43 protein-coding genes (1 of these 43 cut by a window edge) are annotated in these 48,996 nt (G+C 36.2%); 20 read left to right on the top strand and 23 right to left on the bottom strand.

All coding sequences use genetic code 11. The features are described 5' to 3' along the window. Window positions 1-284 precede the first annotated feature (284 nt). The 9 genes from RV15_RS10390 (at window position 285) to RV15_RS10355 (ending at window position 5,720) form a co-directional block, all read left to right on the top strand. Window positions 285-497 (top strand): hypothetical protein, encoded by a 213-nt coding sequence (locus RV15_RS10390; RefSeq protein ID WP_071877978.1) that lies wholly within the window; start codon window positions 285-287, stop codon window positions 495-497. A gap of 252 nt (window positions 498-749) precedes the next feature. Then, the gene (locus RV15_RS10385) at window positions 750-1,523 is read left to right on the top strand and encodes a helix-turn-helix domain-containing protein (protein WP_071877977.1); all 774 of its coding nucleotides are present in this window, start codon (window positions 750-752) and stop codon (window positions 1,521-1,523) included. A 64-nt stretch (window positions 1,524-1,587) separates the two neighbouring features. Beyond that, the gene (locus RV15_RS10380; RefSeq protein ID WP_071877976.1) at window positions 1,588-1,944 is read left to right on the top strand and encodes a VOC family protein; all 357 of its coding nucleotides are present in this window, start codon (window positions 1,588-1,590) and stop codon (window positions 1,942-1,944) included. A 151-nt stretch (window positions 1,945-2,095) separates the two neighbouring features. Next, complete coding sequence (locus RV15_RS10375; protein ID WP_083429158.1) at window positions 2,096-2,278, top strand: type II toxin-antitoxin system RelB/DinJ family antitoxin; 183 nt, start codon at window positions 2,096-2,098, stop codon at window positions 2,276-2,278. Further along, window positions 2,268-2,387 carry a type II toxin-antitoxin system YafQ family toxin gene (locus RV15_RS18950; protein WP_245791331.1) on the top strand — a complete coding sequence of 40 codons (120 nt, stop codon included), beginning with the start codon at window positions 2,268-2,270 and terminating at the stop codon, window positions 2,385-2,387. The genes RV15_RS10375 and RV15_RS18950 overlap by 11 nt, the downstream gene beginning before the upstream one ends. Next, on the top strand, window positions 2,388-2,552 hold the full coding sequence (locus RV15_RS18945) for a type II toxin-antitoxin system mRNA interferase toxin, RelE/StbE family (protein ID WP_281246834.1): 165 nt from the start codon (window positions 2,388-2,390) through the stop codon (window positions 2,550-2,552). A 313-nt stretch (window positions 2,553-2,865) separates the two neighbouring features. Further along, window positions 2,866-3,816, top strand: a complete 951-nt coding sequence (locus RV15_RS10365) for a zinc-binding dehydrogenase (protein ID WP_083429157.1) — start codon at window positions 2,866-2,868, stop codon at window positions 3,814-3,816. Between the two features lie 65 nt (window positions 3,817-3,881). Next, window positions 3,882-4,238 carry an MmcQ/YjbR family DNA-binding protein gene (locus RV15_RS10360; protein ID WP_071877974.1) on the top strand — a complete coding sequence of 119 codons (357 nt, stop codon included), beginning with the start codon at window positions 3,882-3,884 and terminating at the stop codon, window positions 4,236-4,238. A 57-nt stretch (window positions 4,239-4,295) separates the two neighbouring features. Beyond that, window positions 4,296-5,720 (top strand): carboxylesterase family protein, encoded by a 1,425-nt coding sequence (locus RV15_RS10355; protein WP_071877973.1) that lies wholly within the window; start codon window positions 4,296-4,298, stop codon window positions 5,718-5,720. A 94-nt stretch (window positions 5,721-5,814) separates the two neighbouring features. Here the strand turns inward: RV15_RS10355 and RV15_RS10350 are convergent, their stop codons facing one another. Further along, the gene (locus tag RV15_RS10350; protein ID WP_071877972.1) at window positions 5,815-7,134 is read right to left on the bottom strand and encodes a replication-associated recombination protein A; all 1,320 of its coding nucleotides are present in this window, start codon (window positions 7,132-7,134) and stop codon (window positions 5,815-5,817) included. A 96-nt stretch (window positions 7,135-7,230) separates the two neighbouring features. Here RV15_RS10350 and RV15_RS10345 point away from each other — a divergent pair, with 96 nt between their 5' ends. Further along, on the top strand, window positions 7,231-8,049 hold the full coding sequence (locus RV15_RS10345; RefSeq protein ID WP_071877971.1) for a MerR family transcriptional regulator: 819 nt from the start codon (window positions 7,231-7,233) through the stop codon (window positions 8,047-8,049). A gap of 659 nt (window positions 8,050-8,708) precedes the next feature. Here RV15_RS10345 and RV15_RS10340 read toward each other — a convergent pair. The 8 genes from RV15_RS10340 to RV15_RS10300 all read right to left on the bottom strand — a co-directional run bounded on the left by RV15_RS10340 (window position 8,709) and on the right by RV15_RS10300 (window position 19,676). After that, a complete protein-coding gene (locus RV15_RS10340) occupies window positions 8,709-9,521 on the bottom strand; it encodes an HAD family hydrolase (RefSeq protein ID WP_071877970.1) in 813 nt (270 codons plus the stop codon). A gap of 677 nt (window positions 9,522-10,198) precedes the next feature. Beyond that, the gene (locus tag RV15_RS10330; protein ID WP_071877968.1) at window positions 10,199-10,891 is read right to left on the bottom strand and encodes a class I SAM-dependent methyltransferase; all 693 of its coding nucleotides are present in this window, start codon (window positions 10,889-10,891) and stop codon (window positions 10,199-10,201) included. 19 nt (window positions 10,892-10,910) lie between these two features. After that, window positions 10,911-12,107, bottom strand: coding sequence for an MFS transporter (locus RV15_RS10325; RefSeq protein ID WP_071877967.1), 1,197 nt, complete (start codon window positions 12,105-12,107; stop codon window positions 10,911-10,913). Window positions 12,108-12,286: 179 nt separating this feature from the next. Further along, on the bottom strand, window positions 12,287-13,564 hold the full coding sequence (locus RV15_RS10320; RefSeq protein WP_071877966.1) for a radical SAM/SPASM domain-containing protein: 1,278 nt from the start codon (window positions 13,562-13,564) through the stop codon (window positions 12,287-12,289). 470 nt (window positions 13,565-14,034) lie between these two features. Beyond that, window positions 14,035-15,507 (bottom strand): glycoside hydrolase family 1 protein, encoded by a 1,473-nt coding sequence (locus RV15_RS10315; RefSeq protein WP_071877965.1) that lies wholly within the window; start codon window positions 15,505-15,507, stop codon window positions 14,035-14,037. Window positions 15,508-15,522: 15 nt separating this feature from the next. After that, a complete protein-coding gene (locus RV15_RS10310) occupies window positions 15,523-17,379 on the bottom strand; it encodes a beta-glucoside-specific PTS transporter subunit IIABC (RefSeq protein ID WP_071877964.1) in 1,857 nt (618 codons plus the stop codon). A 357-nt stretch (window positions 17,380-17,736) separates the two neighbouring features. Beyond that, window positions 17,737-18,591 carry a BglG family transcription antiterminator LicT gene (licT, locus tag RV15_RS10305; protein ID WP_071877963.1) on the bottom strand — a complete coding sequence of 285 codons (855 nt, stop codon included), beginning with the start codon at window positions 18,589-18,591 and terminating at the stop codon, window positions 17,737-17,739. Between the two features lie 401 nt (window positions 18,592-18,992). Beyond that, the gene (locus tag RV15_RS10300) at window positions 18,993-19,676 is read right to left on the bottom strand and encodes a class I SAM-dependent methyltransferase (protein ID WP_071877962.1); all 684 of its coding nucleotides are present in this window, start codon (window positions 19,674-19,676) and stop codon (window positions 18,993-18,995) included. Window positions 19,677-19,969: 293 nt separating this feature from the next. On the opposite strand from RV15_RS10300, the gene RV15_RS10295 reads away from it, so the two are divergent. The 3 genes from RV15_RS10295 (at window position 19,970) to RV15_RS10285 (ending at window position 23,386) form a co-directional block, all read left to right on the top strand. Then, the gene (locus RV15_RS10295) at window positions 19,970-20,551 is read left to right on the top strand and encodes a helix-turn-helix domain-containing protein (protein WP_071877961.1); all 582 of its coding nucleotides are present in this window, start codon (window positions 19,970-19,972) and stop codon (window positions 20,549-20,551) included. Between the two features lie 1,295 nt (window positions 20,552-21,846). After that, window positions 21,847-22,275 carry a MarR family winged helix-turn-helix transcriptional regulator gene (locus RV15_RS10290; RefSeq protein ID WP_071877960.1) on the top strand — a complete coding sequence of 143 codons (429 nt, stop codon included), beginning with the start codon at window positions 21,847-21,849 and terminating at the stop codon, window positions 22,273-22,275. Between the two features lie 37 nt (window positions 22,276-22,312). Further along, window positions 22,313-23,386 (top strand): SDR family NAD(P)-dependent oxidoreductase, encoded by a 1,074-nt coding sequence (locus RV15_RS10285; RefSeq protein ID WP_071877959.1) that lies wholly within the window; start codon window positions 22,313-22,315, stop codon window positions 23,384-23,386. Between the two features lie 391 nt (window positions 23,387-23,777). On the opposite strand, the gene RV15_RS10280 is transcribed toward RV15_RS10285, so the two are convergent. The 4 genes from RV15_RS10280 to RV15_RS10265 form a co-directional block, all read right to left on the bottom strand. Then, window positions 23,778-25,286: a DUF1846 domain-containing protein gene (locus RV15_RS10280; RefSeq protein ID WP_071877958.1), complete on the bottom strand. Its 1,509-nt coding sequence runs from the start codon at window positions 25,284-25,286 to the stop codon at window positions 23,778-23,780. Between the two features lie 177 nt (window positions 25,287-25,463). Further along, window positions 25,464-26,609 (bottom strand): cystathionine gamma-synthase, encoded by a 1,146-nt coding sequence (locus tag RV15_RS10275; protein WP_071877957.1) that lies wholly within the window; start codon window positions 26,607-26,609, stop codon window positions 25,464-25,466. Window positions 26,610-26,633: 24 nt separating this feature from the next. Next, window positions 26,634-27,551: a PLP-dependent cysteine synthase family protein gene (locus RV15_RS10270; RefSeq protein ID WP_071877956.1), complete on the bottom strand. Its 918-nt coding sequence runs from the start codon at window positions 27,549-27,551 to the stop codon at window positions 26,634-26,636. Window positions 27,552-28,035: 484 nt separating this feature from the next. Further along, window positions 28,036-29,307, bottom strand: a complete 1,272-nt coding sequence (locus RV15_RS10265; protein ID WP_071877955.1) for a RidA family protein — start codon at window positions 29,305-29,307, stop codon at window positions 28,036-28,038. A 344-nt stretch (window positions 29,308-29,651) separates the two neighbouring features. Here RV15_RS10265 and RV15_RS10260 point away from each other — a divergent pair, with 344 nt between their 5' ends. Continuing rightward, window positions 29,652-29,975: a winged helix-turn-helix transcriptional regulator gene (locus RV15_RS10260; RefSeq protein ID WP_071877954.1), complete on the top strand. Its 324-nt coding sequence runs from the start codon at window positions 29,652-29,654 to the stop codon at window positions 29,973-29,975. 93 nt (window positions 29,976-30,068) lie between these two features. Then, complete coding sequence (locus tag RV15_RS10255) at window positions 30,069-30,677, top strand: hypothetical protein (protein WP_071877953.1); 609 nt, start codon at window positions 30,069-30,071, stop codon at window positions 30,675-30,677. An 88-nt stretch (window positions 30,678-30,765) separates the two neighbouring features. Here RV15_RS10255 and RV15_RS10250 read toward each other — a convergent pair whose 3' ends face one another. The 3 genes from RV15_RS10250 to RV15_RS10240 are packed head-to-tail and all read right to left on the bottom strand — an operon-like array spanning window position 30,766 to window position 34,262. Continuing rightward, a complete protein-coding gene (locus RV15_RS10250) occupies window positions 30,766-31,767 on the bottom strand; it encodes a sugar kinase (RefSeq protein WP_071877952.1) in 1,002 nt (333 codons plus the stop codon). After that, a complete protein-coding gene (locus RV15_RS10245) occupies window positions 31,760-32,413 on the bottom strand; it encodes a bifunctional 2-keto-4-hydroxyglutarate aldolase/2-keto-3-deoxy-6-phosphogluconate aldolase (RefSeq protein WP_071877985.1) in 654 nt (217 codons plus the stop codon). The genes RV15_RS10250 and RV15_RS10245 overlap by 8 nt, the downstream gene beginning before the upstream one ends. Before the next feature lie 22 nt (window positions 32,414-32,435). Beyond that, a complete protein-coding gene (locus RV15_RS10240) occupies window positions 32,436-34,262 on the bottom strand; it encodes a glucose PTS transporter subunit IIA (RefSeq protein ID WP_071877951.1) in 1,827 nt (608 codons plus the stop codon). Window positions 34,263-34,565: 303 nt separating this feature from the next. Here RV15_RS10240 and RV15_RS10235 point away from each other — a divergent pair, with 303 nt between their 5' ends. Then, window positions 34,566-35,765 (top strand): enolase C-terminal domain-like protein, encoded by a 1,200-nt coding sequence (locus tag RV15_RS10235; protein WP_071877950.1) that lies wholly within the window; start codon window positions 34,566-34,568, stop codon window positions 35,763-35,765. A gap of 76 nt (window positions 35,766-35,841) precedes the next feature. On the opposite strand, the gene RV15_RS10230 is transcribed toward RV15_RS10235, so the two are convergent. Further along, entirely contained in the window at window positions 35,842-36,549 is a 708-nt protein-coding gene (locus tag RV15_RS10230) for a GntR family transcriptional regulator (RefSeq protein ID WP_071877949.1), read from the bottom strand. Window positions 36,550-37,032: 483 nt separating this feature from the next. Between RV15_RS10230 and licT (RV15_RS10225) the strand changes: the two genes are divergently transcribed. From licT (RV15_RS10225) to RV15_RS10210, 4 genes are all read left to right on the top strand, one after another. After that, entirely contained in the window at window positions 37,033-37,881 is an 849-nt protein-coding gene (licT, locus tag RV15_RS10225) for a BglG family transcription antiterminator LicT (RefSeq protein ID WP_071877948.1), read from the top strand. A 141-nt stretch (window positions 37,882-38,022) separates the two neighbouring features. Next, on the top strand, window positions 38,023-39,921 hold the full coding sequence (locus tag RV15_RS10220; protein WP_071877947.1) for a beta-glucoside-specific PTS transporter subunit IIABC: 1,899 nt from the start codon (window positions 38,023-38,025) through the stop codon (window positions 39,919-39,921). Window positions 39,922-39,966: 45 nt separating this feature from the next. Further along, the gene (locus RV15_RS10215; RefSeq protein WP_071877946.1) at window positions 39,967-41,391 is read left to right on the top strand and encodes a glycoside hydrolase family 1 protein; all 1,425 of its coding nucleotides are present in this window, start codon (window positions 39,967-39,969) and stop codon (window positions 41,389-41,391) included. A 151-nt stretch (window positions 41,392-41,542) separates the two neighbouring features. Then, window positions 41,543-41,929 (top strand): VOC family protein, encoded by a 387-nt coding sequence (locus RV15_RS10210; RefSeq protein ID WP_071877945.1) that lies wholly within the window; start codon window positions 41,543-41,545, stop codon window positions 41,927-41,929. A 106-nt stretch (window positions 41,930-42,035) separates the two neighbouring features. Here RV15_RS10210 and RV15_RS10205 read toward each other — a convergent pair whose 3' ends face one another. From RV15_RS10205 to RV15_RS19180, 6 genes are all read right to left on the bottom strand, one after another. Next, window positions 42,036-43,103, bottom strand: coding sequence for a DUF4179 domain-containing protein (locus RV15_RS10205; protein WP_071877944.1), 1,068 nt, complete (start codon window positions 43,101-43,103; stop codon window positions 42,036-42,038). Then, entirely contained in the window at window positions 43,100-43,615 is a 516-nt protein-coding gene (locus tag RV15_RS10200) for an RNA polymerase sigma factor (RefSeq protein ID WP_083429159.1), read from the bottom strand. The genes RV15_RS10205 and RV15_RS10200 overlap by 4 nt, the downstream gene beginning before the upstream one ends. A gap of 197 nt (window positions 43,616-43,812) precedes the next feature. After that, complete coding sequence (locus RV15_RS10195; RefSeq protein WP_083429156.1) at window positions 43,813-45,864, bottom strand: collagen binding domain-containing protein; 2,052 nt, start codon at window positions 45,862-45,864, stop codon at window positions 43,813-43,815. A gap of 300 nt (window positions 45,865-46,164) precedes the next feature. Then, window positions 46,165-47,871, bottom strand: coding sequence for a cache domain-containing sensor histidine kinase (locus RV15_RS10190; protein WP_217265818.1), 1,707 nt, complete (start codon window positions 47,869-47,871; stop codon window positions 46,165-46,167). A gap of 5 nt (window positions 47,872-47,876) precedes the next feature. After that, window positions 47,877-48,638 carry a response regulator transcription factor gene (locus RV15_RS10185; RefSeq protein ID WP_071877942.1) on the bottom strand — a complete coding sequence of 254 codons (762 nt, stop codon included), beginning with the start codon at window positions 48,636-48,638 and terminating at the stop codon, window positions 47,877-47,879. 115 nt (window positions 48,639-48,753) lie between these two features. Beyond that, window positions 48,754-48,996, bottom strand: the 3' portion of a protein-coding gene (locus RV15_RS19180; RefSeq protein ID WP_425429316.1) for a leucine-rich repeat domain-containing protein. Its footprint extends 1,305 nt past the window's final position; only the last 243 of its 1,548 coding nucleotides appear in the window; the start codon falls outside the window, past its right edge; it ends in the stop codon at window positions 48,754-48,756.

The raw sequence follows: 48,996 nt of genomic DNA, 5'->3' as shown, positions 1-48,996 counted from the left end.
AAACATTCAGTTCACTAAAAAACAACACCCATAATCATTCTATTCCCGATAACCTCTTCTATGAGCATGAACGGATACTAAAAACATTAGATCAAGAAACTCAAAAATATTTTGATTTAAAATCCTAGCCGCAAAATGGGATTTTAAAGTTCATCAGTATTAGCCGAACTAATATTGATGAACAATAGATTTAAACACTCTCAGCAACTTACCAAACTACTTTCCCACTTTTTGAAAACAGTTAAAAAACATAGTATAATGACCAAACACAAGGAGGGGTTATTATGGCATTTCAAATTAAACTAAATGAACAAGAATTATCCATTCAAGGTGTACAATTTCAAACAAAAAAAGAATATACCATAATGAAGAACTCTTTAGGTTCAAGTATGTACGAGGGATTCGAGCCAACAAAAGACATGGTTCAGCTTCTAAAAGACATTCATGATGGCAAGAAAAGCAGAAATGATATTCTTTCTTTTGTCTTAGAAAATTAACTCATAACTAACTCTTATAACTATATAGATACCGAAAATCTTTACACTTCTCCTAATTCAAAGATTAAAAATATTCCTACTATTGACGATTTAGGAAAGTACCGTTTAACAGAATAGCTGAATTAGCTAAAATCCCTTTACCCCAGTGGTTTCAAGCTTCTATTATTTTATCGAGTGGGCATGACACCACAAGTTTTGAAACCCCTTATTTATAGGACTTCTCAAAGCTTTTTCTTTAAAGGAGGAACAAACATGAAAACGAAAATGCCTGAAATTCTTTCTTTCATTTCAGAAGAAGCTGTTAGTAGAAAAATGACCAGTGAGGAAATTGCCGTTCACTTTGGTTATGATAAACATCACTTTAGTCGGAAATTTAAAGAAATAAATGGATTCAGTGTTGTTGAACTTCTCTCTAGTTCAAAAGTTGAAAAGGCAATCTTTGAACTTGATGAAGAAAAACGAATACTCGATCTACAAGAACGTTCAGGTTTTGAAAGCAGCGGTAGTTTCACGAATACGTTTAAAAAATATACAGGTAGTTCACCTAAAGAGTACAAAACTGAAATGAGTGAAATTTTTTATGATGTTAAACGTTTTGAAACGGATGATCAGGATCAGTCGATAGCGCATTTTGAAGAAAAGAGTCAGTCTTTTTGCACCGTAACGATTGAAGTACCGGATGGATTTGAGATGGGGATTATATTTATTGGACTTTTCCGTACACTTATCCCGAATCATATGCCGATATCTGGATTAGCGACTAAAAATTTAATCGGAAATAAATTGAAAAATATTCCAAGTGGAGACTATTATTTATTAGCTTGTGGGATAAGCCATTCCAATAATATTCTATCTTACTTTAACTTAGGCAATAGTTTGAGGGGGAAAGAAGATGACAGGTTATCTTTTCCAAACTGTTCTGGCAATCATTACACGATTAAGCTGAGAGAACCAATACCAGAAGACCCACCCATATTAGTGAATGTGGGAAAACTTTTAATCTCCCGTTTAAAGAACACAATCTAGGATAATATTATCTGACCGTGAAATGATAAAATAACTGTAAGTTAATGAAATGGAGGAAATAGTTATGAGTTTAAATGTAAAGAGTATCACTGTAGGTCTACCAGTAAGTAATTTGGAGGAGGCTGCAAGTTGGTATGAAAGACTTCTTATGAGTGATGAGAAAATTAACCCTGTTGAAGGCGTTATTGAGTATCCAATTGGTTCTGTTTGGATTCAACTTTTCGAAGAAAAAATTAATGTTTCAGAGAACGGTTTACGTTTAGAAGTGGAAGATTTAGACACAGAATTTGAACGTTTAAAAAAACTTGGTGTAATTGTTGATGAGGTGATTGAGGATGTACCAGGTATCATTCGATACGTTGATTTCTCTGATCCAGATGGCAATAAGTTATCGTTTTATTGGTTATACGATCAAGAATAGATTGAAACGGTGCTTATATAACGCTAAAACGACGGATAAATGATTCGTCGTTTTTTTATTTTAGAAATAATGCTTAAGTGGAATAAAATATAACGTTGACTTGATTCTCTATGTTATGCGAAACACGTTTATTTTTTAGAATGATATTGGCATGGATCTCTCTACAGGAATCAAAATTTATTTAACTAAGGTTGTTAAGGAGCAAGCGATTCCATTCACACTTTCTCTAGGTCAAGACGATCTATCTCAAGCACTGAAAGAAATTGAAAATGGTAATTACAAGACGTTTAATAATAAACAAGAGCTAATGAAAGAATTAAACAATGAAGATTAAAACAGTTCCCACATTTGAACGAAACTATAAAGCTTTAAAGAAAAAACAGTATGATATGGATAAATTTGAGGTAGTTCCTGGCTTGTTGCTTAGTCAAGATACAGAGTAACTGGCACATAACTATAAAGACCATGCCTTAAAAGGAAATAAAAAAGGGTTACGAAAATTGCCTATTGAAAATGATTGGTTACTTATTTATCGAATTGATAATGGCTGTTTGGAATTATGGTTACTTGCAACAGGTTCATATACCCAAGTTTTCAGAACTACTTAAGTAGTACCTTTTGAGTTTTCAAAGGGTACTCTTCTTATATCTTAGAACCCAGTCAAATTCAGTTATGTCAGTGTTTTTTTTAAAGTAACATTTCAGATAATGGATTTTATAATACTCAAAAAACTATAAATCAGCTTTCCTAAATAAATCTTTCTTACCACTTTTTACGTGTTTACTATAGAAGGCATCATAAACGATTCAAATTAAAGGCATTTAATAGATAAATTTCTCTTTATTGAACCCTCTGTCTTGACTGTGACGTGACGAGATAGTCTATATTATAAAATAAATAGTTAAGGGAGGACTTATTATTATGAAGTCAGTCGTCATAAAAAAATCTGGTGGTCCAGAAGTACTGGAAATTGAAGAACGTCCAATTCCTAATTCAACTAAAAACAAAACAGTTATCAAGATTCATGCTTTTCCAGTACATCGATACGAGGTGTTAACTAGAGAAGGTGGGTCTCCTTCAGTCGAATTTCCAAAAGTAATAGGAATTGAAGCTGTTGGTGAAGTCTATACTCCTTCACAGGAAAGCAACTTAGAAAAAGGTCGAAAGGTCGTAACCTTTATGGGTGGCCTTGGTCGTGAATTTGATGGCAGTTATCAAGAATATGCTTTAGTTCCTGATAATATTATTTACCCCGTAACATTCAATGGAACTTGGATAGAGTTAGCCAGTTATCCTGAAACCTTCTATACTGCTTTCGGTGCCCTAAAAGCAACACGGATTAGTAAAGGTCAATCTTTATTGATCCGCGGTGGGACTACTGGTGTTGGAATGGCTGCGTTACTACTAGGAAAGGCATTAGGACTTTCTATATCTAGCACAACCAGGCAAAACAGTCGTAAAGATTTGTTATATACTTTAGGAGCCAGTGAAGTTATCCTAGATAAAGACAATCATATTGAAACAAGGAAAAAATTCGATGGGATAATCGATATGGTAGGAGCTTCAACTGTAGAGGATTCCTTAGCACATCTTAAAGCTGGAGGTGTTTACACGCTAGTTGGTTTATTGACTGGTGAATGGCTATGGAAAGATTTTGATCCTTTTAATAACTTGGCTAACAAGTATGCAACAATTTATGATTCATCTAATGTTAATAGTTCGGTAGTTGATGAGCTATTTAATCTTATTAATAAAAAACAGTTACACATTCCGATCGCTAAAGTTTTTAAACTAGACGATATTCAAGATGCTCAGCGCTATGTAATGGAAAAAGATCGTCCAGTCGGTCAAGTTATCGTTACGAATGATTAGAATCTCAGATTTTATTATATCGCTTAAAGTCATCATTAAAATAATAAAAAAACGGAGTGAATTCAATGATTACAAGAGAATCAATTTTAAATTATGTGAAATCAAACTATTTAACGAATCCTGAAAAAACATTTTCTAAGTTTCCAAACTATTGTGTGTTGAGGCATAATCATAATGATAAGTGGTATGGTCTAATCATGAATGTTTCTAAAAGTAAGTTAGGTTTAAAAGGTACAGGTGATACGGATGTTATTGATTTGAAAATTGAACCAGAATTACTAGGTTCCTTTTTAGGCAAAGAGGGCTATTACCCAGCTTATCATATGAATAAAGAAAATTGGATAACGATCGATCTTAATTCGAACGTATCTTTTAAAGAAGTAGAAGAAATGATAGATAATAGCTATAAAATGACTTATTAAAATTTAAAATAGTCTATTAGATAAGTAAATGAATAGTAGAACTCGGAGGGAAATCAAATGTCTCTATTAAATAAGAAAAAAAGTGAAGTACGTAAGTGGTTTGGGATACCATATGCGAAAGCTGAACGCTTTGGCAAACCAATAGTGGTGCCATTTGATGAAACAATTCAATATGATAAAACAGGTCCAGCCTCACTTCAACTGGGTGACTCTAGCTGGTTAAATTCTGATTGGGGAACGAGCGAAGATTGCTTGAATCTCAATATTTGGGCACCGAAAAATAGTGATTCTCCCTTACCTGTAGTCGTTTATATCCACGGTGGTGGCTGGGAATATGGTTCAAATAGTCAAGACACCTCTTCTCTTTTCGGCCTAGCATCGAGTAATCAAGTGATAGGAGTCTCTATCAATTATCGGCTAGGTGCACTTGGTTGGCTTTCTCTTTCTCAATATGGAGGACGACTTAAAGATGCAACTAATTTGGGCTTACAAGATATCATTGCTGCGCTTAAGTGGATACAACAGAATATTGCATATTTTGGAGGTGATCCTAATCAAGTGACAGTTACTGGACACAGTGCTGGTGCTTACAACTTAATGGCACTCTTAGCTGCTCCATCAGCAACTGGACTCTTCCATCGGCTAGCAGCTTTTTCTGGATTTCCTTCACGGATTGTTCCTGCTTGGTGGGCTGAAGAGCTAGCTTATCAGCTTCTTAGTGAGTTAGGACTTGAGCAAAATCCTGAAGAATTATTAGCTGTTGATGGTCAACTATTGACGAACACTTTATCAAAACTACTGCCAAAAGATTCAGGTCAACGTCATGGGATAGATAATACAACTCTAGCGGTTGTAGATGACCATCGCCAACCAGGAGCTGTACTTGAGGGAACGCCTATGGATATGATTGCTAAAGGCGTCCACAAAGAGATTGATCTATTAATCAGCAGTACAACTTATGAAGCAGGATGGTATGTTTTAAATACTAGGGAAGCTTTTAATCCTAAAAGCAATGAAGCGATCGTTGATGAACTTGTCAATGGTTCTCGCATTCCACGAAGCCAGTCTGAACGGATAATTGACGCTTATAAAGATGGGAAAGAGCCTGTAGAAGTTAGAGGGGAAGTTCATACTGATTATAATTTTACCCTACCAAAAGCAAGAGCTGCGCTTAGTCATGCCAATGCTGGCGGACGTGCTTACATGCTGAGTGTTGGTCCGACAGAAGGGTCACCAGCAGTTCATGGGACTGAAATGTATGGAATTGTAGGTGGTCAGCTTCCCAACGCAAGTCAAGAACAATTGGTGCGTGATCAATTTGTTACTGACACGATTTTGTCTTTTGCAACTGGACAATACCATCAGCTTTGGCAACCTGTTGACAACCAACCTATTGTTAAAGACATCGGACAGAGACCTTATGAAAGTAGCCAACATATTCAACATGTTTTTAAATTATTTGATGGTGTTACACGAACATAGGCTAGTAAGTAAAAATGGAACAATAAAAATTTTGAACAGTAATTCTCTTAATGAAAAAAGTATTCTTATCTCAAGAATACTTTTTTCATTTGTTCTATCCATTTTTCGTGTGCCACTCTTTTATTTGAGCTAAACGTTCTTTAAAGCGTCGTTCATTTCCTTCACTGGTAGGCTTATAATACTGATGTCCCGCTACAGAAGGCGGCATGGTGTTCATAGTCGTTAACTTATCTTCGGCATAATGAGCTAATTCGTATCCTTTACCGTACCCTAAATCTTTCATAAGTTTAGTAGGTGCATTACGTATCTGTAAAGGTACAGGATCATTAGCTGTTGTCTTAACATCTTTGGCAGCAGCTAGTCTGGCTTTATAAATGGCATTAGATTTAGGCGCCAGAGATAAGTAGGTTACTGCTTCCACTAAGTGAACATCACATTCAGGCATTCCAATAAATTGACACGCCTGAAAAACATTAATAGCAAGATTGAGTGCATTCGTATCTGCTAATCCAACATCTTCACTTGCAAACCGAACAAGTCGCCGTGCTATATATATAGGGTCCTCACCACCTTCAAGCATCCGAGATAGCCAATAAATAGCAGCATCGACGTCACTGTTACGCATCGACTTGTGGAGGGCTGAAATGATATTGTAATGCTCTTCCCCATTTTTATCATAACGCACAAATCTTTTATTGATTAATTGACTTAAATTATCGAGTGTCACTGTAATAATATTGTCTGTTTTTTCGCCATTAAGAACGGCCATTTCTAATGTGTTTAGTGCCATTCTGGCATCACCGTCTGCAAAATTAGCAATCGCTTGAATTTCATCAGGGCTAATATTGATTGTTTGTTCTCCAAATCCGTTTGGGTTACTGAGAGCATTTTCAATTAATATGACAATATCTGCCTGATTCAGTGCATGAAGTACAAATACTTTACACCGAGATAACAAGGCTGAATTCACTTCAAAAGACGGGTTTTCAGTTGTAGCACCGATTAGGATAATGCTGCCTTTTTCAACATAAGGCAAAAAGGCATCTTGTTGTGCTTTATTAAAGCGATGTATTTCATCAACGAAAACGATTGTTTTTTGCCCAATCTCGCGATCTAACTCAGCTTGTTTCATGATTTTTTTTATCTTACTGATACTGCTATCCACTGCACTAAAGCTCAAAAAACTAGATTTAGTTTTGCTTGCTATAATTTCTGCTAAAGTTGTTTTGCCTACACCCGGTGGTCCCCAAAAAATCATAGATGGCACTTGATCACTTTCAATCATTTCTCGTAAAATTTTGTTGGGGCCAAGTAGGTTCTGTTGCCCAACAAATTGAGCTAATTTTCGTGGTCGAACCCGACTGGCTAATGGTGAATTTTGATGTTGATTAGAGAAAAGGGATTCCTGCTTCATTTATTAAACCACCTTTCTTTTAAGTCTAAATTTATTTTCATGTTATAATGAATCATACACTATACCGTTACGTTACAGTCAATGAAGGAGTCGCACATGTTAAAAATAAGTGAGATGGCCAAATTAGCCAATACAACCCGCCGTACATTAATATTTTATGACCAAGAAAATATTTTTAAACCATCCAAAAAAACTGAAGCTGGTTACCGTTACTATGATTATAACCAATTATACGATTTAATGTTTATACTCGGATTACGTAGTTTAGATATTCCAATAGCTGAAATTAAAGCAATCAAAATACATTCAAAAGGTGTCCCAGCACCTCAATTGCTGAATGCTCAAAATAAAATTGATAAAAAAATTGACGAGTTGATTAAAATCCAAAATGTAATCAACAAAAAAATTGAAGATCAATCTGTTATTGAAGACACTCCCCTATATCAGCCCAAGATAGAACAGCGAATTAAAACAATATTTTGGTGTTCTCGCCAATCTGTGAGTTGTACGGAGGAAGAGGTCGCTCAATTGTTTTCAGAATTCTATAAGCAATTGGACTCATTGGCTGTTATGGATACAGCTAAATCTGGTTTTTTAACTACATTATCTGTTAATAACCCCAACGGCTACGCTGAGGCATCTTTTAGAATTATTAAAGAAAAAATTGATAGTGATCATAAAGTTTTTATCCCCATCATGGAAAAAAACGCAGGTAGTTACGCTTGTATTTTAGTGGAAAATAATGAGGCTGGTATCCATCAGGGATTAACTAAATTAAAGTCATTCTGTCAAAAAAATAAGTTAAAAACTGCAGACTATCTATGGCAGCTTAATTCAGGAGCCACCCTTATTGAAACAGGGGCTTCTAAATATGGGTGGCTTGAGTTTGCCATTTTTAATGAAAAGATTGAATAGACAGGAAAAAAATCTAGGCAACAGCACTATTCAATTTAGCTTTTGCTTGATGATACTGGTAAAGTTATAAAAATCGTCTGGATGATTATAGGTGTAGAAATTTCTTAGTTGATTTTTAAATAATACTAAATTTCTAACATATATAAATCGAAAAAGCCTTTTTTAGAACAGCTTGTGATAGTTTTTTTCGATTTACATACCTAGTAATCCATGGTTTGTTTTATTAAGTATATGCATTGTGGTAATATTTTCTATTTAAAGAAATCTACAGGTTATGGCACACATGAAAAACCACTCTATTCGCCGTAGAGTGTTTTTTGTGTTCCCTTGTAAAATTATTATCGTTTCGCACCATCATAGTATCAAAAATACAGTAGAAAAGCTAATATTGGCTATAAAAAAACAGTCTAATTTGATAGAAGCAAAAGGTCGTTATGCTTTATTCTTACCTTCTATCTACTTTTCAGAATAAGTTTTTTTATATCAGTTAGTCCAAGAATATAATCAGTGCTTGTGTTGTAGTACTTTGCTAATTTAATCAGAGATTTTACAGGAATACTCACAACATACACAAATGCGCACGTGAATCATAGCAAGTTACACTTTATTAAAATAGAAGACAGGAGTATCCTGGTCTTTTACCTAACAACCTTATTCAGTTACCTCAAATTATTTTTTATCTCTATCAATTCTTCTATTACTTTTGTTACACCATACTCATCATTAGTCTTCGTTACAAACTGAGCATATTGCTTCATATCCTCGTCAGCATTCCCTACAATATAGCTATACTTTACATATTGAAGCATTTCTTTATCGTTATATGTATCTCCAAAAGCCATCATTTGACTTGAATCAATACCTAATTTTTCTCCTAAAATAGCCATAGCTTGACCTTTATCTACTCCTTTATTCATGATGTCGATCCAGATTGTATCGCCAATTGTTACTGAAAATTTTTCATTGAATTTAGGCATTATCTTTTCATGATAGTTTACTTTGCTATCATTTTCGGGAAAGTAAATGGTAAATTTATCTATATCTATTTGAATTGATTGAATATCTTCTACAAAAGTAATATTGGTATAAAACGTGCGTAAAAATGCAGCATACTTCTTATGTTTTTCAGATAGATAGGCAGAATCCAGACCACATAAAATCGCAATACCATTTGTTTGCTCTTCAACAAAGTGAATCATTGTTTTATAATCTACTGGAGAGATAAGACTTTTGAAAATAATTTTCCCTTTATAACTGATTAGGCCACCGTTATCACTGATAAAAATCATTTTCTCGTTTAACTCAGAAAAAAGATTAGTTAATGTATACAATGGTCGACCACTAGCTATTGCGAAAGAGACACCTAGTTGTTCTAATGCTAAAATATCTGAATTAAAATCAGGAGGGAGTTCTCCCTTTTCTGTCAAAAGCGTATGATCCATATCTGAAGCTATCAATTGAATATTTTCCATCTTTTTCACATCCCCTTTTTTTATTATACTCCTAATTCAGAGTCAGAAGCACTTTTATAAAAAATAGTACATAACTTTAAAGAAGGTATAACGTTTTGCTCGATTTTATCGAGGAACTAGGAACAGGGAAGTAAAAAAATATATATACAGCACAAAATGAAGATCTTAATCAAAAACAGCCCACCTTTAAATAAATAAAATCTTGGTGCTTGATCCATGCCAAAAATAGAGGTCCCCAACAATTTCCCTACTGCTATCTTTCCATATTTATCCGCAAATTTAGCTAACAAAAGAAAGAAGATTTGAAATTTCCTCTTTCGCTTTATAAAAATACTTAACCAGTTAACGATAAATTCGTGTAGCAATACTGGAAGAACTGTATACGCAAGCATACGCGCAATAACTTCCAATCCCATTTAATAATCTCACTTTTTCATATAATGATACGACTATATTATTATTACTATGTAAAATAAGCCCATCAAAGTAAAGAATCTTGCTCGCATCAAATTCCTTACTTTGATAGCGATTATTTGATCAATCTCACCATCATTCTACAGAAAATAACCGTGATCCATTTAAGACGCAAAGGTTCACGGTTTTCTTATTACTAAAAATAAATGGATAAAAAGATCTGTTTCATGACTAATTCATTTAGAAAATATTTAGATTACTTTTTAAATCTCCCACCGTTTTTTTACAAGTACACACCAAGTTGTATATCTAAATGGATTGATTTCCCAAAACTTCTCTACTGTCGATACGTAATTCACTACTTGCTCAGCAAGAATAACGATTTCCCACTGATCATCAGGAAAAAGTTGTTTTATCCCCTCTTCATCAAAGTAATGATGTGGGACACCATCTTCTTTTCCTACATCTAAAATAAACGTATCTTTTTCGATTTCTTGCCCTTTTCCATACAAATCTGCTTTTGTCGATTTGATCGTTCCTAAAAAATAGCCACCTGTAATCAGCGACTCGTATATACAATTAATCGATTTGACTATTTTATCTAACGTATTATGCTGTAAAACAGCCCAACTAAGAACACCATGTAAAAACTCTTTCTCCTGCCACGGATAGTTTTCCATGGAAGACAAGGCCTCCGTATAGCGAATTTTATTATCATCTAGTTTTTCTTTCGTTAATTCTATTGCTTTAGCAGAATGGTCACTGATGAAAACTTCACAGTTCATTTTGCCAATTACAACACTATGACGTCCAGCACCACAACCTAAATCCCAGACTTTTTTCTCTTGCTCATTCGAAAATTCTTTTGCTAAAAGTTCTATAAACTTAACGACTTCAGGTTCAGGAGCCATTTCTATACTCTTTTTATCGTAAAATAAAGTGTTCCAATCTGCCATCATCTTTCCCTCTCTTTACCTAATTATCTAGCAATTCCTTTTTATTTCTCGCTATAAAAGCAACCACAAATAATAGTATTCCTGAAAGAACAAAAACAACATTCACACCTAAGGTATCTGCCACAGCTCCCATCAATAGTGATGACAAAGAAAAGGTTGCAGTATTCAATATACCTGTTGCAGCATACACAGATGTTAATTTATTTCTATCGATTTTCTGTTGTAGGATCGTAGCTTGAGGGATATTCTTAACTTGCAAGAAGACACCTATCAGAATTGAATACACTAAAATAAGAAATGGATTTCCTCCTAAAGCAACGAGTAATGTAATGACTCCACCCAAAATTGAACTTATGACTATTACTTTAGATTTATTCTTATCAACCATTACATTTAAATAAAATACAATCATACTTCCTAGAGCAGCACCTAGAAAATAAGTGGCATTAATGTAGCCCCACCAATTCTCTGAAACATGTAAAACATCTTTCACGAAGACCAATACAACGGCTGAAATCCACGCCGTATTTGCAATACTCTCAAGTATATCCATACTCACAATTGTAAATATAATGGGTTGTTTACGTATTTCTTGCCATCCAGAAATCAGGTGTTTCCATCTGTCTCCATCAGCATTATCAGTCGTAGAAACTGTTGGTAAATACCAAAAAGCGAAAGTAGCAATAGCAAATATACCGACATTAATCCAAATTAGGCCAGATATAGAGAAGATTATCAATAAAGAAGAGCCCACTGCCCATCCACCAATACTGACAATTTGAAGCATTGTACTAAAAATGCTATTGGCACGTATCAAATAAGACTTTGCGGCATAATGAGGTATCAATGCCCTACTTATTGGCTCAGCGCAACCATCTAAAAAAGAAATACTAAAAATAAATGTATATAAAAAGAACAGATTTTCATTATTTACTTTTAAGTTTAAATAAACTGCTAATCCTATTAATATAAATGTTTTAAATAATTGAGTTTTTCGTAAAATATCTGTCAGTGTAGCATAATTAATTAATACAGGCGTTAACAATCCAGAAAATACTGTCCCAACAGTCATAATAACTGGAGCTAGAGAAGCAGCTAATGCAGAGTTTGTTAGTGTAAAAACTGAACTAACGACGGCAATTGTGTAGATAATATCGCCAATATTCGCAAACATTTGACCGATAACAAGCTTTTTAAACGCTATATTTTTTTTCATTTTTTTCTCACCCTTACTTATCAAGAAACAGAAATTTATTTCTTTGATTTTCTCTTTACTCTTTCAAAGTAAGGTAATTTTAAATGTTCATACGTAGATTCTCCTCATAATGGTACACTATCACTGATAGTGCCATCTTATTTTTCAACTACATCTTTTTATGAGTCTCGCATACAAGATCAAATAATTTCACACAATATCCCTTGCTGTTTCACTTCCCAGTTACAGATACTGACTGAATCTTTTCTTATAATGGCTTCTGAAATACATCCTTTACAATAATTTTCTTCTGAACATGTTGAACACTGTTTTGAATCCGGAAACTCTAATTTTGAGAACAACTTGAAACTTCTATTTAAAATTGTTTTAAGTTGTTCATGTTTCAAATTACCAATGTTCAACTGCATCATGGCACAAGGGGTTACCATCATATTCGGTTTGATTTTTAATGTTTTATAACCTGCTCCACAGTTACCTATCTCACTTTTTTCTTCTATTTCCTCTATCGTAAAAAATTCATCATCAAAATTTTTTTTCAGATAATTTACTATGCTACAATACTCATTATAAGTATAACCATTAAGTTTATTATCTTTTGCCCTTCCTTGATTCGTAATTAAGCCTAACTTATACTCTGTCACTCCAAGCGCCTTAACTATGCTAGCTAATTTTTCGATTTCCTCAATGGGCTGCTTTATTAGAGAAGTAGCCACACTTGTGTTTATCCCTCTTTTTACACATCCCTTAATAAATTTTATTGCTTTATCATATGAATCTTTTTTTCCTCGTATTTGATTGTGTGTCGCTTCAAGTCCATCAACTGATACTTGAATTTGCGAAGTATCGCTTTCAGATAATAAATCCAAGCAAGATTGAACGGTCTTAGTATAAATATAACCACTTGTAGTTATGTGGATCGCTCTACCTTCTCGATGAATCATTTCGATTATTTTATCAACTTTACTATACACAAACGGCTCGCCACCAGTTAACTGAAATACACTTACGCCCATATCAAGTAATTCTTGAAGAGACTCCTTACATTTTAAACTATCCATTTCACTGCCAAATCCAGCATCTACAAAACAATGCTGACAACTTAACGGACACTTATGCGTTAATTCGAAAGTAACATGTTCTGGTGTATAGTATGTTTCACTGCCTCTCAAAACGATGTTATTCTTTATCTCGTTTGACTCAACAATAACATTGTTGGACTTTAGGGTATTAATAAATTCGTTAACGAATCCTTTGACTACATCATGCTTTTCATTATATACTTCACAAAGCTCTGCCACGATCATTTCTTGCTCATATTGTCCGCTTAATCTAAGCAAAATATCCTCTGCACTTTTGTTTACCCCAATATTCATATACGTACCATTAAGTATATATGAAAAAGAAATTCCTGTAGGTTGATTCAAAAGATAGTTTCCTTCTTTTAACGATAAATACATATAATACACCTCCAAATCCTATATTATTATAAAATGTTTTCCAACCTAATATCAGCTATAAAAACATGAACAGATCTCTATTTATTTTCTTTTAAAAAAATATAAAAGATAGTCAAAAAATACAAGAGAACCCTCATATAAATTTCTGACTATCACTAATAAAATAACATCACACTATTTTCTTCCTTGCGCACAATTTACTACTGTAGATCCTGACCCCATCGTTGCATTTTGGTTAGAATTAGATAAAACAAATTCTGGTTTTCCCATCATTTCTCACACCCTTTCTTAATTAATATAAACTAATTATATCATAAAGATTTTAAATGTAAACGCTTTATTGCTCAAAAAATCACAATAAAAAGAGGTTAAAAAGTATAAGGTTCAAATTATAAAAGCTTTTGTCTCCCTGCCAAACAAGCACCCTACGCAATCATCCCCTCTGCGTATGGTGCTTAAAAATTCTATTTTTATGAAACTATCAACTCTGCTCCGTTACTTTGAATCACTTTTTGATACCAATAGAAAGAATCTTTTCTGCTACGAGCCAATGTCCCGTTACCATCATCATCCTGATCGACATAGATAAAGCCATATCGTTTTGACATTTCAGAGGTACCCGACGAAACAATATCAATCGAAGACCACGTCGTGTACCCAATTAAATCAACACCATCGATCAAAGCTTCCTTCATTTGCTCAAGATGTTTTTGCAAATAATCAATACGGTAGGTGTCATGAATACTCCCATCTGCTGCTACTTTATCTTCAGCACCAATACCATTTTCTACAATAAATAAAGGCACTTGATAGCGATCATAAAGGTCATTTAATGTGTAACGCAAGCCTTTAGGGTCAATTTGCCAGCCCCAAGCTGAGCTTTCTAGATAAGGATTCTTTAGCCCTTTTTTCAAGTTGGCATCTGTCATGTCGCCTTCATCTGGCTGTGCACTTGAGACATTAGACATATAGTAACTGAATGCTAAATAATCAGACGTATATTCTTTTAATAGCTCTTTATCTCCGTCTGTCCAAACGATTGAGACACCATTTTCTTTAAAGAAGCGATTCATATAGCCAGGATAAGCCCCGCGAATCATCACATCTGTATAGAAGAAGTTATCATATTGATCGTCATGCATCATTTGTAAGACATCCTCTGGCTTACACGTTGCAGCATAAGTCGTAAAGCGTGCAATCATACAGCCCATTTTGCCTGCTGGATTGATTTCATGCAACCGTTTGGTCACAAGTGCTGCTGCGATAAATTGATGATGGACTGCTTGATAGCAATCTTGGATATAATTATCGGTTTTATCTGCTACGACACCTGTAGATTTAAAGGTTGAAAAACGTCCTGCATTAATTTCATTAAAGGAAATCCAGTAAGTCACTCGTTGCCCAAAGTTGGTAAACAAGCAATCGGCAAAGCGAACAAATAAGTCAATGACTTTACGATCTGTCCAGCCCTTATATTTATTTACAAGCGCTAGCGGCATTTCAAAGTGTGAGATGGTCACAAGTGGTTCCATGCCATATTTTTCAATTTCAGTTAAAACAGCATCGTAGAAATCAAGGCCTTCTTGATTCGGTGTTAACTCTTCACCTGTTGGGAAAATACGGCTCCAAGCCATTGAAAAGCGGAAGACTTTAAAGCCCATTTCTGCACATAAGGCAATATCTTCTTTATATCGATGATAAAAATCAATCCCATGTCGTTTAGGATAACGTCTTGTATCTAGATCATCCATCGCTTCTTCAATCTTTTCTGTCGTTACATTGCGATGCTTCGCTAAATCTTGACGGTCAATTTGGCTGTCAAAAAATGAAATATCTGAAACCGCCATGCCACGACCATATTGACCGTATGCCCCTTCAGCTTGACAGGCTGCAATCGCGCCTCCCCATAAAAAATTTTCTGGAAATATAGTTTCTTGTGTCATAAACGCCACTCCTTTTTATAATAATGTAATCAAACGGTCACCAGCATTGACTTGTGCTTGATCGCTGACTACAACGTCTTCATAATTTGCTGTATTGGTAATAATAACCGGTGTTGTTACGTCAAAGCCAGCTGCTTTGATCGCTTCGATATCAAACACAACCAGTGGCTCGCCAACTTTTACCGTTTGGCCTTGTGTTACTTTTAACTCAAAGTGTTTCCCTTCTAGTTGAACAGTATCTAAACCAATATGGATCAGTACTTCTGCACCATTTTCTGAAGTTACACCAACTGCGTGTCCTGTTGCAAAGGCCATAGTAACCGTGCCATTGACGGGTGAAATCACTTCACCTTTCGTTGGAGCAATCGCTAACCCTTGACCTAATGTTCCTGAAGCGAAAGCTTTATCATTAATATTTTCTAGTGACACAATATCACCAGCTAGTGGGCTGCTGATCACTTCTGATTTTACGCCAACCTGTGCAACTGTCGTTGTTTCTTTTGTAGCGGTTGTTGCTTCTGGAATATCCTCAAAGCCGATGAAATAAGTTAAAACGGCTGCTAAGACAAAGGCTACTGCAATACCAATCAAGAAACCTACGAAGCCTTCTCCATTTGGTCCATAGAAAGCTGGAATCATTAAAATACTTGAAGGTCCTGCTGCATAGCCCATACTTCCAGCATACCCAACAATACCGCCACCAACAGCGGCTGAAATCACCCCAATAATAAACGGACGTTTTAATCTTAATGTCACACCATACACAGCTGGTTCAGTAATGCCGAATAAGGCTGTGACTACAGCAGAAGCTGACAATGCTCTAAACTCTTTATTTTTAGTCTTTAACATAACACCTAAAACGGCACCTGCTTGAGCAAATACTGAAATCGCTACGCTTGGTTTTAAAGGATCTTTCCCCATTGTGGCAATATTGTTCATCATCACTGGTACAATTCCCCAGTGTAAACCAAACATCACAAGAATTTGCCATGACGCTGCAATTAAAGCACCTGCAATAATCGGATTAAAGTTGATGACTGTAATCAAAACATCCGCAATCGCATTCCCTACATAGACACCAAATGGACCAAAAATCATTAATGTTAAAGGAACAATCACAACCAACAGAATCATTGGTGTAATAAAGTTTTTAATGCTTTGATGTAAACGTTTGTTCAAGAATTTTTCTAGGACACTCATCACATAAATAGCTAAGATGATCGGAATAACAGTCGACGTATATTTCACCATGACCACTGGAATTCCAAAGAAATCAGCTGAAATATCTGGTGCGGCTAACCCAATAATCGTTGGATAAACTAGCGCACCTGCAATCGTTACTGCAACAAAGACATTGGCTTTGAATTTTCTGGCTGCTGTGATCGCTAGCAAAACGGGTAAGAAGTAGAATAAACTATCTGCAATTGCACTTAGAATAATATAAGTTGACGTTTCTGGTATGATCAATTTTGTTGTCGTCGCAATCGAAAGTAACCCTTTTAAAATCCCAGCTCCTGCCATCACACCAAGTAATGGCGTAAATAAGCTAGAAATCAAATCTACAAATTTCCCAAAAATCGTTTCATTGTCATTTGAACTATTATCTGAACCTGTTTGATCACCAGTTAAATTAGAAATAGTTCCAATCGCCGCGTAAACTTCAGGGACAGTATTACCAATAACTACTTGGAATTGTCCCGCACTTTCCATCACTGTCACTACGCCGGGAATACTTTCCACAGCACTTTTATCAACAATATTTCTATCTTTCAACTTAAATCTTAGGCGTGTCGCACAATGAACAAGTGATTGTACGTTTTCTTCGCCACCGACTTCTTTTAATATTTTTTCTGCTAATTGATTCGTATCCATGATAAATCCTCCTAATTTTAAAAGCTGAACAGGCTCATTTAGTCTTGACAGGAAAATAGAGAAAATTGATTGTGACGCTTTTTGTCACACTCAATTTTTATCTTTTTCCCGAAATACTAGCCTGTGAAGCTAGACAAAATATAATTGCAAAAGGCTATTTTTAACTGATTTAAAATAGTTCCGGAGCTATTTTTGGCAAAAGAAAAACCTAAACCTTTACTAAAAAATGCATACACTACCCCTGTGTGCAATCTCTTAGTAAAAGTTTAGGTGTCGCCTGCCGAACAGTCACAATCCACTAACCTGATACGTTATTTAATTATCTGTCTCAAATGATAGCATTTTCAAAAATAGAAGTCAATCTTTTTTTGAAAGTGTTTTCTCTCTTGTATATAAACGCTTTAAATGAATCACAAGGTATAACATTTCCTCAGAAGTTAAGTCCATATGGAAAGTCGTATACACATACTCCGCAATTTTATTTGCACACTCATATGCTAATGGGTACTTCTTTTTCATCAATAAATAAAGGTCATGATCTTCACTATCAAGCAACGTTCCATTGGTGATCCGTTGTACAAAAAATTTAAGATGGGTCAAAAAACGATAAAAATTCAATGACTCTTCATCATATTCAATCCCTAAATGATATTTCACAATTTTTAAAATAGCAGAGACTTCTTTTGTAATCGCAACAGTTGTATTCATTTCTTCATTCATTTCCGCATTGATCAAATGCATCGCAATGAATCCTGCCTCATCCGCTGGCAATCTAACTTCTGTTTCCTGCTCAACCATATCTAGCAAATCCTTAGCTAGTTCAAATTCATTTGGATATAAACGATTGATTTCCCAAATCAAAGAATTAGTAATCGATTGTCCATTTTGATGTCTTTTTAACGCATGAAAAATATGATCCACAAGAGAAACATGTAAGCTTTCATTTAATTTTTGATTCAGCTTTTTCTTTGCGATATCAATAAATTCCTCAGTCACTTTTAGAATTGGATAAGGAACTTCATTACTAAGTGAGTTAAAATGCTGCTGCAAACCAGCATCTTCTAAATGAAAAATTTTATCAGCCTTTGTCATATCTAATGTTTCGCCGGCGCTCTTTTTAAATCCAATGCCTTTGCCCATAATCACATGTTCTATTCCATTCTCATCTTTTGTGATGATCACATTGTTGTTTAGTATTTTATATATTTTCATGACTTAACCTCCTCATTTTTGACCTGCTTCTTCAATTTGCTATTCTACGCTATGAAGCAAAAAAAAGAAAGGCTTTGTTTTTTTATGAGACTAAGTTTGATCACTTCATGTAGCTACTAATAACGATTTGACGTTATGACTCACAGCTGAATAATTATGACTTGTAAGAGTTTTCCCTGTGTGTGAATTAGTCTGAAAAGAAGCTTCTATTATATACATTTGAATATATGTTTCTGTTATATTGTTTACGATAACATTCTATTTTATGTATCATATTTTCCTATAAGCTTCACAATAGTTGCCTCAATTCTTTAATAATCAGTTTGATTGGATTGGCACTAACTGAAGAAATCTAAAATGAAGATAGGAATCAAGCCCTAACAAGACTACTGCTTAACTCTCTACCGTTTTTTCGCAAGTACACACCATGTAGTATATCTAAATGGATTAAACGACCAAAATTCCTCGGCTTTTTCTATATAATTCACTACTTGCTCTGCGAGAATGATGATTTCCCACTTATCACTAGGAAAAAGCTGCTTTATTCCATCTTCGTCAAAATAATGGTGAGGCACGCCTTCTTCTATTCCTACCTCTAACACAAAGGTATCTTTTTCAATTTCTTCCCCTTTTCCATACAAATCTGCTTTTGTCGATTTGATCGTTCCTAAAAAATAGCCGCCTGCCAGAAGTGAATCATGAATACAATCAATCGCTTCAGTGATTTTATCCAAAGTATTATGCTGAAGAACCGCCCAACTAAAAACACCATGCAAAAACTCCTTCTTACTCCACGGGTAGTTTTCCATCGAAGTCAAAGCCTCAAGATAGTCGATGTTATTTTCTTCTAATTTTTTTGTTGTCAGCTCTATCGCTTTACTGGAATTATCACTGATAAAAACCTTACAGCCCATTTTGCCGATTACGACACTATGACGTCCACCGCCACAGCCCAGATCCCAAACCCTCCGCTTCCGCACATTTGGAAATTCTGTTGCTAAAAGTTCAATAAATTTAACGACTTCAGGTTCAGGTGCCAGTTCTATATTCTTTTGATCATAAAATAACGTATTCCAATCTGCCATCTTCTTTCCCTTCTTTCTTTGGGTTTCCATTTGCTATGTACTATAAGCATATCATATTAGCTACTCGTACTTTCCTCAGATTATTTATTTTAGCTGTAATTAATTGATAACCTGTGCCATAATTATTTTTGAACCGTTACTTATTGACTTGGATCCTATTTTGAAAAACCAGTTATATCAACATTCCTATCGATGTAAACACCTGTATACACCCATATTTCTACTAAAGTACACTCTAATAGACAGACAAAATAGCCCCTTCTATATTATCTTAGACTCAAAGGAGACAACAAATGAACTTTAATAAGCAATTAAAACTTTATCGTGAAAGAGATGGGTATTCTCAAGAAGAACTTGGAGAAAAAATCTACGTCACACGGCAAACTATTTCTAAATGGGAGAACGATCATACGTATCCTGATATTCATAATTTGATTGCTTTAAGCACTCTTTTTGATGTCACTTTAGATGAATTAGTCAAAGGAGATGTAGCAATTATGAAAAACAATCAAAACATCGAGGCAAAAAAAATGAATCGACTCTCTTGGATCATGCTTCTATTTATCGGGTTAACGGTTTTATCTATTGTACCTTTTGTAGACTTATGGGGTTGGTATGGCTTGAGTATTCCTTTCATTCTTTGGGCAATTTCTATGATTGCGGCTTTAAAAATCGAGAAAATCAAAAAAGAAAAAGATGTTCAAACGTATGGTGAAATTGTTGCTTTTATGGATGGGGAGAATCTTGAAGCAGCCAGAGCCAAACGTGATAAAAAAAGGGATCGTTGGAACAAAACAAAAATCGTTTTGGGCTTTTCATTAGCGGCTGGCGTACTTACTGCAATTAGTGCTTTGCTATGGATGTGGTTTTCATAAAAAAATATATCTAAAAAAAGCATTTGAAAGTTGGTAACCAATTTTCAAATGCTTTATCAATTAACTACTTTTAACTTTTTTGTACATCTTAAAACTATAGCAAATCTCTTACATATAGCACTAATCACTAACAAAGTCAAAATTTTATGCACAATTTACTATTTCTTTTGATAAACAAAAATGGATATCTGAAATCAGTGACTCATGTATACAATTAATCAATTCAACTATTTTATCTAACGTATTATGCTGTAAAACAGCCCAACTAAGAACACCATGTAAAAACTCCTTCTCCTGCCACGGATAGTTTTCCATAGAAGACAAAGTAATTTTAAATGTTCATAAATAGCTTCTCCTCATAATGCTACACTATCATCGATAATACCTTCATGTGTAATTTACTGCTGTAGCGTTCGGCTTCGTAGTTGTGATTTGGTTAGAAAGAACGAAAAACAAACTTTTTTACCACTAAATCCTCATCTATCACTAACAAATATAAATTAATAATATTACATAGGAAAGTAATGTAAACTTTTTATTCACAAGCATAACAATCATTGAGAAAAAATTAGCATTTAACTTCAAAAAAAACAAGTAGTCGGCTATCCAACTACTTGTCTTTTAATTAAATATTAGTAATATAAATCAGCATCCAAGTGTTTCATTGTTATCTCTCTAAAACTTGACCTTCTCAAAACTAACAAAATATAATACAAATTCTCACACAGATAAATCACATCCTTGGTAATACACAGCCCTGATTCTCGTTTTGTAATTTTCCACCTTACTATTGCTCAAACCTGAGCCAATAACTCCATAAACATAGACATTGTATTTTTTTAAGAAGCTACATATAATACTCTGTTAACATGCTCGTCATTCTTAGTAATTTCACCGACATCAGTTTTATGTATTAGCAGCTATTTGTATCTGAATATGCACTTGTTATATTTTTTTATCACTGATTCTAGATAATCTGAAACTCTTTTAATAGTCTCCTAAAGCTAGCAATCGCTACAACTTAGAGAAACCATTATCCGTTTAAAAATATCCTACTATTAAACAAATAAACCGTTAATAAGCATCTTTGTGCTAGTACTTTTATTTCATGATGTAATAATGTCATTTGACAATTCAATTATATATTGCTAATATAGTTTTACGAATTTAATTAAATGAAGTGAACTATAATTTCAAAAAATTGTAGTTCAGTTAGTCTGTGTTCAAACGTTTTACTTTATAAAAGCAAAATATACCTCATCATTAATGAAAGTAAAATTATACGGAGGATAACAATGATTGAAAATAACATTTCTTATATTGCAAATTATCTATGGCAAAAATCAATAGAAAATATTGATACTATTTTAACGAAAGAAGAAAAAAGCAGATTTAATATTGCTGATTATTACTACTTAACTACCATTTATCACATGGATTACCCAACTTTGGGAGAAGTGTCCGAAAAACTTAGCTTTACCAAACCCGCTATATCTGCAATGGTAAAGCGATTAGAAGGTCTTGACTTCATTGAAAAGCATCAGTCTTCTATAGACAAGCGTATATACAATCTTCTGATAACAGAAAAAGGAAAAAATATTGTTGAAGGAGATAATAGCCTGTATCAACAATTTACAGAAAAAGTCCGTGAATTGACAACTGAAGATCAGATGAAGCAATTTACCTGTTTGTTAGAGAAATTAACTGCACAATTGAAAGAATAATTTTAATACGTAAAACAAAACTTTAGGAGGTTAGATAATGAAGAAAAAATTTGAAGGAGCAAATATTGTGATAATTGGTGCAACAGGAGGCTTGGGAACAAGCTATGCACGAGCATTTGCCGATGAAGGAGCTTCAATTCTATTAGCTGGGAGAAATGAACTGAAACTACAAGAACTTGCTCAAGCTTTGCCCGAAAAAACTTCGGTAGCTCAAGTCGATATCACAAGTGCAGAATCCGTGGAAAAACTTGCAGTTTTAGCAAGCAAATGGGCAGAAAAGATTGATATTGTTGTGAATGCTACTGGTTTTGATGTACGAAAATCATTAACCGAGCATCAAATTGCAGAAATAGATAAATCTGTAAACATCAACCTTATAGGATCTATCTTAATTTCTAGAGCCTTTTTACCTCATATGAGAGCGAACAAAGGAAGTACTATTGTTCATATGGGTGGCTTTGCAGATGGTCGTTTAGCTTTTCCATACTATAGTGTTGATGTTGCAACTCGCTCAGGTATTTTCTCTTTTGTTGAATCTATAAATCGAGAGTTACAGCAAGATGGAAGTCTAGTACGTTTAACTTATTTTTGTCCTAACTCAGCGGATACGACTGCTGAAAGACCTTTTCATTCTGTTTGGAAAGAGATGGGCATTTCAATTTCGTCTACAGATCAAGTAGCAGCAGAATTACTCAAGGCAGTTGAACAAAAGAAAACGATTTATATAATGGGTGGAATAGCTACCCGCTTTTTTGCAAAATTAAATAGTTTATCTCCTAAGACAGCGGATATACTATTGTTAAATAAATATGGCGCAATTTTAAAAAAATATTTTGGTTCAAATGAGTCTAAAAAAATGAATAGAGAAAAAAAAAATAGTAGTTTGAAAAAAATCGCTCTTTGTATGGTAGTATTGTCCTTTGGACTCTATGGATTACTACCTGTAGTTCCCTTTATATCATTTAACCTTTCACTGAAAATGGTGATAGCGGGAACTATAATGGGTATTAGTGAAATTCTTTTTTGGTTGGGAAGTTTGATACTTGGCAAAGAATTAATCATAAAATATCGCAATAATTTCAATTTTTTCAAATGTTTCGGCAAACTATAATTATTCGTCCTAAAAGTCTATTACAATTCACAAAGCATCTATTTCACTATTGGCTATAATGACTTAAAAGCAAATCAGAAATCCTAATAAGAGCCTGGGACATAACTTTTCAAGTTATACCTCAGGCTCTTTTTATCCGAATAAACGGTGGGAGCAGAAGCAATCCCTTCGGAAATAAGCTGAAATTCACAAAAATTTGAAGAGCAATTTTCGTAAATTCCTTCTTATTTCTCGGGATTAGACGCTTCTGTCCCAACCTCTTATGAATTAATAGATTAAAATGCGTTCTAGCTAACTGCTGTTTTTCTAATAAATATTGGTATTAGGATTTCAAACATGGCTTAATATGATTGAAATCTCTTTTCCAAACCGTAACACTCTTACAATAAGCCTAAATATAATACAAATTCTCCGACGGATACACCGCATCACTCGTAATATCCAACCCTAACTCTCGTAACGTTTGCTCATCATTCTTACTCAACATCACCGTAGAATGCGCTTGGACACCATTTAATTCAGATAATTTATCATACGCCAATTGTGCTGTTGGGTTCGTCACGGCACTGATCGCTAGCGCAATCAAGATTTCATTGGCCTTTAAGGCTGTTATTTTACTGTGTAAATCTTTTTGCTTCATCGTTTGAATAGTTTCAAGAATCACTGGAGATAGTAATAAAATTTCATCTGAAATATTCGCTAATGTTTTAATTGAATTTAAAATAGCTGATGAACATGAATCCATTAAGCTGCTCGTTCTCCCTGTTACAATTCGACCGTCTTGTAACTCAAACGCAATAACAGCGGGTGTATCATTACTTTGGGTTTGTTCTCTTAATCGTTCTGAATACTCTCTAGCAGGAAGCACCGCTTTGCGATCTTCTTTTTTCAGCTCAACTTCTTCCATGATCAATTTAATACGATTAACTGTTTCTTCATCGATCAAGCCTTTTTTAAAGTCGCATTCTGTGGCAAAACAGCGACGAATAATTTCTTGCTTAGAGGCTTCTTTCACCACGTCATCATCGACGATTCCAAAACCAACACGGTTCACACCCATATCTGTTGGGGATTGATAAACGGATTCTTCTCCGGTAATTTTTTCAATGATTCTTTTGATTACTGGGAATGTCTCAACATCACGATTATAATTAACAGCAACTTTTTGGTATTTATCAAAATGGAAGGAATCAATCATATTCACATCTTTCAAATCAACGGTTGCTGCTTCATACGCAATATTTAAAGGGTGCTTTAACGGAACATTCCATACTGGGAAGGTTTCGAATTTTGAATAGCCGGCAGTCTTGCCATTACGACTCTCATGATAAAGTTGATTCAAACATGTCGCTAATTTGCCACTACCAGGTCCCGGTGCTGTAACGACCACGATTGGTTTCGTTGTCGGGATATACTCATTTTTACCAAAGCCTTCTTCACTGACGATTTTTTCAAGATTAGATGGATAATCTTCAATCGCCGCATGTTTATAGACTTTGATATCTCTTCGTTCCAACTTGTTGATAAACATTTTTGTAGATGGCTGTCCACTGTAGCGTGTAATGACTACACTATTGACGGCTAAGCCGTACTCTCTTAATTCATCGATTTGACGTAAAATATCCATGTCATAGGTGATTCCATAGTCACCACGAATTTTGTTTCGCTCAATATCACCTGCATAAACACAAATCAAAATCTCCGCTTGATCTTTTAATTTTTGTAACAGTTTAATTTTAGCATCCGCATCAAAGCCTGGCAAAACGCGTTTTGCATGCATATCTCCAATCAATTTACCACCAAATTCCAAGTAGAGCTTGTCATAATGGTCAACTCTTTCAAGGATATATTTCGATTGCTCTTCGATGTACTTTTGTGGATCAAAACCTAGTTTTTTCACGTAAGAACCCTCCGATATTTGTATACTGCCATCTATTATAAACTTATTTACGGATGATTACGATAAAGAATTTCATTCTTTACTATCTAACTATATTTTACGAATAACTGCTGACATACATTTAGTCTATATTCTAATCTTCTTGCTATGAAACTAAAACAAGTTACCCAAGCAATGCTATCTACTTATTCTTTCAAACGCCTGTTTTAGATCCGCTATCAAATCACCAATATATTCAATACCTACAGATAAGCGAATCAACCCATCTTTAATTCCAGCCTGTTCTCTGATTTCCTTTGGAATAGATGCATGGGTCATCACTGCTGGAACTTCGATCAAACTTTCAACTCCACCCAAGCTTTCTGCTAAAATAAAAATTTCTAAGCTTTCCACAAACGAATTGACCAACGCCGCATTTTTCAGCTCAAAGGAAATCATGCCACTAAAGCCGCTCATTTGTTTTTTGGCTAATTCAAAACCTGCATGGCTCTTTAACCCTGGATAATAAACAGCTGCAATAGCTGGATGATTTTCAAGATATGTTGCAACTTTTAATGCATTTTTTTGGTGAGCTTCCATTCTAAGGGCTAAGGTTTTGAGACTTCTTTGAACTAACCAACTATCATGTGGACCTAGGACGCTCCCTATCGCATTTTGGTAATAGCCGATTTTTTCTGCTAACGCAGTTTGGTTCGTCACTGCTAAACCTGATACGACATCACTATGTCCACCAAGATATTTTGTTCCACTATATACGACAATGTCGGCTCCTAATGTTAACGGACGTTGAAAATAGGGTGTCATAAAGGTATTATCGACAATCGTCAGTAAATGATGTTTTTTTGCTAAAGATGAGATTTCTTGAATATCAGAAATCTTCAATAATGGATTTGTTGGCGTCTCAAAGAGAATTGCTTTTGTTTTATCCGTGATTGCCTGCTCTATTGAGGTTAAAGCATCTGTTTTCACCAATGAATATGTTAGTCCATTTTTCTCAAAAACCTTTTGAAATAGCCGAAACGTTCCGCCGTATACATCATCTCCTAATAATATATGATCTCCTGACTCAAAAAGTGATAAGACAGTATGCAAGGCTGCTAAACCAGAAGCAAATGCAAAGCCTTGGACTCCCTCATCTAGCTCTGCTACTAGTTCTTCTAAAGCGAATCGTGTCGGATTTCCAGAACGAGAATATTCATACTGTTTAGGTTTTCCAACACCATTTTGCTGATAGGTTGACGTTTGATAGATTGGGACACTGACTGCTCCTGTTTGTTCATCGTTACTAATTCCACCATGGATTAATTTTGTTTGAAAATGCATCGTTTTTCCTCCTTGAATTTGCCTTTAGCCATAAATATTTTTTGAGAGATATCGTTCTCCAGAATCTGGAAAAATAGTGACAATTGTACTGTTTTCAGGTAAAAACTGGCTTTCTTTAATGGCTGCCGCAAAAGCTGCGCCACTTGAGCTACCGACGAGTAGCCCAAAGTTTTGCGCTAATAACCTTGCAAAATAAAACCCTTCTTCATCACGGATAGTATAAATGTTATCAATACTTATGTTCTCAAAGAAGGTTGGGATAAACTCTACTCCGATCCCTTCGATTTCGTGACCATGAGCTGCTCCCCCATTTAAAATCGAGCCTTCTGGTTCTACTCCAATAGCACGAATCGTTGGCTTCTGTTCTCGTAGATAGGCTGTAACTCCCGCGAATGTCCCCCCACTGCCGATTCCTGCAACGAAGCTTGTTATTTGTCCTGAAAGTTCATTAAAAATTTCAGGTCCAAGTGTGTTGTAATACGCCTTGGGATTTTCTGCATTTTCAAATTGTAAAGGTAAATAACTATTTGGGATCTCTGTTGCCAATTGTTTTGCTTTGTTGATTGCCCCACTGATTCCTTTTGCAGTTGGCGTATGAACGATTTCTGCTCCTAGCGCTTTCATCAATTGTTGTTTTTCCAAACTAAATTTCTCTGGTACAACAAATAGAGTCTTGATTCCTTCTTTCACTCCTGCTAAGGCAATACCAATTCCTGTATTCCCTGCTGTGGGTTCAATGATTGTTGTTGCGGTATTTATTTCCCCTCGCTGCAAAGCGTTCGTTAGCAAATGTTGCCCCAACCGATCTTTTACACTGCCGCCTGGATTCAGGTACTCCAATTTCGCGTAAATCGTACTCCCTTTTTGACCTCCAAATCGAGTCGCATCAAACTGAAACATCGGTGTGTGTCCGATCAATTCCTGTACTTCATCAACTATCATGACATCCTCCTATCGCTATTAACGAATCTAACTGCGTCGTTGCAACAAAAAAAGTGAACAAAAAAAGAGGTACTGACTATTAAATCAGTACCTCTTGAACGTCAAATATAAACAGTTCACCTTTTATTTAGTAAAGTGACCTGAAGCTTTTAACTTTTCTAGATGAACTATTAATAGGCATGACAAATTGGTATGCTGCTTTTTCGCACCATACAAAAACAGCATGTAACTGAACGTCTGTTGTTTGTCATGTCTCTTCCACTCCTCTAAATAAGTATACATGGAAGATATCACATCAATTTTCTGATGTCAATTTAAAAACATTATTCTAAAAAGATATCGTACTAATCAAATCACGGTTTGCTCCCAACCATAACATGTCTTTTTCTGAAAAATATTCTTTCGCTAGTATTCAAACGAAAGCAACGAATCACAAAAAAGGAGAAGCGATTGATCCGCTTCTCATCTTTTTTTACTTCGCTCGTTACGAAACGATTGGAGGTGTTCCTTCCGCGTTCCCAACAATAGCATCGATTTGAATCAATGCGTCTTTCGGCAATGTCGCTACACCTACTACTCTTCTAGCCGGTATGCCATCTGGGAAAAATTTCCCATAAGCTTCATCCACAGCAGCCATATCTGCGATATTTTTCACAAATATATTGACTTTCACTACATCAGCTAGCACATGATCCACACTTTCGATGATCGCTTTGATATTGTCTAAACACTGCGTAGTTTGTTCTTTTATCCCGCCTGTAACCATCTTATTCGTTTTTGGATCAATCGGCAATTGTGCCGAAATGTTATTATAATGAGAAAAGGCAACTGTTTGCGTTGAGAATTGACACTTTGGTGCTTTTTCCGTATTATTCGCTTCGATAATCAAGCCATGTCGATCTTCGATTGCTTGCGGTGGTGTACCATCTCCATGTGAAACGACTGCTTCGATTTGGACTGCAGCTCCCATCGGTAAATCTGCTACCTCTACCACAGTTCTTGCTGGAACATATCCTACTGCTCGAGCAATCGCTGAATCTGGGAAAAAGGTTGTATAAACTTTGTTTACAGCATCAATTTTTGAAAGGTCTTTAAGAAAAATAGTGATTTTCACAATATCATCAATTGGAACATCAATACTTTCTAAAATTGCTTTGATATTTTTTAAGCACTGCCCCGTTTGCTTTTTGACACAACCAGCGATCACTCTACCGGTTTTTGGGTCGATCGGTAATTGGGCCGACAGATTATTGTAGTGAGAGAATGAAACGGTTTGCGTTGAAAGTGAGTTGTTGGGCGCATTTAGCGTATTATTGGTAAGTTTTATCAGATCGCCTGCTTGTGGTGCGTTTGGGATCGTACCTTCACCATTTGAAACTAAAGCCTCGATTTGTACCAAAGCATCCATAGGTAATGCGTCTACTGCGACAACTGTTCTTGAAGGATGATAGCTAGTGAAAAATGATGCGTATACGTCATCTACTGCATCCATATCTTTAATATTTTTTACAAAAACAGTGATTCTCACAATATCACTCATCACGTGATCAATGCTATCTACAATTGCTTTGATATTTTTAAAGCATTGCTCTGCTTGTTCTTTAATACCGCCAGCAACTAATTCCCCAGATACCGGATCAATCGGTAGTTGCGCTGAGAAGTTATTGTAATGAGAAAAAGCGACGGTTTGTGACGATAGGGGATTTTTCGGTGCGTGCTCCGTGTTTCTTGCTAGTACTGCGTTATCATTGCTCATAGTTCTATTCCTCTTTTCTGTTTGGTACATTCAAATAAAAAAAACTACTCTCTCAACAAAATGCTAACGCTTTCATTTTATATTAAAGCCAAAAACCATCTTTTTTACGAGTGCAGTGCTTTTTACTATCCTGCTTTTTTATTATGGAAATCATGACAAATTGACAAAAATTATACCACTTCTTTCAGTCTACAATAATAGCGCTAATATTTCAATAACCTATTTTAATATTTATCGCACTGATGAAGGGAGTTGCTTTTCTCTTTTAAACATGCCACAATTCTTATACATAAGTGTCATATTTAGATATTGGCGCAGCCTTTAATGTTAGGAGTTACATTTTCATGATAAAAAAAGCAGAAATGCCGCTTTGTGACGTGGCAACGACGGTTCAGTTGATCGGGAGTAAATGGAAAACCCTGATTATACGCGACCTAATAACAGGACCAAAAAGAAATTCTGAATTAAAGCGATCATTAGCAGGGGTTTCCCAAAAAGTCTTGACAGAAAGTCTTAATTCTATGATAGTAGACGGCATTGTGGAGCGAATAGACTTCCAAACCGTTCCGCCTCATGTTGAATATCAATTAACACCGCTCGGAGAAACGTTACTCCCTGTGATTGAGTCCATGAGACAATGGGGGCAATTTTATAAACAACAACGTTGATCGATAGTTACAAATTTGTGCCTATTTAACAATTCTCCAAAAGTTATTTATACTTTTATTAGAACAATAAACAGCTATTGAGGAGGAAATACAATGAACCTTGAATCGACACCAATTGAGGCAGTTAATACCACTGTTGAGTCAACTATTTTAAATGGCGAATCCGTTTTAAAAGTGACAAAAAAAGAGAAACTGATGGAATTTGATGAAAACACATATGCTAAACTTACTGACTCAATCTTCCATAATGGAACGATCGAAGTCAAAATGTTGAGTCGTTTGTTACCCGATGCGCCAGATTTTGCACGTGGTTTTATTGGCATTGCCTTTAGAATCAATGAGGATGATACACACTTTGAATCTTTTTATGTAAGACCAACAAATGGTCGGATTGATGATCCTGTCAGAAAAAATCGCGGTGTTCAGTATTTTTCCTATCCTAAATATACCTTTGACTATTTCCGCAATCTTGGCATCACTGATTTTGAGGGACCAGCCGAGATTGGTCTTGATGAATGGATTAGTTTAAAAGCGGTGATTAATGACGCTCAAGGGAAATTTTATTTGAATGATCGTGAAGAACCTGTCTTAGTGGTAGAAAACATGAAGCACGGTGCTGACGCTAAAGGCGCTATTGGGTTCTTTGTTGATATTGGGACTGAAGCCTTCTTCAAGGATTTGAAGATTACCGCAACAGATTGAAAAAGAAAAACAGGAAATCGATGAGAATCCTTTTATTTTAAGGATTTCTTATCGATTTTCCGTTTCGTTATATGTTTATTTTAGACAATCATCGATTGATCTTCGCTGAATCTTGTTTAAGGAATTTGATTACTTCAGCTTCATTGAATTGATTACAATCTCCTTTGATCATATGCTTCAACACAGAAGCAGCCGTGGCAAACTCAACTGTTTCTTGGGGTGATTTTTGCATTAGCAAACTGTGGATTATCCCACCACTGTAGGCATCACCACCGCCAATCCGATCAACGATAGGATCGATCTTATAATTTTTTGAAGTATAACCTTTCCCAGCTAGCCATAGTGTTCCTTGAAGTTCATTGCAACTTGTTGAATGGACGATTCGATTCGTTGAATACAGAGCCTCAATTCCTGGAAACATTACATTCATTTGTTGATAGTAATAGCTGATATCTGTATCTAGCTCCTGTTCAGGAATCCCTAACAAATGAATTGCATCCAGTTTACCTGCTGAACAATAGTCAACGTAATGTAGGATTTTTGAAAAAAAATCGCCCGCTTCTTTTTGACTCCAAAGATTTTGCCGATAATTACAATCAAAACTAACTTTACACCCTTTACTTTTAGCTGCCTTCATTAATTTGATCGTGAATTCTTGCCACCGTTTAGATAACGCAGGGGTAATACCTGATATGTGGAAAACAGCCACTCCTTCAAACAACTTCGAAACATCCCAGTCTAACGTTTGCATGTCAGCAAACACCGATCCTTGTCGATCATAAATCACATTTGTTGCCTGTAGTCCAATTCCTTGTTCAACGTAATATGTTCCGATGCGTCCTTGATTTTTCAATAAATGGCTAGTTAACACACCATAACTGCTCAGGTGTTGTGCAATTGCTTGTCCAAAACTGTTATTTGGAACCTTGCTGGCATATTGGACTTGATGACCATAATTAGCCAGTGAAATGGCTACATTCGCTTCACCACCACCATAATAAACCTCCAACTGATTTGTACGATCCAGTCGAATTCCAGGATTGGTTGATAGGCGCATCATAATTTCTCCCAGGCAAACGACTCTAGCCATTTTCTAGTCCTCTGATCTCAATTAACTTTGCAGCATATTGTTTGGCAATTTCCGTGACTTTCGCAAAGTTTCCTTCTGCTGCCGGAGCAAGTAGATTACCGCCAACCCCAACGGCTACGACACCTGCTTTAAACCAAGTAGCCATATTTTCCAAGCTAACGCCACCTGTTGGCATCAAATTAATCTGCGGCAGTGGTGCTTTAACTGCTGACACCATACTTGGACCGCTAATATTTCCCGGAAATAATTTGATGATATCTGCGCCGCTTTTTAAAGCTGTTTGCATTTCTGTGATCGTTACACATCCAGGCAAATAAGGGATTTGATACATATTGCATAATTCGGCTGTCTCTTGATCAAAGCTTGGGCTAACCACAAATTCAGCACCTGCCATGATCGCTAAACGGGCGGTCACTGCATCTAGTACAGTTCCTGCTCCAATCACAACATCTTGTCCTTGATAGGATTCTATCAACTCTTGGATCACCGCTTGCGCATTTGGTACGGTAAATGTTACTTCGATGCCTTTTAATCCGCCCTCAATGATTGCACGACTGGCTTTTACCGCTTCTTCTTGGTCTTTTCCACGAACGACTGCAATCACACCAGCATGCTCTAATCTTCTTAATACATCCACTCGCTTCATCTGTTTATCCCATCCTTTTTCATTAGCTAAGTTGTGCTCGTTCAAGTAAGGCACCTGCTTGATGCTGACCTTCCAAATCTTTTAAACCTGATAATGTAGCTACACGATCCATATTGGTGATCACAACGATGATCATGGTTTCTTTTTCTTGGCTACGAATATAGGCAAGATCCATTTGAGCAATTTTAGTATCTGTAGAAACCTTATCTCCCACTTTTACAAAAAGCTCAAACCCTTTTCCAGCTAAAGCGACCGTATCGATTCCCATATGCACGAGGACTTCGATCCCATTCGCTGTTTTGATGCCAATTGCGTGCTTTGAAGGAAAAATTGTTGTAACTGTGCCACTAACAGGTGAAAAAACAGTGCCATCGATCGACTCAATCGCAAAGCCGTCACCCATCATTTTGGTTGAAAAGACTTCATCCGGCACGTTTTCTAACGGAATATAGCTTCCTTTAGCCGTCGCATGAAGATCGACTTCGTTAGTTAATACATCGTCTTCCTCTTCTTGTTTTGGTACCATAAAATAACAGATAGTAAATGAAAGAATCAGTGCAATTAGAATTCCTAAAACCGCAAAAATGAAATACTGACCAATATAGGCTGGCAAACTAAAAATACTAGATAAGATATACCCATAAATCCGAACGCCGAAGAAACTAATAAAAGCTGACGCTACAGAACTACCGATCGTTGCAGCGATAAAGGCTTTTTTATATTTAGACAAAATCCCGAAAAGCGCAGGTTCCGTGATCCCTAAAAGACCAGAAACGGCTGAAGATAACACTAGAGATTTTTCTTCTTTGGTTTTTACTTTTGTATAAATCGCAGCTGTCGCTCCAGTGATCGCCATATTTGCCATAAACATCATCGGCATCAACATGTCATACCCTTGATTGGCAAAGTTTTGCAGCGCAATCGGCGTCATCGCATGATGCAATCCTGTAAAGATTGCGATCGGACGAATCGCACCCACGACGATTCCTGCTAAGACTGGTGAAATCGAGAATAGCCACGCAACACCTGCTGCTAATAGATTTCCTAAATGAATACTGATTGGTCCAATCACAGTCAAAGTCAGCAATCCTGCAACAAACAATGAAATAGTCGGTGTAAAAACGGTGCGTAATATTTGCGGTAACACCTTATCCACCCAGCGATAAATGTAGCTCAAGGCCAACACAGCAAAGATAATTGGAATAACCGTACCCGCATAGTTAAAGACCGGAACTGGCACAACACCAAACAGCTGGAACGCCGAAATTTTACCTTCCGCAACTGCTGCTGTCATTGTAGGAAATTGTAGAATCGCTGCAATCGCAATCGCCAAATACTGATTCGTTTTAAAAATTCTTGCTGCTGATGCTGCTACGAAGAATGGCAGAAACGTAAATACACCGCTAGCTACCATGTCAATGATCAAATACGTATCCGTTTGGTTAGAAATGACATTCAGTGCAACCAGCCCCGCCATCAATCCTTTGATCATTCCAGCACCAGCAATTGCTGGAACAATTGGACCGAACACTCCTGAAACAGTATCCATAAAGACCGAAACGAGGCCTTTTTTCTCAGTTTCACCTTGTTGATTGTTCTCATCTAAGCCTAGTTCTTTAGCAATTGGTGCAAAGTAATCTGCAACGTCGGTTCCGATGACTACCTGTAATTGATCGCTTTGATATTTCGTTCCGACAACTTTAGAAAGTTTTTCAAGCGCTGAATAATCCACTTTCTTTTCGTCTTTCAGATTAAACCGTAATCTAGTCATGCAGTGCCAAACATTATTGATATTTCCTGCCCCGCCAACATCTTCAATAATTTGCTTTGCTATTTCTTCGTACTTCATTTTTTATCCCCCTTGTTCGGAATACATCCTTCTACTCAGTTATTTAAACCAGCAGAACAGGAATTCTTGTTTCCGTTTTCACCAACATAGTAGCATGGAAAATCCACCTTGTAAAACCAGTCCTTTTTATTGAAAATATAATAAAAACAGCTTTATATAAACGTTTATAAATATAATAACTAAAAATTGGACTGGTTTTATATCGTTTAACTCGTTTTTTTCAGACCAAATTGACACTGCCTTATTATCGTGTTTCAATAAATGTAGAATTAATCTGTATCAATAGAAATTGGAGTGAAAAAAATGACACCAACGATCATTACCGATATAAAAAGTTTTGCGATTAAACCAGACAGACATAATCTACTTGTAGTTAAAGTTGAGACCGACAAAGGCGTTTCTGGCATCGGCTGTGGAACGTTTCAGTTTCGCCCATTAGCTGTTCAAACCGTCGTCCAAGAGTATCTAAAACCACTTCTAATTGGAAGAGATGCCAACCAGATCGAGGACATTTGGCAAGTGATGAATGTAAATTCTTATTGGCGCAACGGCCCGATCACTAATAATGCTATATCTGGTGTAGACATGGCTTTGTGGGATATTAAAGGAAAACTAGCGGATATGCCACTCTATCAATTATTAGGCGGAAAAGCCCGGACAGCCATCCCCGCTTATACACATGCGGTAGCAGATAATCTAGACGATTTATTTGGTGAAATCGATAAATTTCTCGATGAAGGATATCGTTATATTCGCTGTCAACTAGGTTTTTATGGTGGCAATCCTGACAATCTGCAGACGCCAAATCAGCCAATCAGTGGTTCTTATTTTGATCAGGAAGACTATATGCAAACGACTTTGAGTATGTTTGAAAGTGTTAAGAACAAATACAATAATCGTTTCCAAATGCTTCATGATGTTCATGAACGCTTGCATCCTAATCAAGCTGTACAATTTGCGAAGGCTGCCGAAAAGTATAATCTCTTCTTTTTAGAAGACATTTTACCTCCTAATCAAAATGAATGGTTAGCACAATTACGCAGCCAATCAGCAACACCGATCGCTACTGGTGAATTATTCAATAACCCTATGGAATGGAAAGAACTTGTCCGCAATCGCCAAATCGATTTTATGCGGGCACACGTTTCTCAAATTGGTGGAATCACACCAGCATTGAAACTCGCACACTTCTGCGAAGCAATGGGCATTCGTATCGCTTGGCATACACCTTCTGATATTACGCCTGTTGGTCTAGCAGTGAATACGCATTTGAATATTCACTTACACAATGCGGCGATTCAAGAAAATATCGAGATTCCAACAAATACAAAAACACTTTTTGGCAATATTCCAACGCCAGAAAAAGGCTTCTTTTATCCGATCGAGCAAAGCGGGATCGGAGTGACATTTGACGAAGAGCTTGCAAAAGAATACCCAGTTGTTTATCGTCCACATGAATGGACACAAAGCCGGACACCAGACGGGACGATCGTGACACCATAACTATGATAAAAAACGACTAGCTTCTTTACTACCAGCAAACCAATTGCTGAACAAAAGAAGCTTAGTCGTTTTTTATTTAGTCTATTCTAGAACGATGAATTTCGCGATCAAACGGTCGAATATAGGTCACAGAATAATCAATTGCAATAATACTACTATACTCAAACACTTGACCATCTTCTAAGATCGCCCGATTTGTGATCTGCATTGCAGGTGTTCCTCTTTTACATAACAGTAGTTGCGACTGTTCTTTTGACGTGGTAATCGGATCATAGCTCGTAATGTAGTGAGATATACGATAGCCCTTCTTTTCCACATAATTCTGAATCGAATGCTCAACTACTTGCTGGCTTAAGTCAGGAAACATCGACACTGGCAGTTTGGAAATCTCTAGCTGTTCAATCTTATAGTTCACGATCCGGATCCGTTCAAAGGTCCAAATCTCCTCCAACTCACTCACTTGAAAAATTTTTTGCTCTTCTAACGTAGCAGGTGCTTTTTTTAAATCAATCATTTTTGATCCGATTCGATCATAAGGTGTTCTAGTCAATGAATTGAAGATCAAGGGATTATTCCGCCATTTTTCATGAACAAAAATACCTGACCCCTGGATCACTCTTACAATACCAATTTCTTCCAAGTTTTTCACAGCTTGCTGGACCGTAAAGCGTGAGACGCCATAAATTTCTGCAAGCTTTCGTTGATTAGGCAGCTTACCATCTTTAAACTCTTCTTGATAAATTTTGCTCAGTAAATCTTGAACAATGAATTCCCGTTTTTTCATGCGCCTCTCCTTCCTTTGCATATTCTCCCTTAACTATACCTTGATTCCCTTAAGAAGTTAACGGTTATTTTTAGTTGGTTGGAAAAGATAGTATTTCTCTAAATAAACAACAGTACCGACACTTGTTGCTTATCATATAGTAGAAGCGCTTAAAACACTCCACTAGACTTTAGACAACATTCAACCTACAAAATCAGTGTAGCAGTACTAGTCAATTATAGGCATTTTATGAAACCCAAACTTGTCACTTTCCTATGCTGTATTTACTATCTTCTACACTAGCCAAGCCATGTCTAATCAGCATTTATAGGCGACGATTTCTGAAAAAACATTGACAGCGCTTTCTTTATAGTGTATATTTGCTTTGTTAAATGGATAGTGATTATTAAGTTAAGCTAAACCTAAACAACGCCTATCTAGGCTCTTGTTTGGGCTTTTTTCTGTTCTCAATCTCTTTCGTCAAGTTAAAGGAGGTCGACTATTTTGGAAATTCTAAAAATTTTAAATAACAATGTGGTCATTGTGCTCAATGAGAATAATGAAGAAGTGATTCTTATGGGCAATGGATTAGGCTTTCAGATGAAGGCTGGCTCAGAAGTAGAGGCCGCAAAAATCGAAAAGGTTTTTAAACTTGAAAACCAAGTGGAACCTGAACAAATCGAACAACTCTTTGCAGAGATTCCTGAGGAAATCATTGAAATTTCGTATAGAATCTTATCTCAAGCTCAAGCTACTTTAAACAAAGATTTGAATGAGTCGTCTTTCATAGCAATCGCCGACCACTTACACTCCTCTATTCAACGGACGAAAAAGAACATTCAAGTCAAAAATTTTTTATTATGGGATATCAAGCGTTTTTTCCCGATCGAATTAGAGATAGCACGCTCGGCTATTCAAATGGTCAATCAGCAACTGGATGTAGATTTGACTGATGATGAAGCTGGATTTCTAGCCTTGCATATCACCAATGCTCAACTCGACAGCAATCACGAAGATGCGATCAGTCTAACTCAGTTGATCGAAGAAATCTTGACCGTCATTAAATATACACTCCGAATCAATTTTGCTGAAAATGATCTTTACTTTCAACGGTTTATTACACATTTAAAATTCTTCACTGAACGAGTGTTAAAAGAAAATACTGCAACACCATCTGAAGAACAAGTTGAAAATGAGTTATTCTTACTCGTGACGAAACAATATCCAGAGGCTTTTGAAGCAACAAAAAAAGTCGCTGAGCTGTTAAAGAGTCGACGCAATTACACATTGTCAAAAGATGAACAGGTCTACATCACCATACACTTAGCCCGAATCATCGATAAAACGAGTTAGTTAGAGAGCTCTTCTCTTAATCTAAATGATATCCCAAAAAGGAGCGTAGGAAACTTATTGCCTGTGGAAAGGCGCTGGATCGTGACATTAAGTTGGCGAGACCTCTGAATAAAAAATAACTAAACATTTGGAGGAACAAAAATGGGTAAATACGAAGAACTTGCAAAAAATATTGTAAAAGAAGTCGGAGGCAAAGAAAACGTCAATTCTTTAACAAACTGTATCACACGCCTGCGGTTTAAACTGAAAGATGAAAGCAAGGCAAACACCGAAGTCTTAAAAAATATGGATGGTGTTGTGACGGTCATGCAGGCTGGTGGACAATATCAAGTAGTGATTGGCAACCATGTCCCTGATGTCCGTAAAGAGGTGGATGCCGTATTAGGTGTGCTAGAAGCTCCAACTGAGTCTGGATCAAAAGGAAATTTATTTGATCAATTTGTTGATATGATTTCCTCTATTTTCCAACCAATTTTAGCGCCACTGTCTGCAGCCGGTATGTTAAAAGGGGTTAATGCCATTTTAATTTTCGCGTTAGGGGCTGGCTTTGCGGAATCCTCAACATCAGCTATTTTTAATGCGATGGGTGATGGATTATTCAAATTTTTGCCAATCTTTATTGGTTACACAGCAATGAAAAAATTTGGTGGCTCACCCTTCCTTGGGATGTTGATCGCATCCAGTTTAGTCTATCCTGGATTTTTAGAAGGTGCAGCTACTGCTCAGTTTGCTGAAACGGGAGGGCTTAATTTCTTTGGTATTCCATTCTCTATTCCGCCTGCTGGTTATGGTTCTACGGTTATGCCGATTATTGCTGCGGCGGCTTTTGCTGCCTTTTTAGAAAAGCAATTAAGAAAAGTGATTCCTGACGTTATTAAGTTGTTTATTGTTCCATTTATAACAGCCCTTATAACGATTCCATTAACATTCTTAGTTATCGGACCAATCATGAATACTGTTTCTGACGCTTTAGGAAATGGCTTGCTTTCTATTCAAAGTTTCAGCCCCATTTTATTCGGTGCTATTCTAGGTTTCTCTTGGCAAATTCTTGTTATGTTCGGTCTACATTGGGCACTTATTCCATTTGCCATTATCGCGTTATCTCAAGGTGACCCAACATCATTATTAACACCATCAGGTAGTGTGAGTTTTGCTCAAACTGGTGCGGTATTAGCGGTCATGTTGAAAACTAAAAATGCGAAATTAAAAGAATTATCGATCCCTGCTTTTATTTCAGGCATCTTCGGTGTAACTGAACCGGCTATTTACGGTATCACTTTACCTAGAAAAAAACCTTTCTGGGCATCTTGTATTGTTGGGGGAGTTACTGGTGCCATCGCTATGGGATTAGGGATGCAAGGCTATCAAATGGGTGGCCTCGGAATATTCCGCTATCCAAGTTCTATCTCACCAGATGGCGATGTTAAGTTTGCGATTTACGCAATGATTTTGGATGTGTGTGCTCTTGCAGCTGGTTTTGCAGTAGCTTGGGCTTTAGGATTTAAAGATGATGAACCAACGATTCAATTATCAAAAGAAGAAGCAAAATTAGCCGCAACTGGGCAAAAAAAGAAACTAACAAAAGAGGAAGTTTTCTCTCCAGCAGAAGGCAAAGTCCTACCTTTGAGCGAAGCAAGAGACGCAGCATTTTCTGAAGGCATCATGGGCAAAGGGGTTGTGATCGAACCAACTGTTGGGGAAATCGTGGCACCATTTGATGGTACCGTGATGACTCTTTTCCCGACAAAACACGCCATTGGATTGATTTCGGACAATGGGACCGAGCTTTTGATCCATATCGGTATCGACACCGTTCAGCTAGATGGTGAAGGCTTTGAGGCCTTCGTCGAACAAAATGCGAAAGTCAAAAAAGGGGACAAATTAGTGACCTTCGATATCAGTGCAATCGAAGAAGCAGGTTACAGCACACAAGTGCCGATTATCGTTACAAATACCCCTGACTACGCTGATGTGATTGCAACTTCTGAAACCTCGACTAAACAAGGAGCTGTTTTGATTACTGCAATCATCGCAAAATAATCATTTGAACCAATACACAATCTATTTACAAAGGAGTACAAACCAATGAGTTTTCCAAAGAATTTTTTATGGGGCGGTGCAACAGCTGCCAATCAATGCGAAGGTGCCTGGGATCAAGAGGGTAAAGGCGATTCGATTTGCGATCACAATCGTGCAGGAAGTCGTACTTCTAATACACACCGCACATTCGATTTAGTGATCGATACAGATCAATACTACTATCCTAGCCATACAGCGATTGATTCTTATCATCATTATAAAGAAGATATTGCGTTGTTCGCTGAAATGGGCTTCAAAGTCTATCGGATGTCGATCGCTTGGTCACGGATTTTCCCTAATGGCGATGAAGCAACACCCAATGAAGCTGGGCTACAATTTTATGATAAGGTCTTTGATGAGCTAGCGAACTATGGCATTGAACCACTTGTTACGATTTCTCATTTTGAAATGCCTTTCCATCTAGGAAAAAACTATGATGGGTTCTTAGATAAACGAGCAATCGGTTTTTACGAAAACTATGCCACTACTCTTTTTGAGCGTTATAAAGATAAAGTAAAATACTGGCTAACATTCAATGAAATCAATTTTGGTACGATGGATCATGGCAAGCGAATCAACGGTTTATTTAACCGTGAATATAGTGAATCTGAACAGTATCAAGCGCTACACAACGTTTTTCTTGCATCAGCTCGAGCAGTCGTTGCAGGACATAAAATCAACCCAGACTTTAAAATTGGATGTATGTTGGCGTATATTACGATGTACCCAAAAACGTGTCGACCAGAAGATGTTTTAAAAACACAGCAAATCAATGAGAAATTCAACTTTTTCTGTGGTGATGTACAAGTCAAAGGAAAATATCCTTACTTCATGAAACGGTATTTTGAAAAAAATAATATTCAAGTCGAGATTACAGAAGAAGATAAAGAGCTACTTAAAGCAGGAACTGTCGATTATTATACGTTTAGCTATTACATGACTACCTGTATCACAGATGACTTGGAAAAACGTAATGATAAAACAGGCGGAAATCTGTTCGGTGGTGTATCAAATGAGTATCTTGAAACGAGCGATTGGGGCTGGCAAATCGACCCTGTTGGCCTACGTTATACATTAAACCAAATCTATTCTCGTTACGAAGTGCCGTTAATGGTTGTAGAAAACGGACTTGGCGCTTTTGATAAAGTGGAAGCCGATGGCTCGATCAATGATGATTATCGAATCGATTATTTCAAACAACATATTATTGAAATGGAAAAGGCGATTGATGACGGCGTCGACTTGATCGGTTATACGCCTTGGGGTTGTATTGACCTGATAAGCGCTGGAACAGGTGAAATGAGTAAGCGTTATGGGTTTATTTATGTGGATCGTGATGATGAAGGAAACGGCACACTTGATAGACGTCCGAAAAAATCATTCCATTGGTATAAGCAAGTAATTGAATCAAATGGAGAAAATCTCGGCTAATTGAACTAGCCTTTTCAAAGAATCTTAAAAACCTGTGTTAGTGGTTTGCGCAAGCAAGTGACTGACACAGGTTTTTCTTGGATAGATTTCGAGCATATCCATTGATATTACATCAAAATTTGTTATCTTACACTTAAGGAGAGTGACGAAAATGAAACAACCAATAACCTTTATTTCAGTAACGGCACATGCAAAAAAACAAATGGATTTTTATGCTGACGTTTTTCCAAACACTACGATTGACTCTGTTACTTATTACGATGACTACCCAGAGCGTGTTTTGAATGGACAATTAGATTTAAATGGCGCCTTGATTTATTTTTTAGAAATGGGACCTGAAAATCCTGTTGCGCCTGGTTGGAACCTCTCATTATATGTGGAAATGGACACTGAAGAAGAGTTTGACCACATTTTTTCAGCACTATCCGCTGAAGGCGTGGTCATTATGGGCCCTGAAGCTGCTGGAATTTTTCAAAAAGTTACGTGGCTGACAGACAAGTTCGGTATTACTTGGCAGTTCGTATTTGCTGGAAACTAAAAATGCTACTACCTTGCTTAGCAAACACAAGATAGCAGCGCTATTCAATATCAATTTCACTTTAAAGTCAGTGCTCATACCATTGACTTTTTCTTTTTATACACTTTTACTGACGCTTAAATTCAACTTCAGTATTCCCATAATGAATCAGCAACAAATCTGCTTGATCATATCCTGGGTAATCAAAAATCACCTGATAATACTGTTTTCCATCTTTTTCATCAGCGCTAAGTTCTCTTAGTAAATAACGCTCTTCTTGACCATTGATCGTAGCTTGCAGCCAGATATCATCTATATCGACTAATTCATTAAACCTCTTATCACTTGTTGTCAGCACAAAAGAATTTGGATACACTAGACCCGACGCTATTTCGGACCATAAAGGATCAGTCGGAGCAAAATCAAGCGCATCAAATGATTTGCTTTTTGACGTATCAATCGGTAATTCCCACATACCTTGAAGCTCTTCAAATATTTTACCTTCTTTTCCTTCATGAACTCCTGAACTATCATTCATAGAATACATAGCAGTTAAACGATTAATGACAATTACTGCATTTTCCAATGCTGGTACATTTCCGTCACTTGCACGAAGTCGATAAGTTAATTCTAGCTGATTTGTACTGTGATCAAAATGAGAATCAGATACAATTGAATTAAATAGATTCAAATTTTCATGTGATTCTGACAAGCCACTTTTTAAATCAACCAGATAACGGCCATCACCATTTTTAAGTGCAAAGTTTATCCCATAATTATCGAGTGTTTTATCAGTGAATTTTGACTTTTTCGGAACTTCGATCATAAAATGCAGGCCTATTTCATTTTGATCTGCATAGACTTCATTTAACTTGATTTCAATATCTTCATTTATTGCTTTTGTACTCTGTTGTGTGACAAAACCTTTATCTCGAAGAGTCTTAGAGGTGAACTGCCCAAGATGCAAGAAATTGGTCACGGCTTTACCAATCGGTGTAAAGACTAAAGAAAATCCTAGTAATAGGATCGCTGCAAGTACAACGAATGGCAGAATTTTTTTCTTTTTAGGATGCACTCGCTTCGTTTCTTGAGAGATTTTTTTATATGCTGTATCAAATGCTTGACGAGCTTCTGGAGAGAGCGCTTGAGTTTCTTGCATTGTCTTGTTCAACTCTTCTTCAAAATCTTTCATCATACTAATCCTCCTTCAGATCCAATATATTCTTTTTGCAACAATACTCGCCCTCGTGCTAAACGAGATTTGATCGTTCCAGTAGGTTCAGTTAAAATCTCACTGATTTCCTTTACTGAAAAACCATTGTAATAATACAATACAAGAGGGATCCGATAAATTGGTTTGAGTCCAGCCAGTAAGTCATTCATCGCTAAATGCTCTGTCTCTTGATTATCAACTAAAAACGGATAATCCTCTATATCAAAAGAAGGCTCCAAGCTCATTAACTTCTTACATTGATTGATCATTATTCGACAAATCCAAGTATTAAAATATTTCGGATTTTTAAGTTGATTCAGTTTTTGATAAGCAGTGATCACTGTTTCTTGCAGTACATCTGCTATATCTTGTTCATTTTTCAAAAAACGTCTAGCCATATTGTAAAGTACCGGTTCATACTCTTTAACTAATTGAATAAAGGCTTCTTGATCCCCTTTTTGAGCCTTTTTAACTAAAAATACATCGTTTGCCAAGTAAAATACTCCCTTCATCTCCAACACTTCTTTTAACCCTTCTATTTATTAGAGTCTAGAAAAAGGTAAATGGTTGCATCAAAATTATAAATCGGCAACATTCTTATAGATAGTTTTATTTTTTATGCGCACGAAAAAAAGGATAGGTAAGTAGTCCGTCCTACTTACTTTATCCTTTTCCTATTTCTCTAATTCAACTATTTTTTTTGCTTTAGTACAAATACTCCTATTAAAGCCAAAGCGATTACTGCCAGGCCAGCAACTATAATCACATAACTATCTTTACTTCCTGCTTTAGGCAACTGTTCCTTTGAGTTTGCAGAATTTCGTTTTGAAGTATTTAAAAGAACTTTTTTTGTTTGTGGTTCTTTTGTTGCTTCTTTGACGGGGATCAATTCACCTTGTGCATGACCATTTGTTTTGATTTCTTCTTTTATAGGCTTATCTTGATGAATTTCTACCTCTTTGCCAGAAATAGCAGGTTCTAGCAGTGGAACTTCTGTTACTTCAACGACCTCTGGTTCAATTGGTTTGATCTTTTCTAGCTTAGTGGATTCGTCGTCGATGGTTTCGATTTGTTCATCAACATGGATTTCTGGTTGCTCTTCTTTTGCTTTGTTTAATTCATTTTCTTGGCTTTCTTTCGCCTGTTCTTCCTCGATTGGTTGAATCTCTACTAATTCATTCGATTCGTCTTCGATGAGCTCAGTTTGTTCACCAATGCGAATTTCTGGTTGCTCTTCTTTTGCTTTGTTTAATTCATCTTCTTGGCTTTCTTTCGCCTGTTCTTCCTCTATTGGTTGAATCTCTACTAAGTCATTTGATTCGTCTTCGATGAGCTCCGTTTGTTCACCAATGCGAATTTCTGGTTGCTCTTCTTTTGCTTTGTTTAATTCATCTTCTTGGCTTTCTTTCGCCTGTTCTTCCTCGATTGGTTGAATCTCTACTAATTCATTCGATTCGTCTTCGATGAGCTCAGTTTGTTCACCAATGCGAATTTCTGGTTGCTCTTCTTTTGCTTTGTTTAATTCATCTTCTTGGCTTTCTTTCGCCTGTTCTTCCTCGATCGGTTGAATCTCTACTAATTCATTCGATTCGTCTTCGACGAGCTCAGTTTGTTCACCAATGCGAATTTCTGGTTGCTCTTCTTTGGGTTTATTTAATTCTTCTTCGTTAGTTTCTTTTGGTTGTTCAGGATCAAGCGGTGTAATTTCTTCTAGCTGACCTGATTCATCTTCGACGATTTCTTCTTGTTCAACAGGTTCTTTTATTCGTTGACTCTCATCGCCTGTGGCATTGCCATCTAAAAAGATATTCTTCACTTTATGCGTTGCAATTTCATTTGTCGCTTTTTCATAATACAGTTGGTAATCAATTTTACAATCGTTGGTAAAGTTAGGTTGTTTTTTCCCAGCTTCGGTTATCGTTGCCGTGTACATGATTGAAAATGAAGCCAAACGTGCTTTTTCACGATAAAGACGAACCACAAAAGTATTATCCGCTCCAAATGTCACTGTACCATATCGTTGCTTTTCAAATTCTGCCAAGCTTAACGTTGATCGACCTAAATAATTATCAATAGTAAAGATAAAACTATCTTTATTCAGCACTTGACCGCCACCTGATGTATCGGTCAACACGATATCATTACCTAGTTCACTTTTATTCAAATTTGCATTTAAGAACCAACGAATTTGACCGGATTTCCCTAGGAGGTCTCCTGTTTTATAGAAGAAAGGTTTCTCACCCTCCACGCCACCGCCTGTGTGTCCTTTGACTACAATATTTGGTACAGTGATTGACGTGCCAAGATTTGCTGGTATTTCCTTCACTGTGTTTTCTGCGACATTTTTTACACGGACGCCAAAAGTAAACTCACCTCGGACACGATCGAGCTGATTCACTTTTTCGTTAAATGTAGCAATTACTTTATTTTTATAAACACGGACTATTCCTAATCCATTTAAATCAATTTCACGTGGGGTACTGTCAGAGTCTGCAAGACCTTCAAGCTCTTTTGGTAAAGTTAAAGTCAAGGTGTCTCCCGCTTTTAACTTTGTATCAGATTTTTCACTGAATGTTACTCGAATCGAGGTCAGTTCACCATCTGACAACTCTGTTTTATCAAAATGTATTGTATCAACAAATCCTCCGCTACTTAATTCTGCTGCCAATGACTGTTGACTAAAGCCAACTACTCCTAAAAAACCTACAAACAGTACAACACACCATGATAATTTTTTTAACATCTTTTATACATCGTCCCTTTCTTTTGATTGATATAGACCAATATGTATTCTTTGTTGCTGTTATGAAAAGCAACTTTTTTGATGTTAAACAAAAAATGAAGCTGTGTCAAAGCATATACATTCTTGCACATTATTTTATAATAAAGTATTCAGCTCGTTAGAAAGGTATGCTTGAACTACTTGATATTTAAAGCCAATCTCATATTTTTCCATAGTAAAAACCCCTTGAGTTAGATTTTTGGTCTAACTTAAGGGGACACAACAAATTCCAGTGACTGTTTTCCTTAAATGTGTCAATTTCTAGTAGCGTGGTAACTTTAAAACAACGCGCGTATACTGATCTACTTTAGTACTGATCTTCATTTGGTAATCAGAACCATACTGTAAGTGAAGTCGCTCATCGATATTGCTCAGTCCGATCCCTCCTAATCTAGTACAAATATGCTTCTGCTTTTCAGCTAACTGATACCCCTTACCATTGTCACAAACTTCGATGTAAAGACTAGTATCATCCGCTCTTGTACGAATAGTAATCAATCCTTGCCTATCAATTTCTTTAATTCCATGGTAAATTGCATTTTCAACAATCGGTTGGATCACAAGTTTTGGCAACTGATAGTCAAATAACTGCGGGTCTTCGATTATTTCATAGGTTAATTGCTCGCCATAACGCTGTTTCTGAATAAATAGATATTGCCGAACATGTTCTATTTCATTCTTCAGTCGAATCATTTCATTGCCTTGATTAAGTGATAATCTAAAAAAATTAGCCAACGATTTGGTCGTGTCGACTACTTTTTGGCTATCATTAAATTCTGCCATCCAAATAATCGTATCTAACGTATTATATAGGAAATGGGGATTGATTTGGCTAGCCAGTGTCTGGATCTCATAATTGTGGATCGCCTGTTCTTTGGCTTTTACCTCAGATACTAACTGCTCCATCTGCGTCAACATAACATTAAAACTGCGAGCTAAACTACGAACCTCGTCAGAGCCAGATTCTATAACTGTAGCATCGGATAGACCTGATACTACATGCTTCATTGAATATTCAAGGGTTCTAATCGGTTTAGTCAGTCCTCTAATAACGAATAAACTTCCTATAAAAACGACGAAAAACATCACCCCGGCAACTAGCAGCATCTTCCACCACATATTACTGGAAATCATCGCTAATTCTTCCAAAGATGCGATTCCCACTAACTGCCAATTAGCTTCAACTATAGATTGATGATAAATAAATTGTTGCGCCTTTGCGTCGTATCCATTTTTCCGTTTACTATCAAGTTGAATTTGTTTTTGAGCGTCTTGATCTGAGAGGGTAGGTAGCTTCGGGTAATAAACAAGCTCTTCCTGAGGATCGATTATAAATACATAGCCTTTTTTTCCTATATTTAAATGACTTAAATAATTTTCTATCTCTTTGGAATCAATATCCAGTCGAATCACGCCTTTTTTTTGGCCATCATCAGCGACAATTTCTTTGGTAAGAGAGATTATCCAACCTTCTTTACGACCAGCTACTGTTTGTTTTCTGATAGAAGTTAGGGTCGTCACGCCGTCCATCTTAATTTCCTGTTGCTTCCATTTTTCTGCTAGTATATTTTTTGATTTTAACACCTCTTCAGCCTCTTCATTGGAAACGAAACGTCCATCTTTAGTAAGTAACATAGCTGACATAAACGAATCATCTGTCCCTAGCATATTAGTCAGCATATTTAACGCTTGAGCACGATTTTCTGGACTGTCTGTGTCTATAAATCGTTGTATATCAGAGCTAATCGTAATTGCCGTTGCTGTCTGCTTCAAACGCTTGATGTAATCATTGACATAGTCACTGCTACGTTCAAGTATATTAATTGTATCCTTTTGCGCCTTAGACAACATGATTGCGGAAGTATTATAGGTCGTTGAAAGGCCATAATAAACTAATAAAATAAGCATCGTTAAGAAAAAATAATTGCTTATTTGCATAGAAAGTGAATGCAATTTTAACTTATTCAATATCTTCATTGCTGTACTGCCTCTTTTTTATATTGTCTTGGTGATAAGCCCGTCACTTGTTTGAAACGTAACGAAAAATAATTAACATCTTCAAAACCAACTTTTCCAGCAATTTCATAATTTTTTAATGTCGTTGCTAACAACAATACTTTTGCTTGTTCGATTCGCTTTTTACTGACATAATCCTGAAATGTCGTGCCTAGTGTTTTTTTTATCACACTGCTTAAATAACTAGAATTATAGCCTAACTTATGTGCCAGCCATGTTAAGGATAATAAAGGATTACTTAATTGCTCTTCAATCGTTTGTTTTAATGTATCCGCTAAAGTCCCTTCTTTCTGATCCCCCGCTCTAGCTATACTCACATCATTAAGTTGCTGACACAACAGATCTGACTTTAACTTATTAATTGCTTGAGTCAACAATTCTTCAACGTCTTGTTTTGTTACCGGCTTTAAAATATAATCGTCCGCCCCTAATTTTAGAGCAGACACAGCATATTCAAAATAATCATACCCTGTTAAAAATATAATCACTGTTTTCGGTAAAAGTAACTTGACCTTTTTAGCAAAGGTTAGACCATCTAAATAGGGTAAATTAATATCTGTTAAAATAATGTGCGGGCTTTCTTTAGCGACAATTTCAAGAGCTTTTTTGCCATCTCCTGCTTCAAAAATTTGATCAATTTCCAATCTTTTAAAATCAATCAACGTCACGATTCCTTTTCGGACTAGCGGTTCATCCTCTACAACCAAAATTTTATACATGTTCTCCCCTTCTTTCTTTCAATAGAAAAAACTCCTTTATTTACTATAACAAATAAAGAAGTTTTTTTATTATATTTTTTATTACTTTTAGGAATAATTAGAAATTATTGTTTTTTTATTTGGAAATAGTACAGTTTAAACCATCTAATGGCGAAAAATCAGTTACTTTAGTTCCTATAAGATTTAGGTCTTTTAAATTAGTCAAGGATGCAAGTGGCGTAATATTTTCCACTGGATTATTCCATAGACTAAGAAATTCAAGCTGCTCTAAACCTGACAATGGTGAAACATCTGTAACTTTATTACCAGATAGATTAAGGTGTTTCATCGCTTTTAGATTTGAAAAAGCCTTTATATC

Origin of the sequence: Enterococcus silesiacus (assembly GCF_001886225.1) — a bacterium.
GTDB lineage: Bacteria > Bacillota > Bacilli > Lactobacillales > Enterococcaceae > Enterococcus_L > Enterococcus_L silesiacus.
This window is presented reverse-complemented; position numbering and strand designations above follow the sequence as displayed.

Bases quoted from the DNA above. Each gene is read 5' to 3' on its own strand.
- RV15_RS10390 (WP_071877978.1), top strand. From the start codon at position 285: ATGGCATTTCAAATTAAACTAAATGAACAAGAATTATCCATTCAAGGT.
- RV15_RS10385 (WP_071877977.1), top strand. From the start codon at position 750: ATGAAAACGAAAATGCCTGAAATTCTTTCTTTCATTTCAGAAGAAGCT.
- RV15_RS10380 (WP_071877976.1), top strand. From the start codon at position 1,588: ATGAGTTTAAATGTAAAGAGTATCACTGTAGGTCTACCAGTAAGTAAT.
- RV15_RS10375 (WP_083429158.1), top strand. From the start codon at position 2,096: ATGGATCTCTCTACAGGAATCAAAATTTATTTAACTAAGGTTGTTAAG.
- RV15_RS18950 (WP_245791331.1), top strand. From the start codon at position 2,268: ATGAAGATTAAAACAGTTCCCACATTTGAACGAAACTATAAAGCTTTA.
- RV15_RS10365 (WP_083429157.1), top strand. From the start codon at position 2,866: ATGAAGTCAGTCGTCATAAAAAAATCTGGTGGTCCAGAAGTACTGGAA.
- RV15_RS10360 (WP_071877974.1), top strand. From the start codon at position 3,882: ATGATTACAAGAGAATCAATTTTAAATTATGTGAAATCAAACTATTTA.
- RV15_RS10355 (WP_071877973.1), top strand. From the start codon at position 4,296: ATGTCTCTATTAAATAAGAAAAAAAGTGAAGTACGTAAGTGGTTTGGG.
- RV15_RS10350 (WP_071877972.1), bottom strand. From the start codon at position 7,134: ATGAAGCAGGAATCCCTTTTCTCTAATCAACATCAAAATTCACCATTA.
- RV15_RS10345 (WP_071877971.1), top strand. From the start codon at position 7,231: ATGTTAAAAATAAGTGAGATGGCCAAATTAGCCAATACAACCCGCCGT.
- RV15_RS10340 (WP_071877970.1), bottom strand. From the start codon at position 9,521: ATGGAAAATATTCAATTGATAGCTTCAGATATGGATCATACGCTTTTG.
- RV15_RS10330 (WP_071877968.1), bottom strand. From the start codon at position 10,891: ATGGCAGATTGGAACACTTTATTTTACGATAAAAAGAGTATAGAAATG.
- RV15_RS10325 (WP_071877967.1), bottom strand. From the start codon at position 12,107: ATGAAAAAAAATATAGCGTTTAAAAAGCTTGTTATCGGTCAAATGTTT.
- RV15_RS10320 (WP_071877966.1), bottom strand. From the start codon at position 13,564: ATGTATTTATCGTTAAAAGAAGGAAACTATCTTTTGAATCAACCTACA.
- RV15_RS10315 (WP_071877965.1), bottom strand. From the start codon at position 15,507: ATGACACAAGAAACTATATTTCCAGAAAATTTTTTATGGGGAGGCGCG.
- RV15_RS10310 (WP_071877964.1), bottom strand. From the start codon at position 17,379: ATGGATACGAATCAATTAGCAGAAAAAATATTAAAAGAAGTCGGTGGC.
- licT (WP_071877963.1), bottom strand. From the start codon at position 18,591: ATGAAAATATATAAAATACTAAACAACAATGTGATCATCACAAAAGAT.
- RV15_RS10300 (WP_071877962.1), bottom strand. From the start codon at position 19,676: ATGGCAGATTGGAATACGTTATTTTATGATCAAAAGAATATAGAACTG.
- RV15_RS10295 (WP_071877961.1), top strand. From the start codon at position 19,970: ATGAACTTTAATAAGCAATTAAAACTTTATCGTGAAAGAGATGGGTAT.
- RV15_RS10290 (WP_071877960.1), top strand. From the start codon at position 21,847: ATGATTGAAAATAACATTTCTTATATTGCAAATTATCTATGGCAAAAA.
- RV15_RS10285 (WP_071877959.1), top strand. From the start codon at position 22,313: ATGAAGAAAAAATTTGAAGGAGCAAATATTGTGATAATTGGTGCAACA.
- RV15_RS10275 (WP_071877957.1), bottom strand. From the start codon at position 26,609: ATGCATTTTCAAACAAAATTAATCCATGGTGGAATTAGTAACGATGAA.
- RV15_RS10270 (WP_071877956.1), bottom strand. From the start codon at position 27,551: ATGATAGTTGATGAAGTACAGGAATTGATCGGACACACACCGATGTTT.
- RV15_RS10265 (WP_071877955.1), bottom strand. From the start codon at position 29,307: ATGAGCAATGATAACGCAGTACTAGCAAGAAACACGGAGCACGCACCG.
- RV15_RS10260 (WP_071877954.1), top strand. From the start codon at position 29,652: ATGATAAAAAAAGCAGAAATGCCGCTTTGTGACGTGGCAACGACGGTT.
- RV15_RS10255 (WP_071877953.1), top strand. From the start codon at position 30,069: ATGAACCTTGAATCGACACCAATTGAGGCAGTTAATACCACTGTTGAG.
- RV15_RS10250 (WP_071877952.1), bottom strand. From the start codon at position 31,767: ATGGCTAGAGTCGTTTGCCTGGGAGAAATTATGATGCGCCTATCAACC.
- RV15_RS10245 (WP_071877985.1), bottom strand. From the start codon at position 32,413: ATGAAGCGAGTGGATGTATTAAGAAGATTAGAGCATGCTGGTGTGATT.
- RV15_RS10240 (WP_071877951.1), bottom strand. From the start codon at position 34,262: ATGAAGTACGAAGAAATAGCAAAGCAAATTATTGAAGATGTTGGCGGG.
- RV15_RS10235 (WP_071877950.1), top strand. From the start codon at position 34,566: ATGACACCAACGATCATTACCGATATAAAAAGTTTTGCGATTAAACCA.
- RV15_RS10230 (WP_071877949.1), bottom strand. From the start codon at position 36,549: ATGAAAAAACGGGAATTCATTGTTCAAGATTTACTGAGCAAAATTTAT.
- RV15_RS10220 (WP_071877947.1), top strand. From the start codon at position 38,023: ATGGGTAAATACGAAGAACTTGCAAAAAATATTGTAAAAGAAGTCGGA.
- RV15_RS10215 (WP_071877946.1), top strand. From the start codon at position 39,967: ATGAGTTTTCCAAAGAATTTTTTATGGGGCGGTGCAACAGCTGCCAAT.
- RV15_RS10210 (WP_071877945.1), top strand. From the start codon at position 41,543: ATGAAACAACCAATAACCTTTATTTCAGTAACGGCACATGCAAAAAAA.
- RV15_RS10205 (WP_071877944.1), bottom strand. From the start codon at position 43,103: ATGATGAAAGATTTTGAAGAAGAGTTGAACAAGACAATGCAAGAAACT.
- RV15_RS10195 (WP_083429156.1), bottom strand. From the start codon at position 45,864: ATGTTAAAAAAATTATCATGGTGTGTTGTACTGTTTGTAGGTTTTTTA.
- RV15_RS10185 (WP_071877942.1), bottom strand. From the start codon at position 48,638: ATGTATAAAATTTTGGTTGTAGAGGATGAACCGCTAGTCCGAAAAGGA.